Source organism: Shewanella avicenniae (genome assembly GCF_017354945.1).
Taxonomy (GTDB): domain Bacteria; phylum Pseudomonadota; class Gammaproteobacteria; order Enterobacterales; family Shewanellaceae; genus Shewanella; species Shewanella avicenniae.
Genome location: NZ_CP071503.1, coordinates 1,728,649 through 1,786,319 on the forward strand (window position 1 = coordinate 1,728,649; position 57,671 = coordinate 1,786,319).

At 46.3% G+C, this 57,671-nt stretch carries 49 protein-coding genes, 2 tRNA genes and 3 rRNA genes (1 of these 54 running past the window's edge); 34 read left to right on the top strand and 20 right to left on the bottom strand.

The genetic code is table 11. The features are described 5' to 3' along the window. Positions 1-315, bottom strand: partial view of a VOC family protein gene (locus tag JYB87_RS07640; protein WP_207356273.1) — the 5' portion only. 84 nt of this gene lie to the left of the window's left edge; only the first 315 of its 399 coding nucleotides appear in the window; it begins with the start codon at positions 313-315; its stop codon lies beyond the left edge, outside the window. Positions 316-499: 184 nt separating this feature from the next. On the opposite strand from JYB87_RS07640, the gene JYB87_RS07645 reads away from it, so the two are divergent. From JYB87_RS07645 to tehB, 5 genes are all read left to right on the top strand, one after another. Further along, positions 500-1,201, top strand: a complete 702-nt coding sequence (locus JYB87_RS07645) for a DUF445 domain-containing protein (protein ID WP_207356274.1) — start codon at positions 500-502, stop codon at positions 1,199-1,201. A gap of 9 nt (positions 1,202-1,210) precedes the next feature. Next, a complete protein-coding gene (locus JYB87_RS07650; RefSeq protein ID WP_207356275.1) occupies positions 1,211-1,549 on the top strand; it encodes a 5-carboxymethyl-2-hydroxymuconate Delta-isomerase in 339 nt (112 codons plus the stop codon). 10 nt (positions 1,550-1,559) lie between these two features. Next, the gene (locus JYB87_RS07655; RefSeq protein WP_228729971.1) at positions 1,560-1,766 is read left to right on the top strand and encodes a DUF1289 domain-containing protein; all 207 of its coding nucleotides are present in this window, start codon (positions 1,560-1,562) and stop codon (positions 1,764-1,766) included. A 317-nt stretch (positions 1,767-2,083) separates the two neighbouring features. Next, positions 2,084-2,536 carry an Hsp20 family protein gene (locus tag JYB87_RS07660; protein ID WP_207356277.1) on the top strand — a complete coding sequence of 151 codons (453 nt, stop codon included), beginning with the start codon at positions 2,084-2,086 and terminating at the stop codon, positions 2,534-2,536. Between the two features lie 80 nt (positions 2,537-2,616). After that, positions 2,617-3,462: an SAM-dependent methyltransferase TehB gene (gene tehB, locus JYB87_RS07665; protein ID WP_207356278.1), complete on the top strand. Its 846-nt coding sequence runs from the start codon at positions 2,617-2,619 to the stop codon at positions 3,460-3,462. Positions 3,463-3,542: 80 nt separating this feature from the next. On the opposite strand, the gene cysK is transcribed toward tehB, so the two are convergent. Next, entirely contained in the window at positions 3,543-4,511 is a 969-nt protein-coding gene (gene cysK, locus JYB87_RS07670) for a cysteine synthase A (RefSeq protein ID WP_207356279.1), read from the bottom strand. 368 nt (positions 4,512-4,879) lie between these two features. Between cysK and JYB87_RS07675 the strand changes: the two genes are divergently transcribed. After that, positions 4,880-7,450, top strand: coding sequence for an EAL domain-containing protein (locus tag JYB87_RS07675; protein ID WP_207356280.1), 2,571 nt, complete (start codon positions 4,880-4,882; stop codon positions 7,448-7,450). Between the two features lie 36 nt (positions 7,451-7,486). Here the strand turns inward: JYB87_RS07675 and cysZ are convergent, their stop codons facing one another. Then, positions 7,487-8,257: a sulfate transporter CysZ gene (cysZ, locus tag JYB87_RS07680; RefSeq protein WP_407695835.1), complete on the bottom strand. Its 771-nt coding sequence runs from the start codon at positions 8,255-8,257 to the stop codon at positions 7,487-7,489. A 205-nt stretch (positions 8,258-8,462) separates the two neighbouring features. On the opposite strand from cysZ, the gene JYB87_RS07685 reads away from it, so the two are divergent. The 9 genes from JYB87_RS07685 (at position 8,463) to JYB87_RS07725 (ending at position 20,575) form a co-directional block, all read left to right on the top strand. Then, positions 8,463-11,858, top strand: a complete 3,396-nt coding sequence (locus tag JYB87_RS07685; RefSeq protein ID WP_207356282.1) for a chromosome segregation protein SMC — start codon at positions 8,463-8,465, stop codon at positions 11,856-11,858. 23 nt (positions 11,859-11,881) lie between these two features. Beyond that, positions 11,882-12,808 (top strand): cell division protein ZipA, encoded by a 927-nt coding sequence (zipA, locus tag JYB87_RS07690; RefSeq protein WP_207356283.1) that lies wholly within the window; start codon positions 11,882-11,884, stop codon positions 12,806-12,808. 65 nt (positions 12,809-12,873) lie between these two features. After that, positions 12,874-14,880 carry an NAD-dependent DNA ligase LigA gene (gene ligA, locus JYB87_RS07695; protein ID WP_207356284.1) on the top strand — a complete coding sequence of 669 codons (2,007 nt, stop codon included), beginning with the start codon at positions 12,874-12,876 and terminating at the stop codon, positions 14,878-14,880. An 86-nt stretch (positions 14,881-14,966) separates the two neighbouring features. Continuing rightward, positions 14,967-15,431, top strand: coding sequence for a DUF2919 domain-containing protein (locus JYB87_RS07700; RefSeq protein WP_207356285.1), 465 nt, complete (start codon positions 14,967-14,969; stop codon positions 15,429-15,431). 154 nt (positions 15,432-15,585) lie between these two features. Beyond that, positions 15,586-16,797 (top strand): HD-GYP domain-containing protein, encoded by a 1,212-nt coding sequence (locus tag JYB87_RS07705; RefSeq protein WP_207356286.1) that lies wholly within the window; start codon positions 15,586-15,588, stop codon positions 16,795-16,797. 34 nt (positions 16,798-16,831) lie between these two features. Next, entirely contained in the window at positions 16,832-17,656 is an 825-nt protein-coding gene (locus tag JYB87_RS07710) for an NAD-dependent epimerase/dehydratase family protein (RefSeq protein WP_207356287.1), read from the top strand. A gap of 32 nt (positions 17,657-17,688) precedes the next feature. After that, the gene (locus tag JYB87_RS07715; RefSeq protein ID WP_207356288.1) at positions 17,689-18,303 is read left to right on the top strand and encodes a thiol:disulfide interchange protein DsbA/DsbL; all 615 of its coding nucleotides are present in this window, start codon (positions 17,689-17,691) and stop codon (positions 18,301-18,303) included. Between the two features lie 260 nt (positions 18,304-18,563). Continuing rightward, a complete protein-coding gene (locus JYB87_RS07720; RefSeq protein ID WP_207356289.1) occupies positions 18,564-18,830 on the top strand; it encodes a DUF4212 domain-containing protein in 267 nt (88 codons plus the stop codon). Between the two features lie 11 nt (positions 18,831-18,841). Further along, positions 18,842-20,575, top strand: a complete 1,734-nt coding sequence (locus JYB87_RS07725) for a sodium:solute symporter family protein (protein ID WP_207356290.1) — start codon at positions 18,842-18,844, stop codon at positions 20,573-20,575. Between the two features lie 134 nt (positions 20,576-20,709). Here the strand turns inward: JYB87_RS07725 and shiA are convergent, their stop codons facing one another. Beyond that, positions 20,710-22,110: a shikimate transporter gene (gene shiA, locus JYB87_RS07730; protein WP_207356291.1), complete on the bottom strand. Its 1,401-nt coding sequence runs from the start codon at positions 22,108-22,110 to the stop codon at positions 20,710-20,712. A 307-nt stretch (positions 22,111-22,417) separates the two neighbouring features. On the opposite strand from shiA, the gene JYB87_RS07735 reads away from it, so the two are divergent. Both JYB87_RS07735 and JYB87_RS07740 read left to right on the top strand, forming a co-directional pair. Further along, positions 22,418-24,265: a DUF294 nucleotidyltransferase-like domain-containing protein gene (locus JYB87_RS07735; protein WP_207356292.1), complete on the top strand. Its 1,848-nt coding sequence runs from the start codon at positions 22,418-22,420 to the stop codon at positions 24,263-24,265. Continuing rightward, positions 24,265-24,948, top strand: a complete 684-nt coding sequence (locus tag JYB87_RS07740; protein WP_207356293.1) for an exonuclease domain-containing protein — start codon at positions 24,265-24,267, stop codon at positions 24,946-24,948. The genes JYB87_RS07735 and JYB87_RS07740 overlap by 1 nt, the downstream gene beginning before the upstream one ends. A gap of 63 nt (positions 24,949-25,011) precedes the next feature. On the opposite strand, the gene JYB87_RS07745 is transcribed toward JYB87_RS07740, so the two are convergent. Continuing rightward, positions 25,012-26,088: a ketoacyl-ACP synthase III gene (locus tag JYB87_RS07745; protein ID WP_207356294.1), complete on the bottom strand. Its 1,077-nt coding sequence runs from the start codon at positions 26,086-26,088 to the stop codon at positions 25,012-25,014. Positions 26,089-26,377: 289 nt separating this feature from the next. Between JYB87_RS07745 and gmhB the strand changes: the two genes are divergently transcribed. The 8 genes from gmhB to corA all read left to right on the top strand — a co-directional run bounded on the left by gmhB (position 26,378) and on the right by corA (position 34,095). Then, positions 26,378-26,959, top strand: a complete 582-nt coding sequence (gene gmhB / locus JYB87_RS07750; RefSeq protein WP_207356295.1) for a D-glycero-beta-D-manno-heptose 1,7-bisphosphate 7-phosphatase — start codon at positions 26,378-26,380, stop codon at positions 26,957-26,959. A 291-nt stretch (positions 26,960-27,250) separates the two neighbouring features. After that, positions 27,251-28,793: ribosomal RNA gene (locus JYB87_RS07755) — 16S ribosomal RNA — on the top strand. Between the two features lie 81 nt (positions 28,794-28,874). Further along, a tRNA-Ile gene (locus JYB87_RS07760) sits at positions 28,875-28,951 on the top strand. Positions 28,952-28,965: 14 nt separating this feature from the next. Beyond that, positions 28,966-29,041: transfer RNA gene (locus JYB87_RS07765), tRNA-Ala, on the top strand. A 267-nt stretch (positions 29,042-29,308) separates the two neighbouring features. Next, positions 29,309-32,198, top strand: a 23S ribosomal RNA gene (locus JYB87_RS07770). 134 nt (positions 32,199-32,332) lie between these two features. After that, a 5S ribosomal RNA gene (rrf, locus tag JYB87_RS07775) occupies positions 32,333-32,448 on the top strand. The 16S, 23S and 5S rRNA genes sit together here with 2 tRNA genes alongside, the layout of an rRNA operon. Positions 32,449-32,695: 247 nt before the next feature. Then, positions 32,696-33,049 (top strand): hypothetical protein, encoded by a 354-nt coding sequence (locus tag JYB87_RS07780; protein ID WP_207356296.1) that lies wholly within the window; start codon positions 32,696-32,698, stop codon positions 33,047-33,049. A 98-nt stretch (positions 33,050-33,147) separates the two neighbouring features. After that, on the top strand, positions 33,148-34,095 hold the full coding sequence (gene corA / locus JYB87_RS07785) for a magnesium/cobalt transporter CorA (RefSeq protein ID WP_207356297.1): 948 nt from the start codon (positions 33,148-33,150) through the stop codon (positions 34,093-34,095). A 1-nt stretch (position 34,096) separates the two neighbouring features. Here corA and JYB87_RS07790 read toward each other — a convergent pair whose 3' ends face one another. Both JYB87_RS07790 and JYB87_RS07795 read right to left on the bottom strand, forming a co-directional pair. Continuing rightward, entirely contained in the window at positions 34,097-34,408 is a 312-nt protein-coding gene (locus tag JYB87_RS07790; RefSeq protein WP_207356298.1) for a DUF3135 domain-containing protein, read from the bottom strand. A gap of 101 nt (positions 34,409-34,509) precedes the next feature. Next, the gene (locus JYB87_RS07795) at positions 34,510-35,769 is read right to left on the bottom strand and encodes an HD-GYP domain-containing protein (protein ID WP_207356299.1); all 1,260 of its coding nucleotides are present in this window, start codon (positions 35,767-35,769) and stop codon (positions 34,510-34,512) included. 108 nt (positions 35,770-35,877) lie between these two features. Here JYB87_RS07795 and JYB87_RS07800 point away from each other — a divergent pair, with 108 nt between their 5' ends. Then, entirely contained in the window at positions 35,878-36,567 is a 690-nt protein-coding gene (locus JYB87_RS07800; protein WP_207356634.1) for a 2OG-Fe(II) oxygenase, read from the top strand. A gap of 9 nt (positions 36,568-36,576) precedes the next feature. Here the strand turns inward: JYB87_RS07800 and JYB87_RS07805 are convergent, their stop codons facing one another. Next, positions 36,577-37,926 (bottom strand): ATP-binding protein, encoded by a 1,350-nt coding sequence (locus JYB87_RS07805; RefSeq protein WP_207356300.1) that lies wholly within the window; start codon positions 37,924-37,926, stop codon positions 36,577-36,579. Next, positions 37,917-38,591 (bottom strand): response regulator, encoded by a 675-nt coding sequence (locus JYB87_RS07810; protein WP_207356301.1) that lies wholly within the window; start codon positions 38,589-38,591, stop codon positions 37,917-37,919. The genes JYB87_RS07805 and JYB87_RS07810 overlap by 10 nt, the downstream gene beginning before the upstream one ends. A 284-nt stretch (positions 38,592-38,875) precedes the next feature. Here JYB87_RS07810 and nadE point away from each other — a divergent pair, with 284 nt between their 5' ends. Further along, on the top strand, positions 38,876-39,706 hold the full coding sequence (gene nadE, locus JYB87_RS07815; RefSeq protein WP_207356302.1) for an ammonia-dependent NAD(+) synthetase: 831 nt from the start codon (positions 38,876-38,878) through the stop codon (positions 39,704-39,706). A gap of 51 nt (positions 39,707-39,757) precedes the next feature. Here nadE and JYB87_RS07820 read toward each other — a convergent pair whose 3' ends face one another. Next, positions 39,758-40,198, bottom strand: coding sequence for a DUF6942 family protein (locus tag JYB87_RS07820; RefSeq protein ID WP_207356303.1), 441 nt, complete (start codon positions 40,196-40,198; stop codon positions 39,758-39,760). A gap of 176 nt (positions 40,199-40,374) precedes the next feature. On the opposite strand from JYB87_RS07820, the gene JYB87_RS07825 reads away from it, so the two are divergent. Then, positions 40,375-40,632: a hypothetical protein gene (locus JYB87_RS07825; protein ID WP_207356304.1), complete on the top strand. Its 258-nt coding sequence runs from the start codon at positions 40,375-40,377 to the stop codon at positions 40,630-40,632. A 122-nt stretch (positions 40,633-40,754) separates the two neighbouring features. On the opposite strand, the gene minE is transcribed toward JYB87_RS07825, so the two are convergent. Genes minE through minC form a run of 3 tightly spaced genes read right to left on the bottom strand, consistent with a single transcriptional unit; the run spans position 40,755 to position 42,524 of the window. Beyond that, positions 40,755-41,012: a cell division topological specificity factor MinE gene (minE, locus tag JYB87_RS07830; RefSeq protein WP_207356305.1), complete on the bottom strand. Its 258-nt coding sequence runs from the start codon at positions 41,010-41,012 to the stop codon at positions 40,755-40,757. Positions 41,013-41,015: 3 nt separating this feature from the next. Then, positions 41,016-41,825, bottom strand: coding sequence for a septum site-determining protein MinD (gene minD, locus JYB87_RS07835; RefSeq protein WP_207356306.1), 810 nt, complete (start codon positions 41,823-41,825; stop codon positions 41,016-41,018). Positions 41,826-41,849: 24 nt separating this feature from the next. Continuing rightward, positions 41,850-42,524, bottom strand: coding sequence for a septum site-determining protein MinC (gene minC / locus JYB87_RS07840; RefSeq protein WP_207356307.1), 675 nt, complete (start codon positions 42,522-42,524; stop codon positions 41,850-41,852). 119 nt (positions 42,525-42,643) lie between these two features. On the opposite strand from minC, the gene JYB87_RS07845 reads away from it, so the two are divergent. The 3 genes from JYB87_RS07845 to JYB87_RS07855 are packed head-to-tail and all read left to right on the top strand — an operon-like array spanning position 42,644 to position 44,390. Then, the gene (locus tag JYB87_RS07845) at positions 42,644-42,940 is read left to right on the top strand and encodes a YcgL domain-containing protein (protein WP_207356308.1); all 297 of its coding nucleotides are present in this window, start codon (positions 42,644-42,646) and stop codon (positions 42,938-42,940) included. Between the two features lie 9 nt (positions 42,941-42,949). Then, complete coding sequence (locus tag JYB87_RS07850) at positions 42,950-43,921, top strand: lytic murein transglycosylase (protein WP_207356309.1); 972 nt, start codon at positions 42,950-42,952, stop codon at positions 43,919-43,921. 25 nt (positions 43,922-43,946) lie between these two features. Continuing rightward, a complete protein-coding gene (locus JYB87_RS07855; protein ID WP_207356310.1) occupies positions 43,947-44,390 on the top strand; it encodes a YcgN family cysteine cluster protein in 444 nt (147 codons plus the stop codon). Positions 44,391-44,475: 85 nt separating this feature from the next. Here JYB87_RS07855 and dsbB read toward each other — a convergent pair whose 3' ends face one another. Then, positions 44,476-44,976, bottom strand: a complete 501-nt coding sequence (dsbB, locus tag JYB87_RS07860; protein WP_207356311.1) for a disulfide bond formation protein DsbB — start codon at positions 44,974-44,976, stop codon at positions 44,476-44,478. Between the two features lie 86 nt (positions 44,977-45,062). After that, on the bottom strand, positions 45,063-46,649 hold the full coding sequence (gene nhaB / locus JYB87_RS07865; RefSeq protein WP_207356312.1) for a sodium/proton antiporter NhaB: 1,587 nt from the start codon (positions 46,647-46,649) through the stop codon (positions 45,063-45,065). Between the two features lie 289 nt (positions 46,650-46,938). Here nhaB and fadR point away from each other — a divergent pair, with 289 nt between their 5' ends. After that, a complete protein-coding gene (gene fadR, locus JYB87_RS07870; protein ID WP_207356313.1) occupies positions 46,939-47,658 on the top strand; it encodes a fatty acid metabolism transcriptional regulator FadR in 720 nt (239 codons plus the stop codon). A gap of 65 nt (positions 47,659-47,723) precedes the next feature. On the opposite strand, the gene JYB87_RS07875 is transcribed toward fadR, so the two are convergent. The 4 genes from JYB87_RS07875 to sodB all read right to left on the bottom strand — a co-directional run bounded on the left by JYB87_RS07875 (position 47,724) and on the right by sodB (position 53,351). Beyond that, entirely contained in the window at positions 47,724-49,244 is a 1,521-nt protein-coding gene (locus JYB87_RS07875; RefSeq protein WP_207356314.1) for a SpoVR family protein, read from the bottom strand. 11 nt (positions 49,245-49,255) lie between these two features. Then, positions 49,256-50,524, bottom strand: a complete 1,269-nt coding sequence (locus JYB87_RS07880) for a YeaH/YhbH family protein (RefSeq protein WP_207356315.1) — start codon at positions 50,522-50,524, stop codon at positions 49,256-49,258. Positions 50,525-50,580: 56 nt separating this feature from the next. Next, positions 50,581-52,515: a PrkA family serine protein kinase gene (locus tag JYB87_RS07885; protein ID WP_207356316.1), complete on the bottom strand. Its 1,935-nt coding sequence runs from the start codon at positions 52,513-52,515 to the stop codon at positions 50,581-50,583. Positions 52,516-52,772: 257 nt separating this feature from the next. Continuing rightward, positions 52,773-53,351, bottom strand: a complete 579-nt coding sequence (gene sodB, locus JYB87_RS07890) for a superoxide dismutase [Fe] (RefSeq protein ID WP_207356317.1) — start codon at positions 53,349-53,351, stop codon at positions 52,773-52,775. A gap of 247 nt (positions 53,352-53,598) precedes the next feature. Here sodB and JYB87_RS07895 point away from each other — a divergent pair, with 247 nt between their 5' ends. Together JYB87_RS07895 and JYB87_RS07900 are read left to right on the top strand one after the other, a co-directional pair. Then, the gene (locus JYB87_RS07895) at positions 53,599-53,934 is read left to right on the top strand and encodes a Grx4 family monothiol glutaredoxin (protein WP_207356318.1); all 336 of its coding nucleotides are present in this window, start codon (positions 53,599-53,601) and stop codon (positions 53,932-53,934) included. Positions 53,935-54,553: 619 nt separating this feature from the next. After that, the gene (locus JYB87_RS07900; RefSeq protein ID WP_207356319.1) at positions 54,554-57,064 is read left to right on the top strand and encodes a TonB-dependent receptor plug domain-containing protein; all 2,511 of its coding nucleotides are present in this window, start codon (positions 54,554-54,556) and stop codon (positions 57,062-57,064) included. 87 nt (positions 57,065-57,151) lie between these two features. Here JYB87_RS07900 and gloA read toward each other — a convergent pair whose 3' ends face one another. Beyond that, positions 57,152-57,562, bottom strand: a complete 411-nt coding sequence (gloA, locus tag JYB87_RS07905; protein WP_207356320.1) for a lactoylglutathione lyase — start codon at positions 57,560-57,562, stop codon at positions 57,152-57,154. Positions 57,563-57,671: the final 109 nt, after the last annotated feature.

The window sequence follows — 57,671 nt, forward strand, 5'->3', positions numbered from 1 at the left end:
GCCAATTTTAGGAATATCTTCCGGACCGTAAATAATTTCACCGCCCAGTGACTTGGCGTTGATGGCGACTTCGTCAACATCATTTACTGTGATGTAGCCTGTCCAAGTACTCGGCATTTCAGGGGTGAGGCTTTCAGTAATGCCTCCAATGTTTACACCTTCGTTCTCAATCAAATAGTAATGTCCATGGGGCAGTTCAAGGGTGCTGAAGTTCCAGCCAAACACCTTGCTGTAGAACCTAATCGCTTCCGCTGGATTAGTACAAGTGAGTTCATGCCAGCTTAAACTACCGTGGGTATTAAACGGTGAGACCATAGCAACTTCCCGTTAGATGATAACTGTATTGAGTGTAGTTCACTGTTATCCTGCTCGAATAAAAACTCGGTAAAATGACAGGCTTATGTTGACGACAATAATCTCATTGCTAACATTGCCATGGCGTTTTATTGGAGGAGTATCTGCGTTGTCCCAAGTCAAATCTGCGTCCCATTGTGTCAATATGAGCTTAGTAACTAACCTAATCGCGTTTGTGGTGTTAGTGATTGGGATCGTCGTCGACAGTGCTATCTGTTTGAGTGTGGGGTTATTTGCGTTATCTGGTGCGATAACAAACTGGTTAGCGGTGTATATGTTGTTTGAACGTGTTCCCGGGCTTTATGGCTCTGGTGTTATCCCCGCGCGATTTGAAGCGTTTAAATCTGCCATTAGCACCATGATGATGGAACAATTTTTCTCTCTAGAAAACATCGATAAATTCATTCGCAATAAAAATGCGGCGCCAAAGCTAGATGTGGCCGCCTTACTCAGCAAAATTGATTTAGCGCCCGCCTTTGACGCGCTGGTGGCGACAGTGGCCCAATCCTCATTGGGGAGCATGTTGGCCATGTTTGGTGGTGCTGATGCCTTGACGCCGTTAAAGCAGCCATTCATTGAAAAAATGCAGGATTCGCTACGAGACATTGCCGATGGCGAGGAGTTTGCTGGACTATTGCGCCAGCAACTTGAACAGCCAAATGTAATGGCGAACATGCGTGAGCAAATCCAACTTATCGTTGACCAACGTCTAGCAGAATTAACCCCTAAACTGGTTAAAGATATTGTGCAGCGGATGATCCGCGAGCACCTCGGATGGCTAGTAGTATGGGGCGGCGTGTTTGGTGGTTTGATTGGTTTGGTCAGCGGTATTATTCAACAACTGTAAGGAGTGCTTATGCCTCATGTGATCATCGAGTATTCAGCCAATGTTGCGGATGAACTGGATATTGCTGAATTGGTTCAAACGGCGCACAAAGCTGCGATTGCGACTGGACTGTTTAATCCAGATGCAGTTAAAAGCAGGGCGCATCAGTGTCATCATTTCACCTTAGGCACCGGCAAAATTGACAGTTTTATTCATATCAATGTGCGGATGTTGCCAGGCCGTACCTTGGAGCAGCAACAACTGCTGACTCAAACCCTGTTTGATGCGGTTAATGCCTTTGCGCCTGCGGTTGGCGGCTTATCGGTTGAGACGACCGACCTCGCCAGCGAAAGCTATCGCAAAAAGTAGGCTTTCACACGTGAAGTCTTTGGATTATTCCGACCAAGATTGCCGTTCGCCTTGTGTGCGCAACTGCTGTTTGGACGACAATGATATCTGTTTAGGCTGCGGTCGCAGCCTAACGGAGATCCGTGATTGGCATGATGCTTCAAACGCAGAAAAACTCACTATCTTGCGTAACAGTCGCCTACGATTGTCACAACGCAAATTTTCGACTGGCGAGTAGCTCATCGTCGAGTGTTACACCGAATTAATTGTTTTTACTCACCAGTTAGACCTTGAATCAGTGTTAACTATTGCGGCATATCTTAAAAGTTCTAGATTTTATCACTATCAGGCAGTTTGATAATTTATTGCTGATTAAATAATAACCAGTTAACTCCGTCTCCCTTGAAAACAAAATTAGTTACCCCATCTAATTATTGTGGCAGCGAAGAGCGCTACCACAAATCCAAAAGACCGTGCCATTGGGCGGTCATATCTCAACTAGGGTGCGAAACTTCGGCCCGGAAAATTTTACATATTGCTTACGAGGATATGAGTATGCGTAATTATGATTTAACTCCACTTTATCGCAGTGCCATTGGTTTTGATCGTCTGGCTCGTATGGCAGAAAATGCTGCCGCCAACAATGGTAATGCAGGCTACCCTCCGTACAACATCGAACTTCTCGGTGACAACCAATATCGCATCACTATGGCGGTTGCAGGGTTTGCCATGGAAGAGTTGGAGATCACCAGCGAAGGTGAAAAACTGGTGGTAAAAGGCACTAAAGCTGAGCAACAACCGGAGCGTCAATACCTGTATCAAGGCATTGCCGAACGCGGATTTGAGCGTACATTCCAGTTGGCTGACTACGTCACTGTATCGGGCGCCCATCTCGAAAACGGCTTGTTGAATATCGACTTAGTGCGTGAAATTCCCGAGGCGATGAAACCTCGCAAAATTGAGATCGGCTCAGGTAAAGTATTGGAAGCCGAACTGCAAAGCGAATAAGCTAAGCGCATTCGCGTCGTACAAAGCCAGTCTTCGTGACTGGCTTTGTCGTTTAATCCCTTTTTAAAAATGAGGTGGCTATGTCTCACGAGTCGTTGCTTTGTTATCACACTACTGCGGTGTTAACTGGCACTGAGTTTACAGAGCAGTTTTCGCAGTTGCTCAATGACACGTCCAGTTGGTTGAGATTCACGGTTAGCCAAGGCAACGTTTGCGTTTATAAAGACGGTGAAACTATCGTGCTAAGCCACGCCAACCCGAGCAATGAGATCGCTACTAACGCATTGGGCGATGAAGTGAGCACTTCCGATGACGCGCTAATACAAGTTGATTGTATGTGTACTGCTGAAGATTACTATGCGAAGAAATACCAACTGACCCGCACACATTCTGAAGTGATTGCCGCATTACCTTATTTGCACGGCGGCAAAGCATTAGATTTGGGCTGTGGTAATGGTCGCAACAGCTTGTATTTGAAGTTGAACGACTTTGAGCTGCAGGGCTATGATCGCAACGAGCTTAGTGTTGCCAATTTGAATCGCATCATCGCCGCGGAACAGTTATCGGGGATCAATGCGGCAGTTCAAGATCTTTCTTCATTACAAATCACCGGCGAATATGATTTTATACTGTCGACAGTGGTGATGATGTTTCTGCAGCCTGAAACTGTGCCACAACTGATTGCGCAGATGCAGCAGCACACTAAAAGCGGTGGTTTGAATTTGATTGTGTCGGCGATGGATACCGCAGACTATCCATGTACGGTAGGGTTCCCGTTCCGTTTTAAAGAGAACGAACTGCTTAACTACTACGCCGGTTGGGACATAGTGAAATACAACGAAAACGTTGGCGAATTGCATAAACTCGACGAGCAAGGAAACCGGATTAAACTTCGGTTTGCAACAATCTTGGCGCGTAAATGCTGAGTTTTTGATGCTGTCATTCATTAAAAAACCCGCTTTACTTGAGCAAGTAGCGCGGGTTTTGTCTTCTAAGCCGAAATGAATTACTGCACGTTTTCCAAGTCGCCGAATTGACCGACGAACAGTGGTGAAGTCAAATAACGTTCTGCGGCGGATGGCAGGATGACAACAATCTGTTTACCAGCAAACTCTGGTAATTCAGAGATGCGGTTCGCGGCTACAACTGCAGCACCTGAAGAGATACCCACAAGAATACCTTCTTCCTTCATCAAGCGATGCGCCATTGCGATGGCTTCATCACTGGTCACAGGTTCAACGCGGTCAATAAGTTCCAGATCTAGGTTGCCCGGAATAAACCCAGCGCCAATACCTTGGATTTTGTGCGGGCCTGGTTGTACAGGCTGACCCGCTAGGGTTTGGGCGATAACCGGTGATTCTGCTGGCTCAACAGCTACAGAAGTAATTGCTTTACCTTGCACTTTCTTAATATAGCGGCTGATACCAGTAATAGTACCGCCAGTACCCACGCCTGCGACGATGACATCAACATTACCATCGGTGGCATCCCAAATTTCAGGACCGGTAGTTTTCTCGTGGATCTCTGGGTTCGCAGGGTTAGAGAACTGCTGCAGAATAATATATTTTTCTGGGTCGGCTTGACGCAGTTCTTCTGCTTTTTCAATCGCGCCTTTCATGCCTTTTGCGCCTTCAGTTAGCACTAGGTTAGCGCCAAGTGCTTTTAGCAGCTTACGACGTTCTAGGCTCATGGTATTCGGCATGGTCAGGGTAAGTTTATAACCGCGGGCTGCTGCTACATAGGCAAGCGCAATACCGGTATTGCCTGAAGTTGGCTCAATCAGTTCCTTGTCTTTAGTGAGCAGGCCTTTCTTCTCAGCGTCCCAAATCATGTTGGCACCGATACGGCATTTTACGCTGAAGCTTGGGTTACGGGATTCAACTTTGGCTAGCACATTGCCGTTGCTAACACGATTTAAACGCACCAAAGGCGTGTTACCGATGGTATATGAATTGTCTTCGAAGATTTTGCTCATAGCTCAATAGCTCCTTGAATTTTTCACTACTAAGCATAATGCTCGTAGCGATGATGAGAAGTGAAACTTTGATCTTGTATATTCTATTTGGTTATTAGGTTTTAGTTAGTTATGTCAATAGTCAGCAATAGCAGCGGTCGTGGGTCATTTCTATTGAAGTAACACCATTAGATAGGACTAATTGGTGAATAGTTAACATGAGAAAATCGAGCCCAGTTCACATTATTATTACTCAAAATATTCACACGCTCATAAGATAACAGGTACTATGAAATGTGGTGAAGTACGCAGCTATCACCAGTAGGATGTTGTTTTCCTCTGTATCACGTTCGATACTCAGCGCTGATATGTTTGACAAGGAAGCTCGCATGTCACTAAGTACCAAATTTTTGATTGCGGTACTCTTTGTTTTCCTCGCCGGATTTGGGCTGATACAGCTGCTGATGTATCACCATATTAAGCATGAAACAGAGCAAGAACTGCTAGAGTCAGCAGACCGAGTCAGATCAGTGCTGATGTCAGTGCGACGGATATATCAGCACCAATTTTTAGAGAGCGGCTTACCGCTCAACCATGACACCATTGGCTTTCTACCCGCACATGCCCTCGGTAAAATTTCGCGCGATCTGAGTAACTGGAACAATTCTGGTTTTTCATTTAACAACGTTTCCGATCAACCTCGTAATCCGTTACATGCCGCTGATGCCGTTGAGCAACAAGCAATTGACTTTTTTCGACGTAACCCCACTGTCGAAACCCACTTCATGCCTTTTGAAAATGCCGCGGGCGAGCTGTTTTATCATTATGCTAAACCCATATGGGTTGAAGCATATTGCCTCAATTGTCACGGCAGCAAAGCAACCGCACCCGAAACCATCAAAGATACCTATGATTCCGCTTATGATTATAAAGTCGGTGATTTACGCGGCATTATCAGTATTAAAGTCCCCGGTAAACGGGTGAAAGACAGCATCAAGCATATGTTTGGTATTCAATTGGGGTGGATGGGCGCTTCAAGTGTGCTGGTGGCGTTAATTGTGCTTTGGTTATTGCGCCGCAACGTGATCAAACCGCTCGGTAGTTTACGTGAAGCAATGCGACAAATTCAGATTGGCTCATCTCATGGCCCGATGTTGCTCAACAGCTTACCGCGAGAATTCATCGATATTGCGAAAACCTTTAATGAGATGACCTCTAGTATGGCCTCTAAGGACACGGCGCTCATTGAAAGTGAACTGCGCTATCGCAAGTTGGTGCAGTTGGCGCAAGAAGGGGTGATTCAAACCGATGCCAAGGGCAACATTGCCTATTGGAACAAAGGCGCTGAAAAGATTTTTGGCTATAGCGAGAAAGAAATTCAAGGCAAACCGATTTCAGTATTAGTGCCATATGATTCGCGCGCTAAACATCATGCTGGGATGCAAAGTACATTTGATAGCAGCATGCAGCCATTCGTCGGTAAGATTGTTGAAGTGCCCGCGCTGCGTAAAAACGGTTCTGAAATTCGGGTGGAATTATCGATAACCAGCTGGATGATGAAGTACGACGCCGTCTATGTAGCGGTTATTCGTGATGTAACTGAACGTAAACAGGCAGAAGAGCAGATCCGCCATCTGGCTTTTTACGATTCACTGACGAACTTGCCCAATCGCCGTATGCTGATGGATCAGTTCCGTATCGAGTTGGAAACCAGTGTTGAAACCGGCCAGTACGGGGCGGTATTGATGGCGGATCTTGATAACTTTAAAGCACTGAATGATACCTGTGGCCATGGTATGGGTGATCTGTTACTGATTGAGGTTGCACGGCGGATGAAGAATGCCGTGTCAGCCTCACACACAGTGGCGCGTCTTGGTGGTGATGAATTTATTATTTTGATGGATAGCCTTGGCACGGATCGCAAGCGAGCGTATCAAGAAGCGTTAGATATCGCACGAACCGTCAAAAGCCGAATTCTGCAGCCGTATCGCTTAGCTAGCGAGCTAACCGATTACAGCTGTACCGTCAGTATCGGCGTGGCTTTGTTCCAAGGGGATAAAGAATCAATCGACATGTTAATGACCCATGTGGACATGGCGCTTTATAAGGCAAAAGATGCCGGGCGGGATGTGATTAAATTCTTCGACAATAGTATTCAGCAAGAGATTGCCCAACGTCACGTCATCGAAAGTGCCTTAAGACGAGCAGAGTCGTTAAATCAATTTGTGCTTTATTATCAGCCACAAACTGATGCGAATGGCCGTTTGGTGGGTACCGAAGCTTTGATTCGTTGGTTTAAAGAAGACAATAAAATGGTGTCTCCAGGCGAATTTATTCCTGTGGCTGAGCAATCCGGCTTAATCGAAATGATTGGTAGTTGGGTGATTAATGCCGCGTGTCTACAAATTGTCGCTTGGGAGGCAGCAGGTATTCCCCCTGAAATAAAAGTCGCGGTTAACGTTAGCGCGCATCAATTTGGTCATGTGAATTTTGTGTCGGAATTGCTGATGTCGCTGTCTATCACTGGAGCCGATCCGTCGCGGCTTAAAATTGAACTGACTGAAAGTGCCATTTTGCAAGATATTGAGGTGGCCAAAGAAAAAATCCTCAGGCTAAAAGCGGCTGGTATTCGCTTCTCCTTAGATGATTTCGGCACGGGATACTCTTCTCTGTCGTACTTAAAACAGCTTCCAGTTGATCAGTTGAAAATTGACCAATCATTCGTGCGTGATATTACCGAAGATGAAAGTGATGCCGCCATCGTGCAAGCGATTTTGGCGATTTGCGTATCACTGGATATAGAAGCAATTGCAGAAGGGGTGGAGACAGAAGAACAACTTCAGTTTTTACTGAAACATGGCTGTCGCCGCTTCCAAGGATACTTCTTCGGTAAACCTATGCCAGCATGTGAGTTAGAAGAGCTCTTTTTTACTGATTTAAAACAGAAAATTATCAGTTAATAACGCCCTGTTGCCAGGGCGTCAACAGCTAACATGTTATTCGGGCGCCACTCGCGCGTTGCGATAAACCTCGCGGTATTTATCAACCCACATTGCCGTTGCGCCACAGATGGCCACCGGCATTACGATAAAATTCACTATCGGAATCATTGAAAACAACGTGGCGGCCACGCCGAAACTCATGCTGCTGCCTTTAGTTTGCTTAAGGGCAAACTTCATATCGTTAAAGGGCACCTTATGGTTATCAAACGGGTAATCGCAGTATTGAACTGCCATCATCCAAGCACTGAATAAAAACCAAATAATTGGAAACAGCGTTTGGCCAACCAGCGGAATGAAGAACAAAATCAATACCAGCAGTGCGCGCGGCAGGTAGTACTTGAGCTTTTGCCACTCGCGCCCAAACACTCTCGGCAAATCTTTGATGGCATCCATTGCCCCGCCAGTATTTAGCGGTTTTCCGGTGAGCAATTGTTCGACTTTTTCGGCCAATAAGCCGTTAAATGGCGCGGCTATCCAGTTCATGATGGAGCTGAACACAAAGGAAAACACCACTAACAGTGCGAGAATCACTAGTGGCCATAATACAAAGCTAATCCAATCAAGCCAGCTAGGTACCGATTTATCTACCCAATGCATTAACTCGGACAGGTAGTTAACTGCTAACACTAATGCACCTGAAAATAGCAGCAAATTGACGAGTAACGGCACCACCACAAACCGCCGTAATCCTGGGCGACGGATCAGACTAAAGCCATCCATAAAATATTGAATGCCGCTTTTGGCGGCATTAGGGGTCGACAACATAATACGCTCCCTAAACATGCTTAAAATGAAGTCATGATTGTGATGAACTGCACGTGGTAACACAAGCAAAATGGTGCGTTAAATCTAAAAAAAGGTTACAAAATACAGCAGCTTTGTTAAAGTGAATTCACAACTATAATCGGCGTTATTTCAGCTTTCTGACGTCAATAATCACTTCATCTACGCGATTGGCATTCGGCAACTCATGAGACTAAAACAGATAAAACTTGCTGGCTTTAAGTCGTTTGTCGATGCAACCAAAATTCCTTTTCTCAATCCGCTTACTGCCGTTATCGGCCCTAATGGCTGTGGTAAATCCAATGTGATTGATGCCGTGCGTTGGGTGTTGGGGGAAAGCTCTGCAAAAAATCTGCGGGGCGACTCGTGGGCGGATGTGATTTTTAACGGTTCTAACGGTCGTAAGCCAGTATCAGTTGCCAGTGTTGAGTTGGTATTTGATAACACCGAAGGCCGTATTGGTGGCCAATTTGCAAATTACAATGAGATTGCGGTCAAGCGCCAAGTGTCGCGCGACGGCGATAATCTCTACTTCCTTAATGGGCAAAAATGTCGCAAGAAAGATATCACCGATATCTTTATGGGCACCGGCCTTGGACCGCGAAGCTACGCCATCATCGGTCAAGGCACGATTTCACGATTGATTGAGTGTAAACCGCAAGAGCTGCGAGTTTTTATTGAAGAAGCTGCGGGGATCTCTCGCTATAAAGAGCGGCGCAGAGATACCGAAAACCGAATCCGACATACCCGCGATAATTTGGAGCGCTTAGGCGACATTCGTGCTGAGCTGGGCAAACAGCTAGATAAGTTGACCTTACAAGCCGATGCCGCGCGCCGTTACCGTGAATACAAGCAGCAGGAGCGTAGCTTAAATGCGCAGCTGCTGGTGATGCGCTATCTAGAGCTACAACAACTCGCTGATGCAGAAAATAGTGAAATTTTCAGGCTCGAAACTGAATTGGCAAAGGTGCAGGCGTTGGCTGAACAAGCCTCGTTACAGCTTACCGAGCTCAAACTGCAACGAGATGACTTGGACGACCTAGAGCAGCGCCAAGTTGCGCAGTTTTATCAATCCAATACCGACATTGCCAAAGCCGAACAACAGATTGCCTTTTTAAAAGACCGAGATCAGCAATTAGCACAGACTCAGCAAAGACTGCAAACTCAGTTAGCTCAGGCCAGCGAACGCCATCAACATGCCAGTGCAGAACTGAGTAACTTACAGATAAGACATCAACAATTTGAACCTCTGCAGCAACAAGCGGAAGAGTTGCATTGGGAGCTTTCATCTCAGCAGGAGCAATTGGACGAGCGATTACAGCAGCTCGATGGCAATTGGCGAAAAGCGCGCGTATTAGCCATTGAGCTCAAGCATAAGCAAGAGTTGGACGCGACCAAAGAGCAGCATCTAAAGCAGCAACTGGGGCGTGACCAAGAACAACTCCAGCGAATGTTGCAGCGCTCAAGTGACGTCGCGCCAGTAGCAGAAAATGCTTTAGCCGCGCAACTTGCACAGGCCAAGCAACAGCGAGATGAGACATCACACGCGTTGCAGCAGGCAGACTCGGATTATCAGCTGCAGTTGTGTGAGCAACAGCAGCAGCGGCAGGCAGTTGACAGTGCACGAGAGGCGTTAACCAGCTTACGCCAGCGTCAGCAACTCATCAGCCGTTGGCTCGCTTCACAACAGGCACAGACAGATAGTGGCGGCCAACAGCTTTGGCAACAGTTGCAGGTCGATACCGGGTGGGAAGCCGCTGTCGAATACTGGCTCAAACCGCTGTTACAGCGCCAATGGTCGGACGCCGCTGTTGAAGGGTTCAGCGCACAATCGACTAAGCATTGGGGCCCCATCAGTGCGGCGGCAAATTTAACACCTTGGTTAGGTCGCTGGTTGTTTGCTGAGTCTTTGACTGACGCTGAGCAACTGCTACCAAGTTTGGCAGCTGACCAGCTTATTCTATGTAAAAATGGTCGTTTATTGGGACATGGCTGTGTGCTCTCGATGGCAGATCAACTTGGCGATTCATTAATGGCGATGCGTGCCGAACTCGATGAAGTAGAGCAAGCATTGCCACAAGCTACCCAAGCATTAGAATCCGCCTCACTAAAGCTTTCACTGGCCGATGACGCGGTAGCTGTCGCTTTAGTGCAGCAGCAAGCACTCGCAGCCGCGGTGCAACAAGCGCAACTCGCGTGCTCAAAAGTCGAATTATTGATGGCCAATGCTGCACAACAAGCCAAGCTAGAGGCTGAAAGGCAACAGCAATTGCAGCATGAACGGCAGATTTTGCAGGAGCGTATTGCTGCAGCGGAGTTCGAGCTCGAAGCATTGATTGAGGCGCAGTTTAGTGCCGATGATGCCTTGTATGAAAAGCAAGAGCAGGAGCGGCGGCTGGAAGCTCAGCACAATGAGCTACAGATGCAGCGTAATACGCTCAAATCACAGGTGCAGGAAAGCGAACGCAAAAGTCGTGAATTGAGCCGGCAACTACATGAATTAACCACTGCAATTGCCTTGCAACAGCAGCAGCTCGATCAAGCGGAGCAACAACAAACTGAATTACGCGCTCAGCTTGAGAGCTTGATCCCGCAGCATTTAGCCGTTCAAGATGCACAGCAGGTGGACACACTTGAACAGCAGTTGCAGCAGCTGCTGCAAATCCAACAACAACAGCAGCAAGCGTTAGAACAGACGCGGGCTCAGCAAGCTGAGTTACAAAAGTTGTACGATCAAGTAGCAATCAAGCAAAAACAACAGCTTGCTGAGGCAGAGCACTTGACTCAATCGATCAGCACGTTAAAGTTACGTCGCGAAGGTTTAAAAGGGCAGGCTGAGAGTCAACTGGTATTGTTGAGCGAACAGCAGGTCCGTTTGGCTGAGGTTACGGAACAACTGCCCCACGATGCCACAATCGATAAGTGGCACAAAGATTTAGAAAATGTGCGTGGTAAAATCACCCGCCTTGGGGCGATTAACCTTGCGGCGATTGATGAATATGAGCAACAAAAGCAGCGCAAGCAGTATCTAGACGAACAAGATCATGATTTAACCCAAGCACTGAATAGTTTAGAGGAAGCGATTCGCCGTATCGATCGTGAGACTCGAACCCGTTTTAAAACCACCTTTGATCAGGTGAACCAAGGCTTAGGAGAGTTATTTCCCAAAGTCTTTGGCGGTGGTAGCGCCTATTTAGCCTTGACTGATGATGATTTATTGGAAACCGGTGTAACCATTATGGCGCGGCCACCGGGTAAAAAGAACAGCACGATTCACCTACTTTCCGGTGGAGAAAAGGCGTTGACCGCTTTATCATTGGTCTTTGCAATTTTTAGGTTGAACCCAGCGCCATTTTGTATGTTAGATGAAGTAGATGCGCCGCTGGATGATGCGAACGTCGATAGATTTTGCCGTCTGCTGCAGGAGATGTCGGATAGCGTACAGTTTATTTATATCAGCCATAACAAAATTACCATGGAGATGGCCGATCAGTTGATTGGTGTGACCATGCATGAACCAGGTGTATCGCGTATTGTAGCGGTGAATATTGAAGAAGCCGTCGCGATGGCAGATGCCGGATAACCACAGGAATTTACAGGTCAGCAATGGAAGATTTACAGCCCGTTTTGATTGTATTGAGTGCGATAGCCATTATCGCAGTACTTGCCCACGGCTTTTGGTCTATCCGTAAACAGCAACCCAAGGGGTTTAAAGAATCGCCGCTCAATGGATTAGCGCGCGATGAAGCCAAAACGCGTGAAGCAGGACATTCGCGTGACCGCGATGGTTTTGATGCTGAAGGTGTGGGTGAAGTGCGGGTGCGTAAAATGACCGCCGATGATCGGCCGCCTAAATTGAAAACCACGAAACGACCAAAACCTGCAGCACCAGTGGCGAAACAAGCGGTAAAACCTGTTGAAGCGATAGAACCAACCTTTGAACTGACGAACGATGTCAGTCAGCGTACGCCGAAATCTCAGCGCCAAGAGCCGACAATATTGGTAGAGCCAGAGTTCGAGGTTAAAAAAGTTGCTCAGATGGAACTTGGCTTAGCCACTGACGCAGAGCCAGAGGATATAGAAACAACTGAAGCGGTCGCAGATGCGGATGAAGCGTTACCGCCACCGCGCGATGTATTGGCGCTGCATGTTGTGGCGAAAAACGGCGAGCAGTTAAGTGGTGCTGAGCTGTTGCCTGCATTACTGGCGTTAAATTTCAAATTTGGCGATATGCAGATTTTCCACCGTCATGAAGACAATGCTGGTCATGGTAAAGTGCTGTTCTCGTTAGCCAATATGGTGAAGCCAGGGGTGTTTGATCCCGATAATATGGAACAGTTTACCACTGTTGGGGTTGTGTTATTTATGACGCTGCCTTGCTACGGTGACGCGTTGTTTAACTTCTCCAACATGCTGAATTCGGCGCAGCAGTTGGCTGACGATCTCAATGCAAACTTGCTTGATGGTGAACGCCAGTTGTGGAGTGAACAGATTAAGATGCAATATTTAGCGCGAATTAAAACCAACGCCTGATAGCTGCACGACAAAACATTTGCTGAAGGCCGCGTAACGCGGCCTTTAATTTATCGGACCTAGATATGCCAACAGTTGAACAACAGATTGATGCTCTAATCCAAACCATCAACGAACATAATATTCGCTACTATGTCGATGATAACCCGACAATTCCTGATGCCGAATATGACCGTTTGATGCGGCAATTGAAAGGATTGGAAGCAGAACATCCGGCGTTGCAACGAGCTGATTCACCCAGCCAACGTGTGGGCGGCGCAGCACTTGCTAAATTTGAGCAGGTAGAACATCTGCGGCCGATGCTAAGTCTTGATAACGTGTTTAACGAAGAGGAGTTCACCGCCTTTCATCGTCGTTTGACCGAGCGAGTTGGACCGGTGCAATATTGTTGTGAACCTAAACTTGATGGCTTGGCTGTCAGTTTAGTTTATCGAGATGGCGTATTGGTGCGCGCCGCAACCCGCGGTGATGGGGCTGTCGGCGAGAACATCACTGAAAACGTGCGTACGATTCGCTCAATCCCATTGAAATTACGCGGTGAAGGTTATCCACCTTTACTTGAAGTGCGCGGTGAAGTGTTTATGCCGCGCGCTGCATTTGAAGCGTTAAATGAGCGCGCTAGAGCCCGCAATGAGAAACTGTTTGTTAATCCTCGGAATGCTGCTGCGGGTAGCTTGCGTCAGCTAGACAGTAAGATCACTGCCTCACGTTCGCTGGCATTTTATGCTTATGCCTTAGGTGTGATTGATCCTGACAGCTTTGCAATGGCCGACAGCCATTATGGCCAATTACAGCAACTTAAAACTTGGGGGTTGCCTGTCAGTAGCGAAACTCAGCTCGCCGATGATTTGGCTGGCGTACAGCATTATTACCAAACAATTTTGCAAAAACGGCAGAATCTCGCCTTCGATATCGATGGCGTGGTCTTTAAAGTCAATGAGATTGAAGCGCAGCAGCAGCTTGGTTTTGTAGCGCGCGCCCCGCGTTGGGCCACTGCGTATAAGTTTCCGGCACAAGAGGAGTTGACGCTGCTTGAAGGTGTCGATTTTCAAGTTGGACGTACCGGTGCCGTGACCCCCGTTGCTCGGTTAAAACCGGTATTTGTCGGCGGTGTGACCGTCTCTAATGCCACGTTGCATAACGCCGATGAGATAGAGCGCTTGGGCGTTAAAATTGGCGACACTGTAATTGTACGCCGCGCTGGGGATGTGATCCCGCAAATTGTGGCCGTAGTTTTAGATAAGCGCCCGACGGATGCTGCCGAAATCGTATTCCCACAAGAATGCCCCGTATGTAGTTCCTTGGTTGAGCGGGTTGAGGGTGAAGCCGTGGCGAGATGCAGCGGTGGGCTTTTCTGTGCCGCGCAACGTAAAGAAGCCATTAAACATTTTGCTTCGCGTAAAGCGATGGACGTTGATGGCTTAGGCGACAAAATTGTTGAACAGCTGGTGGATCGCGAATTGGTGAAAAGCCCTGCAGACCTTTACCGTTTGACTGCATCGACGTTAACGACGTTAGAGCGTATGGGGCTGAAATCAGCCACCAATTTGGTTGTGGCAATTCAAGCGTCAAAAACAACTACGCTGGCTAAATTTCTCTATTCACTGGGAATTCGCGAAGTAGGTGAAGCAACTGCTGCGAACTTAGCCAATCACTTTAAAACCTTAGAAGCATTGCAACAGGCCAGTCTGGAGCAATTAATCGAAGTCGAAGATGTGGGCTCTGTGGTTGCACAACATGTGAAGCACTTCTTTGAGCAAAGCCATAATACCGAAGTCATTGAGCAATTGATTGAGACTGGGGTTAGCTGGCCAGCTATCGAAACGCCAAACGAAGAGGCACAACCGCTCAAAGGCCAAACCTGGGTGTTAACCGGCACTTTAACGGCATTAGGGCGCACGGAAGCGAAGGCGAAACTGGAAGCCTTGGGCGCCAAAGTCGCGGGGAGTGTCTCTAAAAATACCGATTGCGTGGTTGCGGGCGAAGCCGCTGGTTCTAAGTTGGCAAAAGCAACTGAGCTTGGCGTCAAAGTGATTGATGAGGCTGAATTGCTGGCGGTGTTGGCGTCATAATGTTTTCTTTTGGGCGTGGCAGTTGAAATCATGGCTGCAGGCGCCCATCTCTAGTTCAACCTCAGCATAATTTTCTTGGAAGCACTATGTTCAGTGTCGAAGATGTTCGTTGGCTTGATGACAAGGGTCATATTCGGCCCCCCTTAGTGCTTTATCTGTTGTTATTATTTATTGCTCGCGGCTGGGTGATCTTCATTCTATCGCTAACCGATGGGAGTGACCGCGCGGCATTGGTGCGCTTTTTCTTTCCTGAACGCAGTGATTTTCTGATTTCTTTAGCTGCCGGTGCAGGTGCGGTGTTGCTATTTTTGTTGGTCACCGCTGAACGACGCCGCAAGCCGCAATGGTTGAGTCATGGCTTTCAGTGGCTACGCCCCATGTTGTTGGTGTTGCTGATAGTGGATGCCGGTTTGTTGTTTTATCGGTTGAAACATAACCACTTTTGGTTTGAATGGTCGATGGCACTTGATGCGCTGTTTCTGTTTTGGTCACTACTTTATCTGCGCGTTTCTCGTCACCTTAAACTCTATTGCCAAGATTGGCGCGGGTAATTTGGCCACAATTTGTAGCTAATTCCTACAATTGTTTGAGCTTTACCAACAAATTGAATGGTTTAGACTTTCGCTTTCATATCAATAAGCTATAGTTTCACTAATTGTCATAATTCCTTTTATCGCCACAATGGGCAGGTGTTTAGGAGCATCAGTGGCCAAAGATACACAAAATCAGTTGCCTGTATCCAAGTTACAGGTGGGCATTACGGTAAAGCTGCCACTGTCTTGGACGGAACATCCATTTCTGTTTAATAAAATCGAGATCAAGTCCTCTGAGCAAATCGAGATGATCAGGCAACTCGGCGTGCCTTATGTACAAGTGCTATCTGGCTTGGAAACATTACCGCCAGATGCATTTGAAATAGAAAAGCCCGTAACCATCGCTGCCGAAGTAGAAGTCGAACAACTGCCAGTGGCCATTGACCAGAGTAAAACTGCTCGCGTGGCATTAAGAAGGAGTCAAAAGCGCTTTATTGATGGCATGAACCAAAGCCGTGTGATGATGAGTAAAGTTGTCAGCGATCCAGAAGGCGCTGTTCGCGAAACTGCGGTGTTGGTTGAAATGATGCTGGAGCATTTATTTGAAACAGAACACTCACGTCTGGCGTTAGTCTCTTCTGGTGAAACTGCGGTCAGTATTACCCAACACGGTATCTCGGTCGCAACGCTGGCATTGGTGATGGCCAAACAACTTGAGCTAACGAAACCACAAATTCGTACTATCGCCACAGGCGCCATTTTGCATGACTTAGGCAAAATGAAAGTGCCTGAGTCTATTCGCCGAAAGCGCTCGGGGCTAACCGCTCACGAAAAGAATTTTTTAGCCATGCACCCCAATTTTGGTTACGACCTGTTGAAGCGTACCGGCCTGTTTTCCGAGGAAGTATTGCATATCGTTTTGCACCACCACGAGTTCTATGATGGCTCCGGCTTCCCTGATGGGTTAAAAGGCGATGCAATTCCAATTGGTACTCAATTAGTTGCGTTAGCAAATGATTTCGATACACAGCTATGGCGCGAAGATATCATTTCGCCGCAAATTGCTTTGGGGTACATGTTTAAAAATCGGGTTGGTATGCACCAACAGTCGTTAATTCAAGTCTTAGTTAAAGTGTTAGGGATTTATCCTCCAGGCACGCTAGTACAATTAAGCGATGGTTTTATTGGGAAAGTGATGCTCACTACCGAGAACGTTGCGAAACCTCAAGTTTGGTCTTGTAAAAAAGATGGCTCTGAGGCGGCATTCCGGTTTTTGATTGATGAGGATGTGACCGTTGAAGCTGCGGTAAAGCCTAATGAGCTATCAGCTGGCGCCACTAAAACCCTTAAATCAAACGATGGCATCAGTTTTTATCTGTGTTGATTCGAGTCTCACAAATCACATTTGGAAAGGTTAAATGAAACGAATAGCAGTCGTTGGATGCGGTTGGTTTGGTCTGCCATTGGCAAAATCGCTGCTTAGCAGTGGCCTTGAGGTACTCGGAACTAAAACCACTCAGGCGGGAGTTGATGCGCTTAATCAACAAGGTATTAAGGGCGAACGACTTTGCTTAGGCGAGGCGGGGACTGCCTCTAGCCTGCAACAGCTGTTAGTGGATGTTGATGCTTTGGTCGTTAATATTCCCCCCGGGCTAAGACGCGGTGAAACCGACTATCTCGACAAGTTACAAGCACTTGTACAGCCGATCCGCGAAAGTCAGGTAAAACTGCTGGTGTATGTGAGCAGCACAGGGGCTTATCCCGACGTTGAGGGACAACTAACTGAACAAGACAGGATTGACGCAGCGGCAGGTAGTAGCGCGGCAATATTGCAACAGGCAGAAATTCTGATGCAATCGTTAACCACAGCAGAGCGAAGAGTAGTGACGGTGCGTTTTGGCGGTTTAGTGGGCGCTGGACGCAATCCCGGACGATTTATGGCCGGTCGAACTGGCTTAGCGAATGGTAGCCATCTCGTTAACCTTGTGCATCTGGAAGATTGTATCGCAGCGGTGACGGCTATCTTACACAGTAAAACAAAACACCATGTATACAATATTGTATCGCCCGCCCATCCTCGAAAAGACCAATTTTATACTGAGGCAGCCCACTCATTAGGTCTTCCCGCACCGCAATTTTTACCTACAGCAAAGGGCGAGGGCAAAGTGGTGCTGGGCAATCTTATTTGTGAAGAACTTGACTTTGATTACCGATACCGTGACGCTAAGTCCTTGTTAGCGTAAGCTGCACACAACAAGGATTAAAGAGGTATCACATGTTGTTTTATCGGCTGTATAAAGTGGTATTGGCAGCAATTGTATTTGCTAGTGTCTTGGCGCCTGTTGACGCCGCAGACTATCAAGAAGGCAAGGATTACCAAGTTGTAGCGGGTATTCCTGAAAATCCAGGTGCTGTGGTTCGAGAGTTTTTCTCTTATAACTGTCCTCATTGTTACCACCAAGACGCCACGTTTAGTGAAACTGCTAAGTTGCTTAAAGATAAGGTGCGTTTTGAACGTACGCCTGTTGGCGTAGGGCGAACTGAATGGGTGATGAGTCAAAAGGCATATTATGTTGCCAATAAATTTAACATCGTTGGCCAAGTCCATAATGAAATTTTTCAGCGCATTCATGAGCAGCACAAACCATTTCAACGTTCACAAGACTTAATCGACTTCTTCACTGCACAAGGTGTTGCCGCAGACGAGTTAACAAAACTCGTGGATTCTGCAGATATCAAACTTGCATTGGCTAACTACGATGCGCAGACACAATTGGCGGGTATTCGCGGTGTGCCGTCTTTGTTGGTCAATGGTAAATACCTGTTGCTTAACCATTCAAAAGATCCACAAGCGTTGGCAAATCTGATCCAATTCCTTGCCCAGCAATAATATTTTGTCTTTCTATTAAGCCGGTTTTAAACCGGCTTTTTTCATTTTTTAGCCCTGCATCTTATCGACATTGGTCTAACGCAAGCCTGCATTGATCTATATCAATAAACCCTTACTTAAACGTTAACTGATTAAATAATATCGGTATTTTTACAATGTTACGTTTACGTAAACAAATGGTTAGACTAAGGTCGCGATTGTGAGCTACCTCGCGATTGCTAGATTAAGTGTGACTTATTTGCACAAAAGGGGAAGTCAAGATGGGCTTTGATAGCAACGAGAAGGCACTGAGTTACTGGCGTGAAAACTTACGTCTAGTGCTGGGACTTTTGGCAGTCTGGTTCGCCGTGTCCTATGGCTGTGGGATTTTACTTGCTGACATGTTAAACGAAATTCATTTTATGGGCTTTAAATTGGGTTTTTGGTTTGCACAGCAAGGTTCCATATATGTGTTCGTCGCGCTGATTTTCGTCTATGCGTACAAAGCGAACGCCTTAGATAAAAAATATAACGTACACGAAGACTAAGGGAGCTGAAAATGAGCGTTCAAGCATTAACCTTTTTGATCGTGGGGCTGTCGTTCGCGCTCTACATCGGTATCGCGATTTGGACGCGTGCCGGATCAACCAAAGATTTCTATGTTGCAGGCGGTGGTGTTCCACCTGTGATGAACGGTATGGCAACTGCTGCTGACTGGATGTCTGCTGCATCGTTCATCTCAATGGCTGGTATTATCTCTTTCGTCGGCTACGACGGTAGTGTGTACTTGATGGGCTGGACTGGCGGTTACGTACTCTTGGCATTGTGTATGGCGCCATACCTACGTAAGTTCGGTAAGTTCACTGTGCCTGACTTCATCGGTGAGCGTTACTACTCGCAAACTGCACGTGTGGTAGCGGTTGTTTGCGCTATCTTCATCTGCTTCACCTACATTGCAGGTCAGATGCGTGGGGTGGGTGTAGTATTCTCTCGCTTCTTGGAAGTTGACGTAGATACTGGTGTGTATATCGGTATGTGTGTGGTGTTCTTTTATGCGGTATTAGGCGGCATGAAAGGGATTACCTACACTCAGGTTGCCCAATATTGCGTATTGATTTTCGCCTTCATGGTGCCAGCAATCTTCATCTCTGTGATGATGACTGGTCACGTTATTCCTCAGATTGGCTTCGGTTCAACCGTAGTCGATGCCGCTGGCAACGATACTGGGGTTTATCTGCTTGAGAAGTTAGATGGACTTTCCACTCAGCTAGGGTTTAGTGAGTATACCCAAGGCAACAAGAGTACCATCGACGTATTTGCGATCACTGCAGCGCTGATGGTGGGTACCGCAGGTTTGCCACACGTAATCGTACGTTTCTTCACTGTACCACGTGTTAAAGATGCGCGTACCAGTGCGGGTTGGGCATTGGTGTTCATTGCAATCCTGTACACCACAGTACCAGCCGTATCCGTATTCTCTCGTGTAAATATGATTGAAACGATCAACGGTGCTGATGGTAAAGGTGTTGCTCACGCTACCGCACCTGATTGGATTAAAAACTGGGAACGTACTGGTCTTATCAAGTGGAACGACAAGAATGGCGATGGTTTGATGTTCTACGGTAAAGGCAAGATCGATGACAACTCTACCAATGAGATGAAAATCGATAATGACATTATCGTATTAGCAACGCCTGAAATTGCTGACTTACCAGCGTGGGTCATCGCGTTGGTTGCGGCAGGGGGCTTGGCGGCAGCATTGTCAACGTCTGCAGGTCTGTTGTTGGTAATTTCTACATCGGTATCGCACGACTTACTGAAAAAGAATTTCATGCCGGATCTGACGGATAAGAAGGAATTGATGTATGCCCGTGCTGCGGCGGCAATCGGTATCGTAATTGCAGGCTACTTTGGTATCAACCCGCCTGGATTCGTGGCTGCGGTGGTAGCATTCGCCTTCGGCTTAGCTGCGTCCTCACTGTTCCCTGCAATTGTTATGGGTATCTTCTCTAAGCGTATGAATAAAGAAGGTGCAGTTGCCGGTATGGTGTTGGGCTTAGGTTTCACTGCGGCATACATTGTTTACTTCAAGTTCATCAACCCAGCGGCAAACGTTCCTGCCAACTGGCTGTTCGGTATCTCACCAGAGGGTATCGGTATGGTAGGTATGATTGTGAACTTTGTCGTGGCTGTTGTAGTCAGCAAGATGACTGCAGATGTACCTGATGATGTGAAAGCGATGGTCGAATCGATTCGCTTCCCGAAAGGTGCGGGCGAGGCGTCAGGTCACTAATCACCTCGATGTAGATTGTCAAAATGAAGAAAGGCGCTTTAAGCGCCTTTCTTGTTTGCTGCAGAAATGGATCGGCAATTCCAATCAACCAGACTAAGCGCACGGGCAAACATAGCTTGATGCTTTTGGACGCACTAGGCTTTCTCTGGTGAAGCCCTTGCTAACTCAACACCATCATTAGCTTGGTAGTGATGATTGGCAAATGCCGCTTTGCGTTTCATGGTGATCGCCACCAACGCTGATAATAAACAGCCCACCATCAAATAAATGGCCACTGCATGCCAACTGCCATCGGCAAAGGTCACCAGTGCTGTGGCGATAAACGGTGTAAAACCACCGCCAACGACACTTGCCACTTGATAACCGACGCCAGCACCGCTATAGCGATATCGGGTACCAAACAGTTCGGTAAATACCGGTTGCTGCACACACACCACCATATCGTGCGCCAGATTTGCCAGTAGCAGTGAACAGATAATAATGCCAGCGACAGAGCGCGCTTCTAGTGAGATAAAAAAAGGTATAGCGCTGACGGCACCAATCAATGCGCCGGTAATATATATCCGTTTACGACCATATTTATCAGCAAGCAGCGCAAAACAAGGAATGGTGATGCAACTCAATGCCCCAACGCATAAGCCGATGTTGAGGAATAGCTCGCGCGATAGCCCTAAATTGTGGGTGGAATAATTTAGCGCAAACGTGGTGACTATGTACATGGTCAGCAGTTCACATAGGCGCAAGCCGATGATCTGCAAAAATGCTGCCGGATGGCGCCGCAGTGCTTCAATTACAGGTAGTGATTGTTGGGCTGTATCGTGAAAGTCTGGTTCGGTCTGATGTTTTGCTTGCTGTTGTTCAAATTCGACAGACTCATCCATGCCTTTGCGAACTGACCACGCGGCGAGCACCAACAACACGCTGAATAAAAAGGGTATGCGCCAGCCCCACGCCAGAAATTGCTGCTCAGTAGTGAAATGGCTGATGAGCGAGACGAGCCCGGTGGATAACAGCAGTCCCACTCCGTAACCAACTTGCACGCCACTGCTATAGAACGCCTTTTTACATTTCGGGGCGTTTTCCACGGCCAGTAGCGCAGCGCCGCCCCATTCTCCGCCGACCGCAAAGCCCTGAATTGCTCTAAGTGTGACTAATAATCCTGGCGCCCACCATCCAATGCTGTCGAATGACGGAAGTAAGCCGATGAGTGCGGTGGATAGTCCCATTAACCATACGGTGAGCATTAGCATCCGTTTGCGGCCGAGACGGTCACCGAAGTGGCCGAAGATAACGCCGCCTAATGGGCGAAATAAAAAGCCAACACCAAAAGTGGCAAATGCCGCTAATGTCCCCATCGCGGGGCTTATCTGCGGGAAAAATTGCTGATTAAAGACTAATGCGGCGGTGATGCCATACAGCAGAAAGTCATACCAATCGACGACTGCTCCGGCAAAACTGCCGAAAGCTGCTTTTCTTGCGCGAACAATAGCTGAAGAATTCTCCCGTGCTTGGGAGATTTGAATATCTGTATCCATCTAGATTAACTACCACAATGACGTTTTTTTGGGGGGGCTAGCTAAGACTTTTCGCGGCTCACGTGTGACGAGGAAAGCGAGCAGACTCGTGTTGTAGCCTAGCGCGCCGTTGATGATTAGAAAACATTTAATTGAATAATCTTCTGTAAGAAAATGAGTAAATTGAGGTAACGATACACTTTTGCGGATTAATCTGAATATTATTCATCCAGATTGCGCGATTGAAGATCATTAGACCAAAGACAGATGGCTGCATGCTTAACCAGCAGCCATTATTGAACTATCAACCTCAATAATCCCCGCGCTTATGGATGAAACAGAACTGCTGCCCATTCGCAACTTCTTGGCGGAAATTGCGCCGTTTAATGAGCTATCCGCGGAGTCATTAGAACTTTGCTGTCGCAATATCAGCATCGGATATTACAGCAAAGCGTCCAAAATTGTCCCGCTTAGCACTGATAATCCAATGTTGTATATCGTCCGTAGCGGTGCCTTTGAAGTCAGAGATGCGGATGATGAATTGGTTGATAGGCTAGGTGAGGGCGATTATTTCGGTTTTCCATCGCTGCTCTCTGGCGAGGCGGTCAGCAACACAGTGCACATTTTGGAAGATGGCTTGGTTTACCATGTCGCGCCAGCCGAATTCGATCTGCTGCGGTTACAGTGCCGTAGCTTCGATCGTTTTTTCAATCGCGCTTATGCCAAACGTTTGCGTCATGAACGTCGTTATCGTAACCGAGAAACTGTCACCACCAATCGTATATCAAGCCTGATTAATAGTGCGCTACTGAGTGTCGACCACAATGAAACGGTTATTGAAGCTGCACGCGCCATGCGTCATCGTCACGTTTCATCTGCGCTGGTGCTTGATAATGGCAAGTTGTGTGGCATTTTAACTGACAGAGATTTACGTAATCGTGTGCTGGCTGAAGGGCTCACGGGCGAAGTTGCGGTGCATCAAGCCATGACGCCGTCGCCCGTCACCATTGAGGCAAAATCGTTAGTCTTCGAAGCTATGCTGTTGATGAGTGAGCACAATATTCACCATCTACCGGTCATGGACGCTGGCATCGCCATTGGCATGGTCACCTCGACCGATATCATTAAGAGTCAATCTTCTCAGCCGATTTTACTGATCCGTGAAATTGAACGGCAGCAGGATTTACCCAGTTTGATCGCCGTAAGTAAACAGATCCCTGAGTTACTGCAAAGCTTGATCAGTGCCGATGCCCGTTCAGAAGAGATTGGACGCATTCTTACCAGTGTGACCGATGCGCTTACCCGCAGGTTGATTGTATTAAATCAGGCGCTGCTGGGTGATGCGCCGATGGCGTTTTGTTGGTTAGCGTTTGGTTCGCAAGGAAGGCAAGATCAGGCCGCGTGCTCGGATCAAGACAATGGCCTGTTACTCGCAGAGGAGCTAGATGCTGAGGCAAAAAGCTACTTTCAAGCGTTAGCGCAGGGCGTTTGCAGCGGGCTCAATGATTGCGGTTACGTATTCTGCCCTGGCGATATCATGGCTCAGAATCCCACATGGATGATGTCACTGACACGCTGGAAACAGAAATTCGCCCAGTGGGTCGAAAATCCGGAGCCCAAAGCCTTAATGCATGCCAGTATCTTTTTCGATATGCGTCCGGTATTTGGCCCTGTAAATCTGTTTGATGCGCTACAAGATAGTGTGTTGCAAGGTACTAAAGACAACGACATCTTTTTGGCAGCACTCACTGGAAACGCGACTTTAGAATCACCACCGTTAGGATTCTTCCGTAAATTTGTGCTGGAACGCGATGGGACCGAAGTAAAAGGTATCGATCTGAAGCATCGTGGCAGTGCGCTAATTAACGACATTGCTCGCGTTTATGCGCTGTCAGCTGGCATCAAAGAGGTCAACACGGCGAAGCGAATTAAGCGGGCAATTGATGCAGGTGTGCTTAACCGTAAAGATGGGTTAAACCTCGCCGATGCGTTGGAATTCATTGGTCATATGCGGCTTGCGAACCAAGGGCAGCAGTTTGAGCATCGTCAGTCTTTGTCTAATTATTTAAAGCCTCAAGATTTATCGTCATTGATGCGACATCAATTGGTGGACGCCTTTAAAGTTGTACATGACAGCCAAGCAGCGATTCGACTGAAATTTATGCGGAGTTTTTAATGGCAAGCTGGCGACATCGTATCGGGTTAAGCTATCAGTTGTGGCGAGCGCAAGACGGGTTGGCGGACTACTATGCAGAGCTAAGCCAAGTGCTTAAAAAGGACTCGCTTGCGGGCATACCACTCGTTGCGATTGACCTCGAAATGACGGGCTTGAACGCTCAAATTGACCAAATTATCTCTGTTGGTATCGTGCCTATTGAACAGCAGCGATTACAGATGGCTGGCGCTGAGCACCGGTTAGTGGCTATCAATGGCAGTGTGGGGCAGAGTGCAACGATCCATGGCATTGTGGATCGGCAACTGCAGCAGGATGTGATGTCACAACAAGAGATGCTGCATTGGTTGTTACAACAAACTTACGGCAAATTGATGGTGTTTCATCATGGAATGCTGGATATTACGTTTCTTTCGAAGCTGACGGAGCAGGTATTTAACCGGCCGCTCCATTTGCCCATCATTGATACATTGCAAATTGAGCAACGTCGAGTGATGCGCGATCGACATGTTATTGAACACGGCAGTTTACGCTTAGCCGCTTGTCGAAAGCGTTATAAATTGCCGATTTACGTCGCGCATAACGCGCTGATTGATGCTGCTGCTTGCGGTGAATTATTTTTAGCGCAAACCGCATTTAATGCCTGGTCTAAGCAACCGCTGGATGATTATTTGTTTTGGTTTTGAACAGAGTTTGAAGAAAAAAGAGCGCTAAATAGCGCTCTTATCTATATAGAGCATTGGGGGAGCTTATTGAGCTTTTTCGCGACAGAAATAATCAACAGCGCGTTTAATCAATTCAAGCCCCGTCTTATCAGAAGCGGGCAATTCAGCATCACTTTGCTCGATAGGGGTTACGCGGTCGCCCCACTTAATTAACATTGCAGCACAAGTCAGCCCAGCACCAAATGCACAAGACAAAATGTTTTGACCTGGCTTAATCATGCATTGGTCCAAAGCGTCGCAAATTGCAATAGGGATAGTGGCTGCAGAAGTATTGCCATAGTTGGCAATGTTCACAAATGCTTTGGCAGGATCGATCTTCATCTTATGCACTAATGTATCGATGATACGTTCATTGGCTTGATGTGGAATAACTAAATCCACTTGGTCTTTATCTAACTGACAGTTATCTAGTACCTTGGCACTCAAAGTGGCCATGCCGTTGATAGCACGTTTGAAAATTTCACGGCCATCAAATTGGATAAAGAAATCCAATGAATCCGCTGAGTAACGATCCATTCCTGTGCCGAAACTCGCCTTTAAAATTTCGCGGCCTTCTGGGTCGTTATTGAGCTCGTAACTTAATACGCCCTCTTGCTTGTCGGTCGCTTCTAACACAACTGCGCCAGCGCCATCACCGAAAAGCACTGCTGTGTCGCGTCGTGACCAATCGATAAAGAAACTTAAACGCTCTGCGCCAATGACTAAGACTCTTTTTAATGCGCCACTACGGATTTGACCGGTTGCTAAACTCAACGCATACAAGAAGCCACTACAGGCAGCGTTGATATCAAATGCTGCACAATTTGCGCCGATGTTAGCCTGAACTGTTGAAGCGATATTGGGGATTAAGGTGTCTGGTGTAGCGGTAGCAAGAATAATCATATCGATGTCACTACCGTTCAGTCCTGCCGCAGCGAGTGCTCGTTTGGCCGCGACAGAGGCTAACTCAGAAGTATCGACATGACTGATGTGACGTTGACTGATCCCTGTGCGAGGTTTAATCCATTCATCAGAGGTGTCCATAAACGTGGCTAAGTCATCGTTGGTCAAGATCGCGGGAGGGACACACTTACCCCAACCAGTTATCGTGGCGTACTGCATATAAAAAATACTCTCAATATTGGCGCTAGACGTAGCGACTAATTACATAATGTGGGACGAACATACCGCACATGGATATCGCTGAGCCAACGTTCGCAATGAACAAACAGGATATGAAGGTGTGATGAGGTTCTGTTCAATGGGCTTAGGTTACCCCGTGATTTGCGATAAATAAAGGCCGAACCTTTATCAAGAACGCCTTAATAGTGAGGTAATGGCTAACATTTAGATAAACTCACATTTTGGGTGTATCTATAGCTGCTTTTTTGGCGCAACTACCTATAATGCCATGCAACAGAAGTTCGGGAGATACAGCGTGAAAAAAGCAGTATTTTTGGATCGGGACGGAGTAATTAACGTCGATTCAGGTTATGTCCATACCATTGATGACTTTGAATACGTAGAAGGCGTATTCGAAGCATGTCTGGCACTCAAGCAACAAGGTTATCTATTAGTCGTAGTAACCAATCAATCTGGTATTGCGCGTGGACTCTATTCAGAAGATGAATTCCAGCAATTGACCGAGTGGATGGATTGGAACTTTGCCGACAAAGGTGTCGATCTCGACGGTATCTATTATTGTCCGCATCATCCAGAGAACGGCGTAGGCGAATATAAGCAGGATTGTGATTGTCGCAAACCCAAACCCGGTATGCTAATCAGCGCGCAACGTTTTCTCAAAATCGACATGAGCCAAAGCGTAATGATTGGCGACAAAGCTGACGACATGCGGGCGGCAATTGCGGCCGACATTCCTACGCGGATTTTAGTTCGTAGCGGTAAAGAAACGACCTCAGAAGCCGAGCAACTCGCATCTGTGGTACTCAATTCCATCGCCGATGTGCCAGCGTATTTACAGCAAAAGCGCTGAAAACGTAGCAAATTTATACAAATTAGCGTGGCCTGGATTAAAAACTGAGCGGTCACGCCTAAAATTGGGATTTATTGAATATTTAGGGTTGCACAAAATAATTCAGCCCCTATAATTCGCTTCCACTGATTCGCGATAAGCGCTTCAGCCTCTAACAGGTATCTGTTGGAATGCTCTTTAACAAGTTATCAAGCAATCTGTGTGGGCACTCTCAGGTTGATATATCGACAACGATTTATCGACTTTATGAAGAGTGTTCATACGAACAGAATTCATTAGAGTCAAAACTTTCAATTGAAGAGTTTGATCATGGCTCAGATTGAACGCTGGCGGCAGGCCTAACACATGCAAGTCGAGCGGCAGCGGGGAGTAGCTTGCTACTCTGCCGGCGAGCGGCGGACGGGTGAGTAATGTCTGGGAACTTGCCCATTCGAGGGGGATAACAGTTGGAAACGACTGCTAATACCGCATACGCCCTACGGGGGAAAGGAGGGGCTCTTCGGACCTTCCGCGAATGGATAGGCCCAGATGGGATTAGCTAGTTGGTGAGGTAAAGGCTCACCAAGGCGACGATCTCTAGCTGGTTTGAGAGGATGATCAGCCACACTGGAACTGAGACACGGTCCAGACTCCTACGGGAGGCAGCAGTGGGGAATATTGCACAATGGGGGAAACCCTGATGCAGCCATGCCGCGTGTGTGAAGAAGGCCTTCGGGTTGTAAAGCACTTTCAGCGAGGAGGAAAGGTTAGTAGTTAATACCTGCTAGCTGTGACGTTACTCGCAGAAGAAGCACCGGCTAACTCCGTGCCAGCAGCCGCGGTAATACGGAGGGTGCGAGCGTTAATCGGAATTACTGGGCGTAAAGCGTGCGCAGGCGGTTTGTTAAGCGAGATGTGAAAGCCCCGGGCTCAACCTGGGAATTGCATTTCGAACTGGCAAGCTAGAGTCTTGTAGAGGGGGGTAGAATTCCAGGTGTAGCGGTGAAATGCGTAGAGATCTGGAGGAATACCGGTGGCGAAGGCGGCCCCCTGGACAAAGACTGACGCTCATGCACGAAAGCGTGGGGAGCAAACAGGATTAGATACCCTGGTAGTCCACGCTGTAAACGATGTCTACTCGGAGTTTGGTGTCTTGAACACTGGGCTCTCAAGCTAACGCATTAAGTAGACCGCCTGGGGAGTACGGCCGCAAGGTTAAAACTCAAATGAATTGACGGGGGCCCGCACAAGCGGTGGAGCATGTGGTTTAATTCGATGCAACGCGAAGAACCTTACCTACTCTTGACATCCACAGAATCTGGTAGAGATACCTCAGTGCCTTCGGGAACTGTGAGACAGGTGCTGCATGGCTGTCGTCAGCTCGTGTTGTGAAATGTTGGGTTAAGTCCCGCAACGAGCGCAACCCTTATCCTTACTTGCCAGCGGGTAATGCCGGGAACTTTAGGGAGACTGCCGGTGATAAACCGGAGGAAGGTGGGGACGACGTCAAGTCATCATGGCCCTTACGAGTAGGGCTACACACGTGCTACAATGGTCAGTACAGAGGGATGCGAAGCCGCGAGGTGGAGCCAATCTCTTAAAGCTGGTCGTAGTCCGGATCGGAGTCTGCAACTCGACTCCGTGAAGTCGGAATCGCTAGTAATCGCAAATCAGAATGTTGCGGTGAATACGTTCCCGGGCCTTGTACACACCGCCCGTCACACCATGGGAGTGGGTTGCACCAGAAGTAGATAGCTTAACCTTCGGGGGGGCGTTTACCACGGTGTGATTCATGACTGGGGTGAAGTCGTAACAAGGTAGCCCTAGGGGAACCTGGGGCTGGATCACCTCCTTACCTAAGCGATATACGATTTGATGAGTGTTCACACAGATTGCTTGATGAAATGTAGAGCAAGAAAACAGAGAAATCTGTAAGGGGTCTGTAGCTCAGGTGGTTAGAGCGTTCGCCTGATAAGCGAGAGGTCGGTGGTTCGAGTCCACTCAGACCCACCAATAATCTTGAAAATGGGGCTATAGCTCAGCTGGGAGAGCGCCTGCCTTGCACGCAGGAGGTCTGCGGTTCGATCCCGCATAGCTCCACCATCTTTCAAGATGAACACTTGCTCCGTGGTAACGGAAATGCCAAAGATAAGTTTCGAATTTATCTTTGGCTTTTTTAAGCCTGCTCTTTAACAATTTGGAAAGCTGATAGTAGAGATTAAATAGCGATATTTAATCGAAATTGAGTTCTCAAAATACTTCAATCAAGTGTTTTGGATATTCATGTGTTCGAAAGGACACAATCAAGGCGAAAACAAACCATATGGGTCGTGCATACGATTCGGTCGAGGAAACTCATCCGGGTTGTATGGTTAAGCGACTAAGCGTATACGGTGGATGCCTTGGCAGTCAGAGGCGATGAAGGACGTATTAACTTGCGATAAGCTCAGATGAGGCAGTAAAAGCCGCTTGAGTCTGAGATTTCCGAATGGGGCAACCCACTTACATAAGTAAGTATCATTAAGTGAATACATAGCTTAATGAGGCAAACCGGGAGAACTGAAACATCTAAGTACCCCGAGGAAAAGAAATCAACCGAGATTCCCCTAGTAGCGGCGAGCGAACGGGGACCAGCCCTTAAGCTTTTGGGGTGTTAGTGGAATGCGTTGGAAAGCGCAACGGTACAGGGTGACAGTCCCGTACACGAAAACTAACCTTAAGTGAAAACGAGTAAGGCGGCACACGTGACATGTTGTCTGAAGATGGGGGGACCATCCTCCAAGGCTAAATACTCCTGACTGACCGATAGCGAACCAGTACCGTGAGGGAAAGGCGAAAAGAACCCCTGTGAGGGGAGTGAAATAGAACCTGAAACCGTATACGTACAAGCAGTGGAAGCGGTTCTTGAGACCGTGACTGCGTACCTTTTGTATAATGGGTCAACGACTTACATTTAGTAGCAAGGTTAAGCGAATAGCGGAGCCGTAGGGAAACCGAGTGTTAACTGCGCGTTTAGTTGCTAGGTGTAGACCCGAAACCCGGTGATCTAGCCATGGGCAGGTTGAAGGTTGAGTAACATCAACTGGAGGACCGAACACACGTCTGTTGAAAAAGACGGTGATGACCTGTGGCTGGGGGTGAAAGGCCAATCAAACCGGGAGATATCTGGTTCTCCTCGAAAGCTATTTAGGTAGCGCCTCGAGCGAATACCATTGGGGGTAGAGCACTGTTAAGGCTAGGGGGTCATCCCGACTTACCAACCCTTTGCAAACTCCGAATACCAATGAGTACTACTCGGGAGACAGACGGCGGGTGCTAACGTCCGTCGTCAAAAGGGAAACAACCCAGACCGTCAGCTAAGGTCCCAAAGTTATTGCTAAGTGGGAAACGATGTGGGAAGGCTTAGACAGCTAGGATGTTGGCTTAGAAGCAGCCATCATTTAAAGAAAGCGTAATAGCTCACTAGTCGAGTCGGCCTGCGCGGAAGATGTAACGGGGCTAAGCAATACACCGAAGCTACGGGTACATACTTTGTATGTGCGGTAGAGGAGCGTTCTGTAAGCCGTTGAAGGTGAAGGGGTAACCCACACTGGAGGTATCAGAAGTGCGAATGTTGACATGAGTAACGATAATGGGGGTGAAAAACCTCCACGCCGAAAGACCAAGGGTTCCTGTCCAACGTTAATCGGGGCAGGGTGAGTCGACCCCTAAGGCGAGGCTGAAAGGCGTAGTCGATGGGAAACGGGTTAATATTCCCGTACTTCTGCTAACTGCGATGGAGAGACGGAGAAGGCTAGGCCAGCGCGGCGTTGGTAGTCCGCGTTTAAGGTAGTAGGTGTTGTGCTTAGGCAAATCCGGGCACATTTACACTGAGAGCTGATGACGAGTCACTAAGGTGATGAAGTGGTTGATGCCAAGCTTCCAGGAAAATCTTCTAAGCTTCAGGTTAGTAGGAATCGTACCCCAAACCGACACAGGTGGTCGGGTAGAGAATACCAAGGCGCTTGAGAGAACTCGGCTGAAGGAACTAGGCAAAATGGTACCGTAACTTCGGGAGAAGGTACGCTCCTGTTGGTGATGAGACTTGCTCTCTAAGCTGACGGGAGTCGCAGATACCAGCTGGCTGCAACTGTTTATCAAAAACACAGCACTGTGCGAACTCGCAAGAGGAAGTATACGGTGTGACGCCTGCCCGGTGCCGGAAGGTTAATTGATTGGGTTATCTTCGGAGAAGCTCATGATCGAAGCCCCGGTAAACGGCGGCCGTAACTATAACGGTCCTAAGGTAGCGAAATTCCTTGTCGGGTAAGTTCCGACCTGCACGAATGGCGTAATGATGGCCAGGCTGTCTCCAGCCGAGACTCAGTGAAGTTGAAATTGCGGTGAAGATGCCGTATACCCGCGGCTAGACGGAAAGACCCCGTGAACCTTTACTATAGCTTGGCACTGAACATTGACCCTGCATGTGTAGGATAGGTGGGAGACTATGAAGTTAGGACGCTAGTCCTGATGGAGTCGACCTTGAAATACCACCCTTGCAGTGTTGGTGTTCTAACCTTGGCCCCTAATCGGGGTTAGGGACAGTGCCTGGTGGGTAGTTTGACTGGGGCGGTCTCCTCCTAAAGAGTAACGGAGGAGCACGAAGGTTGGCTAAGTACGGTCGGACATCGTACGGTTAGTGTAATGGCACAAGCCAGCTTAACTGCGAGACAGACACGTCGAGCAGGTACGAAAGTAGGTCATAGTGATCCGGTGGTTCTGAATGGAAGGGCCATCGCTCAACGGATAAAAGGTACTCCGGGGATAACAGGCTGATACCGCCCAAGAGTTCATATCGACGGCGGTGTTTGGCACCTCGATGTCGGCTCATCACATCCTGGGGCTGAAGTCGGTCCCAAGGGTATGGCTGTTCGCCATTTAAAGTGGTACGCGAGCTGGGTTCAGAACGTCGTGAGACAGTTCGGTCCCTATCTGCCGTGGGCGTTGGATGATTGAGAGGGGCTGCTCCTAGTACGAGAGGACCGGAGTGGACGAACCGCTGGTGTTCGGGTTGTCATGCCAATGGCATTGCCCGGTAGCTACGTTCGGAATCGATAACCGCTGAAAGCATCTAAGCGGGAAGCGAGCCTCAAGATGAGTCATCCCTTAGACTTTAAGTCTACTAAAGAGCCGTTCAAGACCAGGACGTAGATAGGCAGGGTGTGTAAGCGTTGTGAGGCGTTTAGCTAACCTGTACTAATGACTCGTGCGGCTTAACCATACAACCCCGATGGGTTTTGGTAACCTTGATGAATAGAGAAATACTTGATTTGAAGTATGAGAACGAACTACTAAAAGAAGCAGCTTTCCGAATTACTTGTTTTTGCCAGAAAGGCGAGAGCAGAAAAGAATTTGTCTGGTGACAATAGCATTGTGGTCCCACCTGATCCCATCCCGAACTCAGAAGTGAAACACAATCGCGCCGATGGTAGTGTGGGGTTTCCCCATGTGAGAGTAGGTCATCGCCAGACGCCCAATTAGATTTACACTTGAAAAAAGTGGAATCAAAAAAGATAGCAGAGGCCACCCAAACGGGTGGCCTTTTTGTTTTAATTGCAATTCCACAATCTCATTTTGTACTTGTCTTGAACATCATAACCATCTTTATTCTCGATAAATCACAAACCTAGCCATTTCTTTCTATGTCTAATGTTCGTCAAATAATGTCGGCGTTCAATGTGTTATGATGCCAACATTCAGAGAAAGTCATCGGAGTGAATGGCGGTGTTAACCAAGCTATTAGTGACGCTTTTGGTTGTTGTGATTGGTTGGAAGGTGATTAATAAACGTCAGACATCGACCAGTATACAATCAGCTAAAGCAGCTTCATCGCTGTCGAATAATAAATACACCTTAGTGGCTGGACTATTATTAGTAGTAGCTGCGGCAATCGTTGGTTGGCAATGGTGGGTCGGTTTTCAGCAGGTGAGCGTCACTATTGTGTCGCCCCGAGATGGTAAAGTAGAAACTTATCTCGTGCGAAAGCGCGATATTAGTGAAAATAAAATTGTGACAGTTGATGGTCTAATCATCAGGCTCTCTCAAGAAGAACGGATAGAAATTACACCGTAGTTTTCTTATTAAAGAGATTAACTTTTCTTTCTGAATTAATCAGTTAAACTATCACCACTTTTCCCTTCCTGACCGAATTAGCTGCCTTAGGAGGTTCTATGATTACCGCTTATATTTATCAACATCAGCAGCTAAAAATCATTGAACTCACGACATCAGATGCTATTCCCAAAGACACTCTTTGGTTAGATCTCTATCGCCCTGACGAGTTAGAGCGTGAGTGGTTGGCTAAATATTCGGTTGAGGAAGTGCCTGATGAAGAAGATATTAACGAAATTGAAGCGTCAGCACGTTTTTACCAGAATAGCGACGGTTTACACATCAATTCATTGTTTCCGCAGCGTGTAGGGCAAGATGTACGAGGGGTTAACGTATCCTTTAATTTGCGTACGAATTTTTTACTGACAATTCGTGAAGAGGATGTAGGACTTATACGTCTGTTGCGTAACTATTTGCGCTTAGGACGAATTGACGTCAAGACGCCTCAGGGGTTGTTCCTTGAGTTGTTTAACCTCAAAGTCGAATATTTATCTGACTTAATCGAAGACGTTTATACGGTGTTGGAAAACGTTAGTCAGCAGGTGTTCGAAAGTGATGAGCTAGACGATATTTTCCGTATGATTACCTTGCAGGAAGACTCGAATGGAAAAATCCGTTTGAGTTTGCTGGATACCCAGCGTTCCTTGCGATATATGCAAAAGTATTACCGCCGCGAATTGCTCGAAGAAGAGATGAAAGATATGCGTGAAATGCTATCCGATATCGAGTCTTTGATGCCTCACAGTCAGTTTATCTTCGATAAATTGAATTTCTTGTTGGACGCCGCAATGGGTTTCAGTGGTTTACAACAGAATAAAATTATCAAAATCTTCTCGGTTGCTGCGGTCGTGTTCCTACCACCCACGCTGATTGCAAGTAGCTATGGCATGAACTTTAAGCACATGCCTGAATTAGATTGGTATGTAGGTTATCCATTGGCTATCGTGTTGATGCTAGCCAGTGCGGCTGGTACATATCTGTTCTTTAGACGTAAAGGGTGGCTATAATTCAACCCGTTTTACGATTAAGTTGAATCACCTCTGCTCGATGACTTCTGAAATGTTCGGGGTCTCGCAACACATCGGCAAGTGCACCAAACTTAGTACGCATCATAGACACTGTGGTAATACAACGTTGATAAGGATTGGTGCAGAGTTCGAGCCGGCGGTTAAGGTGTTCCTTCACCGCCCGGAGTTGAGATTGATTGCCGCCAGCGCTGTTAATCAGCTCTTCCGACATGGATGACTGCAACTGATTTAGCTCTTCAGGCCTATGTTTTGCCATCCACATCAACGTATCAAAGTCTGGTAAATCTTTCATATACGCGCTCCTTTCCGTCCTTGGCTGCCTTGAATGACAGTGGAGCTAGTCCGCCCCGCTTAGTTAAAGCGTAGCGTATATTTCAACAAAAGCTGTATTAATTATCCCTTTGAGTCAGAGCCAAAGTAGTAACTGATTCTTTCTCTTGGGTTTAAGTATTTATAGATATTTTCCGGTAATGCTGTAGCTGGAATGCAACGCGTTATTTTCAGCCCTTCGGCTTCCAAGTCGATGATCGGTGCTTGATCTTTAGGCACCATTGGATCGTAGACGAGAATACGCGGGTATAACAGTTTGTCGAGATTCACCGACATCACGAGTCCAAACTGACCTGAGGTTAGCTCAACGACAGAACCTGGTGGATAAATGCCGAGCATTTTGATTAGCGTTCCGACAACTTCTTGATTTAATTTCCCTTTCGAATATTTATATAAATACCCCAGCGCCGCATATGGCGTTTTTCCACTTTGCCCTGAAGAAGGATGGCACAGTGTATCGTATTTATTTACCGCAGCAGCGAGTTGCGCATGTTTCGAGAGTTGATCTGCTTTCAGATTTCTTGGATGTCCGCTGCCATCTAAGTATTCATGATGGTTCACAATCACGTCAGTTGCAGCTTGTGGAAAATTGTCAACAAGCTTGATGAGTTCAGTCCCAAGCAGGGGATGTTGATTGAGCAGATTCTGTTCTGGGGCTGAAAGAGCTTCTTTCTTACGCAACAATTGTGTTGGTAGTTTAAGTTTTCCGACATCGTGAAACAACGCCCCTAAGCCCATCGCTTCAATATCTGCTCTTGGCCATTCGAGTTGTTTTGCTATCAACATCGAAAGCACTGCAACGTTTAGCGAATGATAATAAATACCATCGTCTTTCTTTTGATCTGCCATTAGATGTAGTACGAGGTTATCCGTCGCCAGTAATTCATCTGTAATGTCAGAAATTAACTCTTTGCCTTCGTCTATCGCATTTAATGGGCGTGATCGTAGCTTATTGATTAGATTTCGCATTCTAGCCAGAGAACGATCGAAATTCTCTTCGGTTTTGTTTAAATCCCGACGCATTTTTTTAAGTATTTCGATACGCTCAGCTTTGTAGTGCTCCATTTTGACATGGAGTTCATCGACTTCCTGAGCTGAAATATCTGCTCCAGCTTCATTATCGTTATCTAGCGGTGGAACGTCGCTTTTGGAGATGTCTACATAAACCGAATCCAGTCCTAATTTCTTGATAAGCTCTATCTGTGCTTGTTGTTTGATTCGAAAGCTGCTGAAAAGGAACGGGTGATCCTTCCACGATAAAGGGAGTCTGACATAGTTACCGACTTGCAGCTGATTTATGGAAACGAAACGACTATTACCCATAGGACACTATTTTGGTTGTTATAAAAATGGTGAGTTGTACTCTATTACTTTACATCACGATGATAGAGATGCCAGCATATAGTGATCATGGAACATGAACTTGGCAACATGGATTTTATAGAAGTTTTTCCTAACGCAATTTCTGACGCGCTATGTGAGCGAATTATCACCATATTTGACCAACATCCTCAAGTTCGACAAGGTCGTACAGGCCTCGGTGTTGATGAAGCTAAAAAGCTAAGTACAGATATCACGCTTGATCGGCACCAAGACTTGTTACCGTTACGAGACGAGATACTTGCGCAAACTTTCTCTGCCATTTGCGATTATTTTGATAAATACTCACTGGCGCTGATGGGAGCCGTTGCAATGCAAGTCTCTGATGAGAATGGTCATATTGTGACTTTATCGCTTGATAATTATCAGCGCTTCGGACATCCTCGAGCGGCTTCGCTGGTTAAGTATCTTTATCGCAGTGGCGAGTTGAATATTCAAAAATATCCCAAAGGAAAGGGCGGTTATCCTCATTGGCATTCAGAACAATATCCGCAGCTGCCGGATAACGAAGCTTTACATCGTGTCGTGTTGTTTATGGTGTATCTGAATGATGTCACAGAGGGCGGCGAAACAGAGTTTTACTACCAGAAAAAGAAACTCATCCCCAAAAGGGGAACCTTGGTGATAGCGCCAGCAGGTTTTACCCATAGCCATCGCGGTAACGTGCCAATCAGTGACGACAAATACATCGTCACATCTTGGATAATGTTTAATCGTGCCGAGCAGCTATATCGCCGTTAACGTTTAGCATTACACCAGCGGAATAGTAATGCGGAAGCAGGCGCCTTCCAAAGATGATGATTCAATTGACAGCACGCCGCCATAGCTATCAACAATTTCATTACAGACGGCGAGGCCGATACCTTGGCCCGCCGATTGTGTATCGGCACGTACACCGCGTTGAATGATTTTTTGTTTAAGCCCTTCTTCAACGCCTAGACCATCATCTTCTACTAAAATCTCAAGTTGCTGTCTATTGGCTCTAGCACTGACTTTTACGGTAGAGATGCATAATCTAAACGCGTTCTCCATGAGATTTCCGACTAATTCCATCAAATCACCTTGTTCTCCCGGGAAGCTCAATTGTTGACTGATGTCGGCGGCAAAGGTGACATTTTTGTCGCGGTATACTTTGAACAACATTTGCGCCAGTTGGTCTACTAATGGCGCTATGTAGGTTGCCTCTTTTTTGAGGCCTTTACGCCCAAGCATGGCGCGTTTAAGTTGATATTTGACCAACTGATCCATCTGGCTAACTTGTTCCATCACTTTTTCACACAGCTCCTTGCGTGACAGCTGTTCATCGTCAGTAATGGCATGCACTGCGGCTAAACGTGTCTTAAGGCTATGGGCCAGATCATTCATCGCATTCTGATAACGTTGTTGTTGTTCACCTGATTGCCTGATCAGTTCGTTAAGCGCCTGAGTAATTCCCTCTAGCTCAATCGGATAACCACCAGACAATGAGCCTGTTTTACCCTGGATAATCGCTTTCAGTTCATTTCGCATTTTGCCTAACGGCTGCATACCCCAGTAGGCGGCACTGACCAGCAGCAGCAACGCGAGCGCGAGTACAAGTGCGAGCCGCAAGTATGTACGTTTGGCAAATTTGGTGGATTCTTGTTCAATTCGCTCAGCATCTTTCAGGACGAGTAAATTGTAATGAATAGAGGCTATGTCGACTGAAAGAAGATAAGCGAAATAGCCGCGCTGATCATTCATATTGAGGTAGTAGGGCGGAATTTCGTCGCGAATTGCATTGAAGCGCTCGCAAATATCAAACAGCCCCCGATCGACTGCTAATGCAGAGGTCCATACCTGTTTAAATCGATCGTCACACGATGCCATGACGTAAGGCTGTTTGGTGCTGTTTTCCTCGAGCCAAGCACTGGTGTCAGGGATTAAATCATGTTCTCTCAACTCGGCGGCAACTTGAGGAATTTCAGCAATCAGCTTCGCTGTTTCTTCGTTGTAAGAGTTTTGTGCATGAAGAATGTTCACCATCCATGCTAAGCCAAAGCCCACTAACGCGATGATTGACAATGATGTCAAAAACATCCGCGTTAATAGGCGCTTTTTGGGTTTGAGGTTTAATTGCATGGAAGATTAAATTTATAGCCTTGGCCACGAATTGTAATGATGGGGTTTTCAATCCCATCGCGAGTGAGCTTTTTACGCAAGCGGCTGACCATTACTTCGATGGTGTTAGGATCGCCTTCTTTGTCACCATAAATCACGTCAAGCAAGCGTTGTTTAGCAACTACTTCATGGTTATGGCGCATTAAGTATTCGAGGATCTGATATTCGAATGCGGTGATATCCATCAACTCACCACTCATGGTGACTTGTTTTGCTGCAAGGTCTAGCGACAATTCACCACTGTTAATCAACGGCTTTACGAACCCCGCACTGCGGCGGACCAAAGCATCTAAACGTGCTACCAGTTCTTCCTTTTGGAACGGCTTGACTAAGTAATCATCCGCTCCTGCATTTAGGCCTTCGACTTTATCCTGCCAATTCACACGTGCGGTGAGGATCAACACTGGGGCTTTCAAATCGGCTTCGCGCAACTGCTTAATTAATGAAATACCATCTTGGTCTGGTAAACCCAAATCGATAATCGCAACATCTATAGGGTAATCCGTCGCTTGATAAAAACCCTCTTTGGCCGTTGCAGCCACCTGCACTTGATTACCAAGCTCACTTAACTGAACTTTTAGGTGGTGTGACAGAAGGGGATCGTCCTCAACAACCAATATTCTCATAATCTTAAAATCCTTATTGCAGCGGCATCAGTGTATTGTGAAATCAGTATGATGCCAATCATGTAAGTGTAATGGCTGATAACTTAACTGCTGCTGACGACCAGTGAGGAAGATGTGCGCGGCATTTTATCAGCAGATAAAATCTCGTGACTGTTCAGCTCTAGCATTTGTTGGTATCGTTAATCCATTAGCTTAAACCTCAGATTGTTGCTTTTTATGAATTTAGGGTGGTGAGTAAGGTTACTGCCGGCCCGCAGATCAGTGAAGTTAGATGGAGCCCCGCCGTGAAAGGACAAATTTTAGAAGAGATGAGAGTATTGCAAACGATTGATCCTGAATTTGAAGTTCAGCGTCGCATTGCATTTCTCAAAACAAAGTTGCTACAAGCAAAATGTCGCGCATTAGTGTTAGGGATCAGTGGTGGTATTGATTCAGGTCTTGCTGGCCGATTGTGTCAGCTGGCGGTGGAGTCGCTGAACCAAGAAACGGGTTCTGATGACTACACCTTTGTTGCTATGCGTTTACCATATTTAGAACAACGCGACGAAGATGAAGCGCAAATGTCACTGGCCTTTATCAAGCCATCACGCATTGTCACAGTAAATGTTCACGATGGGGTAGAAGGTATTCATCATCAAGTGCTTTCAGGGCTTGAAAATGCCGGAATTTTGCAGCCGGATGATGCCAAAGTAGACTTTGTTAAAGGTAACGTAAAAGCCCGAATGAGAATGGTTGCGCAATATGAAGTGGGTGCGATTGTCGGTGGCTTAGTGGTCGGTACCGATCATAGTGCCGAAAATGTGACCGGTTTTTATACCAAATGGGGTGATGGTGCGTGTGACTTAGCACCGTTATTTGGTCTGAATAAACGACAAGTACGTCAACTTGCAGCTTATCTCGGTGCGCCAGAGGTGCTGGTTAATAAAACCCCAACGGCCGACCTTGAGTCAAATCGTCCAGGACTTGAAGACGAAGTCGCATTAGGGCTCACCTACGAGCAGATTGATGATTTCTTAGAGGGTAAAGACGTCCCGGCGGAAGTCGAAGCGCGTGTGATTGCAATTTACAACGCAACCCAACATAAACGCCAATCTATTCCAACAATTTACGATTAATCGTTCTAGTTAAAATCGTCACTGAAATAGCCGTCCGCAATGGGCGGCTTTTTACTGAGCTAAACACTGTCGAAACTCGGTAATAAGTGCATTTGGAAACTGACGATAATCAAAGTAGGGCAGTTGCCATTGCCCATTTGATAAATTTACGATTTTTTCGCCGTTATCCATTATCTGTGGTGAGCGAGCAAACAGCCGGTTAACAATCTCCTTGCCGCTGAACAATTCGATACTTGCGTGTTGGTTTAGGATAGTTTCATCAGCGTAAAAACACACTATCTGCAACAGTTGCTGCTGCAAAAAGCCGCGCCAGTCAGCAAGGTTGGGCGTAAAAATCTTAGCACTGATAACAAAAATTTTGCGCCAATGATTGGAGTTGCTTTCAAGTAGCTGCTGCATTGCGGCTGTTTGTTGCCAATGCCAGTCGGGCGGAATTATCGGCGAATGCGGCAGATAAACACAACAAACAGCTGTCGGATTTCCAATAATCATGAAGGTCTTTTGATTCCCTAATCACATTTATATTCAATGAATTGAATATTTGCATTGTGTCACAGATTCTACATAAAATTAGACAACAATAGGGAATATAGACGCTAACAACTACACTTTGTTTTGGGTGGGTTATTGGTTCACGAACGTTAGCACCGATTTATATGGAGGTAGAATTGGAAAAGAACATTCGATACGGCTTAATGGCCGAAGGGCAAGCGAGTCCTTTGGGTTTCTTTCTAAATGGCTATTACTATGACCAAGCCAAGAAAGGTAGCCGCGCTGAGGGGTATGTTGATGATAGTGGATTTTTCTACCCATCCATCAATACCGCAGATCCTCGCAGTAAAATTCCCACAGCAAAAATTGATGGGTTAACCTTGATTCGATTATGTGATGTTGCAGAGTTTGAGTTGGTACGCTTCGACGCTTAGCCAGGTAACTACTTGGACAACAGCTTAGCGACTTCTGCATCATGCTAGTTTTGGACAAATCGATACAAATAAGGCACCTGACTTGTTAAAAGTGAGGTGCCTTATTGTTGCTGCAGCCGTGATTATCTATCCGGTAAAGTGATGTTTAGCTCAAGTACAGAGAGATTCTCATCATTTTGATCCATTGCCACAGTCACTTGTTCTTCTTCAACATGAACATATTTACGGATCACTTCAATGATTTCCTGTTTCATCAAAGGTAAGTAATCGGGATCGCCACGTTGTGAACGTTGGTGCGCAACAATAATCTGCAAGCGCTCTTTGGCAGTCGCAGCTGTGTTGCTTTTCTTCGAACTTTTGAAATAGTCGAGTAAGGACATAATTTAGCTACCAAATATACGTTTCAGAATACCTTTCTTCTCTTCGCTGATAAAGCGCAGTGGTACATCTTCACCTAACAAACGCGCTACAGCATCAGAGTATGCTTGGCCTGCATCGCTTTGCTGATCAACGATGACAGGAACCCCTGAGTTAGAGGCTTTCAGTACGGATTGAGATTCAGGGATTACGCCAAGCAAAGGAATGGCAAGAATCTCTTGCACGTCTTCAACACTCAACATCTCGCCAGTTTTTACGCGAGTCGGTGAATAACGGGTCAGCAACAAATATTCTCTTACAGGTTCAAGGCTCAATTCCGCGCGACGACTACGACTTTGCAACATACCCAAAATACGGTCAGAATCGCGCACCGAACTGACTTCTGGGTTAGTGGTCACAATGGCTGTATCCGCAAAGTACAATGCCATCATTGCCCCAGTTTCAATACCCGCTGGGGAGTCACACAAAATATAGTCGAAATCTTTACTGAGATCTTCCAACACCTTACCTACGCCTTCTTTGGTCAAGGCGTCTTTATCGCGGGTTTGGGAAGCTGGCAGTACAAACAGTTTGTCACAGCGTTTATCTTTAATCAGCGCTTGATTGAGATTGGCTTCGCCGTTGATAACGTTAACAAAGTCATACACCACACGGCGCTCACAGCCCATGATAAGGTCTAGATTTCGTAAGCCAATATCAAAATCGATAACTACCGTTTTGTGTCCCTTTAGTGCGAGACCGGTGGCAATAGCAGCACTGGACGTCGTTTTACCAACACCGCCTTTACCTGACGTGACCACAATAATTTGCGCCATAAATCCCTATCCTTCGTCTCTGCCTTATGTTGGCAGTGATTCGATTATTAATGATTCACCATCCAGACGAACGCAACCGCCTGAACCGTTAGAATGAGCTTGAATATTGTCTGATAACCAATAGTTACCTGCAATGGAGACCAGTTCGGCTGAGAGCGTACTGGCAATGATGATGGCATTATGATCACCTTGCGCCCCCGCCATAGCTTTACCACGTAATGCTCCATAAATATGGATACTGCCATCGGCGATAACTTCTGCGCCGTTACTTACTGCACCAAAAACAATTAAATCGGCGTCCTTGGCGTAAACCTGCTGCCCTGAGCGCACCGTCTGTTTGACGATTTTGGTGGTACGAGTGGATGCTTTTGCGGCCGTTTTAGTGACCAGCTCTTTACCTGATTTGATGACAGGTAACCCGAGCTCTTGTGCCGTAGCAGCAAGAATGCCTTGAACACCGGTTACGCCTACCACAAATAACTTACGTTGCTGCAACGCATGTTTGAGTGCGGCAATATCGAGATTCTGTTGCTCGACTGCTGAAAGGTTTAATACCAAGGGTGCGTTTTGAAAAAACTGAGGTGCCTGAGCAAGTTTATTATCCAACTCCTGTAATAGGCGTTCGATTTTGTCAGTATTAATATGAAGTACGGACAGTGTGAAAGAAGAACCTTTCAGTTCTAACACGGCTTTGTGCATCCTGGCTAAGTGCTCCGTTATTTGAGTTGTGCACTCATTAGCATACTTTTACATTGGGCAAACATGTTATAATGCAGCCATTGTAGTAGCAAGTTTAAACCACGGGAATTGGTATAGTTATGATCTGTGCCGTGTATAAAAGTCGACGTAAAGCAGAAACCTATCTGTTTATTAAACAAAAGGGCAAGTTTGATGATGTGCCCGCACAATTAATGCAGGTGTTTGGTCAACCAGAATTGGTGATGTTGCTCCCTATTGAAAAGCGTCAGCATCTGGGAATTGCGGATATCAATAAAGTCAAAGCTGCATTAAATGAGCAAGGTTATTATTTGCAATTGCCACCCCCTGCAGTGAATTTACTGAAAGAACATTTACAGTCTCAGGCATCCAACGAATCAGCTGAATGGCTTTTTTAAGGAAATCGCATGTGCAGATGGACTCAATCATGGATATGCAGTGCTGCTTTATTGTTATTGCCTAACATTGTTGTAGCAGAGCAAAATTTTTCAGCGTTCGTTAGCCAATTGGCTGATAAAGCAAAAAACAGCGGCATTGATGCGCAGCAGGTTGAGCAGGTCACAAAGCAAGTAAAGTTATTTAGACGATCTACGCTACCAGTGGCTGAGTCCAGTCCGTCGTTAGATGTGTATATTCCAGCACAAGTGACTGAGCAAAAAGCGCTCACAGCACAGCGTTTTTTTCAGCAATACCAAGCTAAATTCAGCAAAATTTCTCAGCAATACGGGGTTCAGCCACGGTTTATCTTGGCGCAGTGGGCTATGCTAGGCGGGTTTAGTCAGCAAGACGCTGCGACCTATCCGTTAGCTTCGGTTGCCGCCTCCTACGCTTTTGCGGGTGATGAAGCGTTTTCGGTGGAGTTTATTGCTGCGGTGCGCCTCATCATTAATGGTGGCTACTCGTTTGACGAGTTAGTAGCAAGTACTGACGGTAGACTCGGGCCACTAAAATTCAGCGCGAGCATGTTATTGCATTGTGCGGTTGATGGCGATGGTGATGGCAAAATCGATATTTGGCAAAACCCGCTGGATATCTACGCGTCAGCAGCCAATTGTCTGCACGAAGGCGGATGGGACAATTCGCAAACGTGGGGGCGACAAGTATTAGCGCCTAAAGCGTTATACCCTGGGCGAACTGGGCTTGACCATCAAGCTTCATTTATCGAATGGCAACAACTTGGCGTGCGGCGTTACGACTCAGGTAACCTGCCCAAACGTAAAGATATGCAGGTGTCGCTAATTATGCCTGACGGTGTGAAAGGGCGAAAATATATCGTTTACAACAATTACCGAGTGCTTTATCAGCAACATCCCGACCACTATCTGATGTTGGCGATAGCACATCTGTCTGAGCGAATTAAGTCTCTCGGTATCGATTAGTTATTTAGTTAGAAGTAAAACATTCATGAAACCTTTTTGGGAAACCAAATCTTTGGCTGAAATGACTGCTGAAGAGTGGGAACTATTATGTGATGGCTGCGGAAAATGCTGCCTCAATAAGCTTATCGATGATGATACTGAGGAGCTTTATTACACCAATGTGGCGTGTAAGCTGTTGTCAGCTAAGGAATGTGGCTGCATTCACTACGCAAATCGCTTTCAATTTGTGCCGCAATGTACCGCAATTACGATAGATAATATTGCTGAACTTACTTGGTTACCTGACAGTTGTGCCTATCGGCGTTTATATGCGGGGCGGGGATTGGCCAATTGGCATCCACTCATCAGCGGTGACAAGAAACTGATGCACCGTAAAGGAATATCGGTAAAAGGCAAAATCGTGAGTGAAACCAAGGTGCGTGACGTCGAAGACCACATTGTGATTTGGCCTTTGCTCGATGTGGAATAATATCGCGGTAACGAGCTGCAACTGAGTAAAAAGCCTGATGAATTCAGGCTTTTTGCATTTTAGGCTATCTTAGAATCAGACAGCGTTAGCGTCGATTCAATATCGCCGTAAGGAAGATTAAAAGTAGTGCAAGGTAGCCAATAAAAATAACCAACATCCACTGTGCCATGGTGATATTTAAAAAGGTCCAAGGCGTATCAGTACACATACCGGTTGGCATAAATACTGAGGGCAACCAGTCATGTAATGGCATCCAGTGTGGAAAATCTGGCAAAAATGAGCAAGTTGCAAATGGATTTGGATCCGACTGAATTTGGTATAACTCATAGGCGAGCTTTGCGCCCCAGCTCGCACTCACCGCCCATGAAACCGTGGCGAACAACCGGATGAACACTAGCTTAGGGGCAATTAATCCGATAAGGCCAGCAGCGATAATTCCCAGTACGGCGACGCGGATATACACGCACATCACGCACGGGTCTAAATTCATTACATACTGAAAGAAAAGTGCAGTAAGTTCGAGTGCAACGCCGCTCACAAGAAGCATTGTCCAACTGCTGCGAGAGCGAACAAATCCTGAAAACATCTTATTATCTCCATAAAAAAGCGCCCTGACTCGAAGGGCGCTTTTATTGTGACAGCTTATCTTACTGTTAGTTCAGCAATTATGCATTAATGAATAACGCCAGCAGCTGAGTCTAATGCCTCTTTAGCTGAGTGATGCATAATCATGTGGCTGTCGTAGAAGTATTGCGTTGCTGATTCAAGTAAACCTAATTGGATACACAGAATACCGACGATGGTCAGCACGATAGTGTAGGGCAGCGCCATAATCACCATACGACCATATGACAGACGAATGAGCGGAGCTAAGGCTGAGGTCAATAAGAACAGGAACGCGGCTTGACCATTTGGTGTTGCGACAGAAGGCAGGTTGGTGCCTGTGTTAATCGCTACTGCTAACAGGTCGAATTGGTCACGGCTAATTTGGCCATTAATTAATGCAGCCTTCACTTCGTTGATGTACACCGTGCCCACAAACACGTTGTCACTGACCATCGACAGCAAACCGTTGGCAATATAGAAAATCACCAATTGGGTGTTGCCTTCATGCGCTAACGCCCATTGGATCACTGGCGCGAACAGGTGTTGATCAATAATGACCGCCACTACCGCAAAGAATACGGCCAACAGGGCTGTAAATGGCAGCGCCTCTTGGAATGCTTTGCCGATCGCGTGTTCGTCGGTAATACCGTTAATCGAGGTGGTTAAAATGATAACGGTCAAACCAATCAGACCAACTGAGGCTAAATGCAGTGCCAAGCCAACAATTAACCAGATACCCACTAACGCTTGAATAATCAGTTTAACGTTATCTTTATTGGTGCGCGCTGCATCTTCATGTTCGGCGAAGTTCACCAAAATTCTATGCACCGCATCAGGCAATTTTGCGCCATAACCAAAGAGGTGGAATTTTTCTACCAAGATACAGGTCAGGATACCGCACAAGAATACTGGCACGGTAACAGGAGACATACGCAAGGCAAACTCAGCAAACTGCCAATTTGACTGTGCGGCGATGATCAGGTTTTGCGGTTCACCCACCATGGTGCACACGCCGCCTAACGCGGTACCGACGCCAGCATGCATCAGCAAGTTACGCAGGAAACCACGGAAATCTTCCAGCTCTTCGGCGTTAATGCTGCCACCATCATCGTTGTGGTCGTGCTCTTCGCTGAAGTCTTTACCTGAAGCAACTTTATGATAAATAGAATAAAAACCGACTGCTACTGTGATGATTACCGCAATTACGGTTAATGCATCAAGGAAAGCAGATAAGAAAGCCGATGCTAAACAGAACATTAATGAAACCGCTAATTTAGAGCGGATTTTGGTAATGATCTTAGTAAATGCAAATAGCAGCAGCTGTTTCATGAAATAGATACCAGCCACCATAAAAATCAACAGCAATAACACTTCTAAGTTTGCTTCGATTTCATGTAACACTTGAGAAGGACTGGTCATGCCAATGATAACGGCTTCGATCGCCAGAATGCCGCCCGGTTGTAGCGGATAGCATTTCAACGCCATAGCTAACGTAAAAATGAACTCTGCGACCAGTAACCAACCCGCGATAAATGGATTGATGTTGAAAATGATGGGATTGATGATCAGAAAGCTGAGAATTGCCAGTTTGTACCACTTGGGTGAGTTCCCAAGAAAGTTGCTAATAAAAGCCTGACCGAGTGATATCGGCATGTTTCCTCTCCAAAAATTTGTTTTAGATCGTATTTAAGTGCTTATAATTTTTAAAATCGCCTCAGTCTAACGCAATTGTCTTTACACTGTCATCGTGATCTCACGTTTATAGATTAAAAACCGGAATTGCTACTCAAAAATGAGATAAACAGGATTGAAATGTGGGAAATAGTGTGCAAGGCAGCGCTCTCTACTGCTTGTAATGCTGTGATTTCAAGTGGTTCCTATTTTTTTTTCCTCTGGTATGATCAGTGCCCAAACTCAATGACTTTGTTGGAAAATCAGGCTGATGATCATTAATGCCAAAGGGCCTGCAAGTTTCGCAGAAAAATATATTGTTCGCTCGATTTGGGAAAATAAGTTCCCACCAGGCTCAATTTTGCCCGCAGAACGTGAATTGTCTGAGCTAATTGGCGTTACTCGCACAACCTTGAGGGAAGTGCTGCAGCGCTTAGCCCGTGACGGATGGTTGACAATTCAGCATGGTAAGCCAACTCGGGTAAACAATTTCTGGGAAACTTCCGGTCTCAATATTCTTGAAACCATTGCGGATCTAAATCCGAACGGTTTTCCACAACTGGTAGACCAGTTGTTGTCGGCGCGTACCAATATCAGTGCTATCTATTTTCGTGGTGCTTTGCGTAATAGCCCACAGGTTGCTGTAGAAGTGTTGGCCGATATCCATCAATTACAAGACGATGCAGACGCGTTTGCTGAGTTTGATTATAAGCTGCACCACACCTTGGCGTTTTCCTCTGGTAACCCATTGTATGTGTTGATTTTGAATGGATTCAAAGGGCTTTATGCAAAGGTTGGGCGCTACTATTTCAGTAGCGAAGAAGCACGCCATTTGGCAATGGGCTTCTATCGTGAATTAGAAATTCTGGCGAAGCGTGGTGATTACACCGAAGTGCCCGCGTTGATGCGAACTTACGGCAAAGACAGCGGCATTATGTGGCAAAAGCTACGTGATGACATGCCGTTGGAAATGGCGCAAGACAATCAGTAATGTTTAAGTCTTCTCGTAAAAAAGACCGCTAAAAAGCGGTCTTTTCTTTAGTGGTATCCACCAGATTATTGCTCCTTACTCGGTTCAGGGCACTGTGCAATGACTTTGATTGATCCATCGTCAGCTTGTTGTTCCAGTGTGACCTTAAAACCCCAGAGGCGATACAGATGTTTAATCACTTCGTTACGACTATTGGCAAGCGGTACACCTTTGCTTGGGACATAACGCAATGTCAGTGATCGGTCGCCATTAACGTCAACATTATAAATTTGAATGTTGGGTTCGTTGATTGACAGATTATATTGCGATGACAGTATCTGGCGGATCTCCCGATAGCCCTGTTCATCATGAATAGCTGAGATGCTGAGATGATCTTTGCTCTCGTCATCCAGTACACCGAATAACTTAAACTTACGGATCATGGTCGGGGATAAATACTGACTGATAAAACTTTCATCCTTAAAGTTTTGCATCGCGAAATGGAGAGTGTCCAACCAATTACTTCCGGCAATCTCTGGGAACCAATAGCGATCCTCTTCGGTGGGTTCTTCGCAGATCCTACGGATATCACAGAACATATTAAAGCCGAGCGCATAAGGATTGATGCCGCTGTAATAGGGGCTGTTGTACGCGGGTTGCATTACCACATTGGTGTGGCTTTGCAAAAACTCCAACATAAAGCGGTCAGTTAGCAGCCCTTCATCATAAAGATGATTCAGAATGGTGTAGTGCCAAAAGGTGGCCCAGCCTTCATTCATCACTTGTGTTTGTCGTTGCGGATAAAAGTATTGGCCGAGTTTACGTACGATTCGGACCACTTCCCGTTGCCACGGCTCCAGCAGTGGCGCGTTTTTCTCAATAAAATAGAGGATGTTTTCCTGTGGCTCAGATGGAAAACGTTTACGTTGCCGTTCTGCTTCAGGGGTGGATTTGGTTGGAATCGTGCGCCACAAATCGTTGACCTGAGATTGCAAATACTCCTCACGCTCTTTTTGCCGCGCTTGCTCTTCTGCAAACGATATTTCACTGGGGCGTTTATAACGGTCAACGCCATAGTTCATTAATGCATGGCATGAGTCGATGACGGTTTCAACCTCGCTCGCACCATATTTTTGCTCACATTGACTGATGTAGTTTTTGGCAAACACCAGATAATCAATAATTGAGCTGGCATCGGTCCACGTTTTAAAGAGGTAGTTGCTCTTAAAAAAACTGTTATGGCCGTAACAGGCATGCGCCATCACCAACGCTTGCATGGTAATGGTGTTTTCCTCCATCAAATAAGCGATACAGGGATCAGAGTTAATCACAATCTCATAGGCCAATCCCATTTGGCCACGTTTATAGCCTTGCTCAGTTTCAATAAAACGTTTACCAAAAGACCAGTGAGTGTAGCCAATAGGCATACCTACGCTGGCATAGGCATCCATCATCTGTTCAGCTGTGATGATTTCAATTTGGTTTGGGTAATAGTCCAACCGATAGTGATCGGCAACGCGCGCTATCTCTTTTTCATATTCTTCTAACAGCTCAAAGGTCCATTCTGGCCCATCGCTTAATGGTTGACGTTTTTTTGCTTTCGCCATAGTACTTCCCCTTAAACGGCCTGCTTTTTGAAAAGCTCGCGGAACACTGGATAGATATCTTCCACTTGGCGAATGTTACGCACCGCCATATTGTCGAACTTTTCAGTCAACTGCTCGTACTCACGCCATAGCGTTTGATGAGGTCGATTAGTGATCTCAATGTAGGAGTAGTAGCGCACCATGGGCAGGATCTGCTTTTCAAGAATTTGATGACACAAAGGTGAATCATCGGCCCAGTTGTCGCCATCCGATGCCTGCGCCACATAGATGTTCCACTCATCCGCGGGATAGCGAGCTTGTTGCACCTCATGCATCAGCTTTAATGCGCTCGATACAATGGTGCCACCGGTTTCTTGCGAGTAGAAAAACTCGTGTTCATCCACCTCTTTGGCTTGGGTGTGATGCCGAATATAAACCACTTCAAGATTTTTGTAGGTACGGGTTAAGAATAAGTAAAGCAGGATATAAAAGCGCTTGGCCATATCCTTGGTGGCTTGATCCATTGAGCCGGACACATCCATCAAGCAAAACATTACGGCTTGGCTGGTGGGAATCTCTCGCTTAGCAAAGTTGTTAAAGCGTAGGTCAAAGGTGTCGATAAACGGCACTTTGGCGATTTTGCGTTTTAACGCATCAATCTCTTCTTGCAGCGCAAGAATTCTATCGGCACTCGCGCCTGCGGTGTTTTGCAGCTGCACCAACTCCTCTTCTAAAGCGCGAAGTTTGCGTTTTTTATCTGCGGTCATGGCGGTACGGCGCGCTAATGATGAACGCAGAGAACGCACAATGTTGATATTGGCGGGCACACCATCGTTGGTAAAACCCGCTCGATAGGTTTCATACTCAACCAGTTTGTTGAGCCGATTGCGCTGCAAATTGGGCAACTCCAAGTCTTCAAACAGTAGCTCTAAATATTCATCTTTAGATATTTGAAATACAAAGTCGTCTTGGCCGTCGCCGCTGTTTGATGCATCGCCTTGACCGCTACCACCTGAACCACCTGCTGGTGGACGCTCTATCTGATCGCCGCGGCTAAATTGATCATTGCCTGGATGGATCCGCTCACGAACGCCACCTTGGCCTTGATGAAATACTGGCTCACTGATATCCCGCGTCGGAATACCAATTTTTTCGCCCTTATCTATGTCAGTCACACTGCGACGTGTCACTGCATCGCTAACGGCCTTTTTGATTTGTTGTTTGTAGCGGTTAATGAACCGCTGGCGGTTGACCGTACTCTTTCCTTTGGCATTCAACCGTCTGTCGATAAAGTTCGCCATACGCACCTCCCAAAGCAAACAGTGGGTTCGGAAATCAATGCCGAACCCAACAGGGACTACGAGGATTTCCTGACTCGCAGGTACCATTCAGACAGCAGGCGAACCTGTTTCTTGGTATAGCCTTTTTCCATCATTCGATTGACGAAGTCGTCGTGTTTGCGTTGATCTTCAGTCGATGTCTTCGTATTGAACGAAATTACCGGCAGCAGATCTTCGGTGTTGGAGAACATTTTTTTCTCGATCACAGTGCGCAATTTTTCGTAGCTGGTCCAGGTTGGATTGTTGCCATCATTGTTGGCTCTAGCACGCAATACGAAGTTCACGATTTCATTACGGAAATCTTTGGGGTTACTAATACCTGCAGGCTTTTCAATTTTTTCCAACTCAGCATTCAGTGCTGCGCGGTCAAACAATTGGCCTGTTTCTGGGTCGCGATACTCTTGGTCTTGGATCCAAAAGTCTGCATAGGTAACGTAACGGTCAAAGATGTTTTGGCCATATTCCGAGTAGCTTTCTAAGTAGGCGGTTTGGATCTCTTTACCGATAAACTCGATATATTTAGGGATCAGATAGCCCTTCAGATGTTCCAGATAGCGGTCGGCCACATCCGTTGGGAACTGCTCTTGTTCAATCTGCTTTTCAAGTACATAGAATAGGTGGACTGGGTTTGCCGCAATCTCTGTGCGATCAAAGTTAAATACTCGCGACAAAATTTTGAATGCAAAGCGGGTGGATAACCCCTCCATGCCTTCGTCGACACCTGCGTAATCGCGATACTCTTGATAGGATTTGGCTTTAGGATCTGTGTCCTTCAAGCTTTCGCCATCGTAAACGCGCATTTTTGAATATACCGATGAGTTATCGGGGTTTTTAATCCGCGATAGCACACTAAATTGCGCTAAGGTTTCGATGGTGCCAGGAGCACATGGTGCTTTGGCAAGTTCAGAATTACTAATGAGTTTTTCGTAAATCTTCACTTCTTCAGACACCCGCAAACAATAAGGCACTTTGACGATATATACCCGGTCAAGGAAAGCCTCGTTGTTTTTGTTGTTGCGGAAGGTACTCCACTCTGATTCGTTTGAGTGTGCCAGAATGATACCTGAGTAGGGCAGTGCAGATAGCCCTTCAGTACCATTGTAATTACCTTCTTGAGTCGCCGTCAGTAGTGGATGCAGCACCTTAATCGGCGCTTTAAACATCTCCACAAATTCCATCAAGCCTTGGTTAGCCAAACAGAGTGCGCCTGAGTATGAATAGGCATCGGCGTCGTTTTGGGCGAAGTGCTCCAATTTGCGAATGTCTACTTTACCCACCAATGAGGAGATATCTTGGTTGTTTTCATCGCCAGGCTCGGTTTTGGCCACGGCGATTTGGTCGAGTACCGATGGAAATACTTTAACCACTTTAAATTTGGAGATGTCACCGCCAAATTCATGCAGTCTTTTGATTGCCCAAGGTGACATGATGGTTTTTAAGTAACGCAGCGGGATTTGGTATTCCTGCTCTAATAATTTGCCGTCTTCATCAGGATCAAACAGACAAAACGGATGGTCATTGACGGGACTGCGTTCACCATCTGCACTCAAAATATAGATAGGCACTTTTTGCACCAGTGCTTTTAGCTTTTCAGCTAATGATGACTTACCACCACCCACGGGGCCCAGCAGGTATAAAATCTGCTTAGATTCTTCGAGTCCCTGCGCGGAATGCTTCAGATAGGACACTATCTGTTCAATCGCTTCTTCCATGCCGAAGAAGTCTTTAAATGCAGGATAACGCGCTATTACTCGATTAGAAAAAATACGGCTCAGCACTGGGCTTTTGGAGGTGTCGATGATTTCAGGCTCTCCAATAGCGATAAGCAGTCTTTCGGCTGCGGATGCGTAAGCGGTGCGGTCTTTTTTGCAAATGTCGAGAAACTCTTGAAGTGTATATTGTTCTTCAAGTTTCTTTTCATAGCGTTGCTGGTAATGCTCAAATATACCCATCTTAAACCCCCTAAAACGCCTAGCTTATCTTTGGAAGGAAACTCATTTTTGTAGTGACCTACACTTAATCTTAGACACTATTTTGTGGGCAATGTCAAAAAAATGTAGAAAAAACAATAGGAAATAGTTGCATTGGCAACAGTTGCAATTGAGAGGATTGCAATGGTGAGATGAAATTTGTGGCGTTGGTAGCCGGCAGCAAGGCATTAAAAAAGGAGCCATTTAGGCTCCTTTATCAAACGCAGTGATTGCTGAGATTAAGCGAAGTTTGCGTTTACGAAATCCCAGTTTACCAGTTCCCAGAAGTGTGCAAGGTAGTTAGGACGTGCGTTACGGTAATCGATGTAGTAAGCATGTTCCCACACGTCAACAGTCAGCAGTGGGGTCACGTCGTCAGTCAGTGGACAACCTGCGTTGGAGGTGTTGTGCAGTGCGATAGAACCGTCTGCTTTTTTCACCAGCCAAGTCCAACCTGAACCAAAGTTGCCTACAGCACTCTTAGTGAACTCTTCTTTGAATGCTTCAAAAGAACCGAAAGTTGTGTTGATTGCGTCTGCAATAGCACCTGTTGCAGCACCGCCAGCGTTAGGCGCTAGGCAGTTCCAGTAGAAGGTGTGGTTCCATACTTGCGCTGCGTTGTTAAATACGCCGCCAGTTGAAGCTTTGATGATCTCTTCCAGAGATTTACCTTCGAACTCTGAACCTTCAACCAGCTTATTAAGGTTTACCACATAAGTGTTGTGGTGTTTACCGTAGTGGTATTCGATGGTTTCTTTAGAAATGTGTGGTTCCAGAGCGTCTTGTGCATAAGGTAATGCAGGTAATTCGAAAGCCATTTTTATCTCTCCATTGACTTGGTTATTCGGGTTTAATGTTGCTCACTGGCATCTATTGTACTGACAAATTGTGTGATGTGCATCATTGTTTGTGTTTAAATTACTGTTGTATCACGGTAAAAATATCGATTAATCAGATTAGTTTAGTCGATTAAAGACCATATAAAAGGTGTGTTTTTGTTGTGGGTGCGACTGACGTACAATATAGTCAAGTCATGTTGTCGACGATGATAATTCAGGAAATCAAATGGAAACTGTAGACAAAATCAAGCAGCAGATCGCTGAAAACCCAATTATTGTGTATATGAAGGGTTCCCCTAAATTGCCAAGCTGTGGTTTTTCATCGCAGGTGGCGCAGATCATGATTAACATGGGTGAGCAGTTTGCTTATGTTGATATTCTGCAACATCCTGACATCCGAGCTGAACTGCCTAAATATGCAAATTGGCCAACATTTCCACAATTGTGGGTTGAGGGTGAATTAATTGGTGGTTGTGACATCGTTACTGAAATGTATCAGAAGGGTGAATTACAAACGCTGATCAAAGAAACTGCTGCTAAATATAAGAAAGACGACGAATAATTTTTTAATTTCGCACAAAAGGAGCCTAAACCGGCTCCTTTTTTTTCACATTTTTTTAGCCAGTAAATGAAATCTTTCGATAACAAAATAACCATTAATTCAGTATTAATTAATGCAATCCGCCAAACAATCAATATGAATGAAATGTAAAAAAGATCGTGAAAATTCGTTATGGTGGAGAAAGTTTTGGCTGGATGTAAAATTAAATCTTGTATTAACAGTTGGTTACAGCAAAATCTGATGCGTTGTTACTGATGTTTTATTGATCGCAAATACATTTCTTTAGATTAATTTACACTATTTTACAAAATGATTTTTGCTACGTAATGGTTAAATAAATAACAAAGATTAACAGCTAAAAAAGACCAAAAAATTTAAATTGCTGGTGATTAATTCACCTTGTGAGTTATTTAATCATCGTTTTGTTCCCAATGTGGAACCGTAAAAAAACAAGATTATAACAAATAATAAACTCATTGTGGGTAATGTAAAAAAATGTCGCTAATTGACGTGAGGCGTGAGTAACGACAGTATCATCCCCGAACCGAAATTTGGTTTGAATAAATATTAAATTTCATGCGAACAAGCGTGAAAACACAAATGAAGTCGGGAGTTTTGGATGCTTAAAGTAAGTAAGCTGTCTTCTGCAGTTAAGTGGTCTTTGTTTGCCGCTATTGCAACTGGCAGTGTATCTACAGTGTCTGCATACGCTGCAGATGGTGATAAAGTTGAACGTATCGAAGTTACTGGTAGCCGTATTCAACGCCAAGATATGGAATCTGCATCGCCAGTGACCTCTATCAGTGCTGAAGCTATCTCTGCACAAGGTTACACCTCTGTTGATCAGCTATTGCAAGAACAAACTTCAATGGCCGGTGCCGCATTAGGTGCTACCTCTAACAACGGTTCAGGCGGTACTGCACAGGTTGACCTGCGTGGTATGGGCGCACAACGTACACTGGTACTGTTGAACGGTCGTCGTATGGTGAGTTCAGGTACTGGTGCGGATAGCGCTGTTGACTTGACTACTATTCCTGTTGCCATGATCCAACGTGTAGAAATCCTGAAAGACGGTGCATCTGCAGTATACGGCTCTGACGCGATTGCGGGTGTGGTAAACATCATCACTAAGAAAGACTTCGATGGTTTCCAACTGGATGCTAAGTCTTCTACCACTGACCGTGGTGATGGCCAAACTTATGAAATGAGCGGCCTGTACGGTTTCAACACCGACAATGGTGGCAACTACACTATCGGTGCTGCTTTCTCTAAGCGTAATGGCGTAATTCAAGGCGACCGCGCTTGGGTTGAGCCAGGTGCAAGCTCATTTATCCCTGAAGGTACTTTGGGCGGTATGCGTGCTGCAGCTGATGGTACTTGGTATGCACGTGACTACGGTTACGACTACACCCAAGACAGCTATTTCCAAACACCTTCTAAGCGCTACAGCGTCTTTGCCAACATGACCCAAGAACTGGGTAATGATTTGGTGCTGTCTGGCGAGCTGCTGTACACCAAGCGTAAGTCTAACCAGCAAATGGCTGCACAGCCTGCAAACTTGGATTTGGCTGTATGTACTGACACCCTGACCAGCAACTGTATCACTTTGGACTCAGCAATGACTGCTGCTGGTATCGAAGCTGAAAATGGCCTGGTGAACTATCGTCGTCGTACTAACGAAGTGGGTCCGCGTATCTACTCTCAAGATACCGACACTTACCGTGCGTCAGTTGATCTGCAAGGCTATGCAAATATCGGTAACGGTATGAGCTGGGATGTGTCTTACACCTATGGTAAGAACGAAGCAACCAGTGGCACTGCTAACTCAATCAATGCAACTTGGATGTCTAACGCAATTTATGCAAACCAAGATGCATATTTCTATGGCGCTGGCATTCCTGCTGAAGATATCGACGCTATCAGCTACATGGAAACCAACAAAGGTGGCAACGAACAACACGACGTTCAAGCTAACCTGAGTGGCGATCTGTTTGAAGTAAGCGGCGGCGCAGTAAGCTTTGCTATCGGTGCTGAATACCGTTACGAAGAAGGTTTCTTCAACCCTGATCCAATCATCGTTGCTGGTGAAAGTACTGCGGCACAGCAAGACCCTACTAAAGGTCACTATGACGTAATCTCTTTCTACCAAGAAGTGAGCGTACCGTTCACAGAAAAACTGACCGGTGACTTCGCGTTCCGTTACGACGAATACAGCACCTTCGGTAAAGCAACTACTTGGAAAGTGGGTCTGACTTATCGTGTGATCGATGATCTGATGCTGCGTGGTGTTGCTGCAACGGGATTCCGTGCACCTAACGTAAGTGAACTGTTTGGTGGTAACTCTGGTTCATTCGATTATTTGGATGACCCATGGGGTCGCGAACAAGATTCTCAAATTCTGGTAAACCGCACTTCAGATCCTGATCTGCAACCAGAAGAGTCAGAGTCTTTCACTGCTGGTTTGGTTTACTCTCCAAGCTTCTTGGATGGTTTCTCAACCACTATCGACTACTGGAAATTTAACATCACTGGCGCGATTACTCGTGTAGACGTACAAGACCGTCTGGACGCTTGTCATGCTGGTAACGCGGATGCGTGTGCTGTTATCAACGTAACTTCAGATGGCGACTTGACCAATCTGACTGCTGCGTTGACCAACGTAGGTACAGTGAAAACTAGCGGTGTTGATATCAACGTGGCGTACAAGTTTGAAGCACTGGGTCTGGACTGGGCAATCAACAACGACGCTACTTACCTGATCGGTTACGAGCAAGATGGTATCAGCTACGAAGGTTCTGTAGACGGTAACTTCGGTGCATACGCTAAATGGCGTAACAACTTCAGCATCACTGCATCACAAGATGACTGGAGCGTAATGTACTACAACCGTTTCATAGATAGCATGACTGACCTTGGCTTGAACGATGGTACCAAAGCTGACTCAATCATCTACCACAACATCGTGGCCACTTATCACTTCACTGACGCGCTCAGCTTGTCAGCAGGTGTTAAGAACTTCACTGATGAAGACCCATCATGGGTATCTAACGGTAGCGACGGCGGTACTTCTCCAGAAGTATACGACGTAGTTGGCCGTCAGATTTACGGTAACGTAAGCTACAAGTTCTAATTTAATTCGTTAAATTGAACCCATAAAAATCCCCGGCTTGCCGGGGATTTTTGTTTTCAAAGATGAAATATGTAAGCTTTGAAAGGATTAACCCAATCCTTGTGTTGCTGACTTCATCTGGATCAATTCGATTTTATAACCATCAGGATCTTCCACAAAGGCGATTTCTGTGGTGCCACCGGCGACTGGACCAGGGGCCCGTACCACTTTACCGCCAGCGGCTGCAATGGCTTCACAACGAGCATAAATATCGGCTTCACCAATCGCAATATGACCAAAAGCATTACCCATGTCGTACTGCTCTGTGCCCCAGTTATAGGTGAGTTCAATCACCGCAGCACCAGAACTTTCTTCGCCATAGCCAACAAACGCTAAACTGTATTTGTACTGTGGATTTTCTGACTGGCGTAACAACTTCATCCCCATCACTTGGGTATAAAATTCAATGCTCTTTTCTAAGTTGCCTACGCGGATCATGGTGTGTAGTACTTGCGACATTACGAGATTAACTCCTTAAGTTTACCTAACCGCCATTGAAAGAAGAGGGCGGTGCACAGAGACTGATGATGAGGCTTTTGTTCCCTATCGCATTTGACAATAAAAGCAT

Coding starts and splice junctions, on each gene's coding strand:
- JYB87_RS07645 (WP_207356274.1), top strand. CDS start 500: ATGAGCTTAGTAACTAACCTAATCGCGTTTGTGGTGTTAGTGATTGGG.
- JYB87_RS07650 (WP_207356275.1), top strand. CDS start 1,211: ATGCCTCATGTGATCATCGAGTATTCAGCCAATGTTGCGGATGAACTG.
- JYB87_RS07660 (WP_207356277.1), top strand. CDS start 2,084: ATGCGTAATTATGATTTAACTCCACTTTATCGCAGTGCCATTGGTTTT.
- tehB (WP_207356278.1), top strand. CDS start 2,617: ATGTCTCACGAGTCGTTGCTTTGTTATCACACTACTGCGGTGTTAACT.
- cysK (WP_207356279.1), bottom strand. CDS start 4,511: ATGAGCAAAATCTTCGAAGACAATTCATATACCATCGGTAACACGCCT.
- JYB87_RS07675 (WP_207356280.1), top strand. CDS start 4,880: ATGTCACTAAGTACCAAATTTTTGATTGCGGTACTCTTTGTTTTCCTC.
- cysZ (WP_407695835.1), bottom strand. CDS start 8,257: ATGTTGTCGACCCCTAATGCCGCCAAAAGCGGCATTCAATATTTTATG.
- JYB87_RS07685 (WP_207356282.1), top strand. CDS start 8,463: ATGAGACTAAAACAGATAAAACTTGCTGGCTTTAAGTCGTTTGTCGAT.
- zipA (WP_207356283.1), top strand. CDS start 11,882: ATGGAAGATTTACAGCCCGTTTTGATTGTATTGAGTGCGATAGCCATT.
- ligA (WP_207356284.1), top strand. CDS start 12,874: ATGCCAACAGTTGAACAACAGATTGATGCTCTAATCCAAACCATCAAC.
- JYB87_RS07700 (WP_207356285.1), top strand. CDS start 14,967: ATGTTCAGTGTCGAAGATGTTCGTTGGCTTGATGACAAGGGTCATATT.
- JYB87_RS07710 (WP_207356287.1), top strand. CDS start 16,832: ATGAAACGAATAGCAGTCGTTGGATGCGGTTGGTTTGGTCTGCCATTG.
- JYB87_RS07715 (WP_207356288.1), top strand. CDS start 17,689: ATGTTGTTTTATCGGCTGTATAAAGTGGTATTGGCAGCAATTGTATTT.
- JYB87_RS07720 (WP_207356289.1), top strand. CDS start 18,564: ATGGGCTTTGATAGCAACGAGAAGGCACTGAGTTACTGGCGTGAAAAC.
- JYB87_RS07725 (WP_207356290.1), top strand. CDS start 18,842: ATGAGCGTTCAAGCATTAACCTTTTTGATCGTGGGGCTGTCGTTCGCG.
- shiA (WP_207356291.1), bottom strand. CDS start 22,110: ATGGATACAGATATTCAAATCTCCCAAGCACGGGAGAATTCTTCAGCT.
- JYB87_RS07735 (WP_207356292.1), top strand. CDS start 22,418: ATGGATGAAACAGAACTGCTGCCCATTCGCAACTTCTTGGCGGAAATT.
- JYB87_RS07740 (WP_207356293.1), top strand. CDS start 24,265: ATGGCAAGCTGGCGACATCGTATCGGGTTAAGCTATCAGTTGTGGCGA.
- JYB87_RS07745 (WP_207356294.1), bottom strand. CDS start 26,088: ATGCAGTACGCCACGATAACTGGTTGGGGTAAGTGTGTCCCTCCCGCG.
- gmhB (WP_207356295.1), top strand. CDS start 26,378: ATGCAACAGAAGTTCGGGAGATACAGCGTGAAAAAAGCAGTATTTTTG.
- JYB87_RS07780 (WP_207356296.1), top strand. CDS start 32,696: ATGGCGGTGTTAACCAAGCTATTAGTGACGCTTTTGGTTGTTGTGATT.
- corA (WP_207356297.1), top strand. CDS start 33,148: ATGATTACCGCTTATATTTATCAACATCAGCAGCTAAAAATCATTGAA.
- JYB87_RS07790 (WP_207356298.1), bottom strand. CDS start 34,408: ATGAAAGATTTACCAGACTTTGATACGTTGATGTGGATGGCAAAACAT.
- JYB87_RS07795 (WP_207356299.1), bottom strand. CDS start 35,769: ATGGGTAATAGTCGTTTCGTTTCCATAAATCAGCTGCAAGTCGGTAAC.
- JYB87_RS07800 (WP_207356634.1), top strand. CDS start 35,878: ATGGATTTTATAGAAGTTTTTCCTAACGCAATTTCTGACGCGCTATGT.
- JYB87_RS07805 (WP_207356300.1), bottom strand. CDS start 37,926: ATGCAATTAAACCTCAAACCCAAAAAGCGCCTATTAACGCGGATGTTT.
- JYB87_RS07810 (WP_207356301.1), bottom strand. CDS start 38,591: ATGAGAATATTGGTTGTTGAGGACGATCCCCTTCTGTCACACCACCTA.
- JYB87_RS07820 (WP_207356303.1), bottom strand. CDS start 40,198: ATGATTATTGGAAATCCGACAGCTGTTTGTTGTGTTTATCTGCCGCAT.
- minE (WP_207356305.1), bottom strand. CDS start 41,012: ATGTCCTTACTCGACTATTTCAAAAGTTCGAAGAAAAGCAACACAGCT.
- minD (WP_207356306.1), bottom strand. CDS start 41,825: ATGGCGCAAATTATTGTGGTCACGTCAGGTAAAGGCGGTGTTGGTAAA.
- minC (WP_207356307.1), bottom strand. CDS start 42,524: ATGCACAAAGCCGTGTTAGAACTGAAAGGTTCTTCTTTCACACTGTCC.
- JYB87_RS07845 (WP_207356308.1), top strand. CDS start 42,644: ATGATCTGTGCCGTGTATAAAAGTCGACGTAAAGCAGAAACCTATCTG.
- JYB87_RS07850 (WP_207356309.1), top strand. CDS start 42,950: ATGTGCAGATGGACTCAATCATGGATATGCAGTGCTGCTTTATTGTTA.
- JYB87_RS07855 (WP_207356310.1), top strand. CDS start 43,947: ATGAAACCTTTTTGGGAAACCAAATCTTTGGCTGAAATGACTGCTGAA.
- dsbB (WP_207356311.1), bottom strand. CDS start 44,976: ATGTTTTCAGGATTTGTTCGCTCTCGCAGCAGTTGGACAATGCTTCTT.
- nhaB (WP_207356312.1), bottom strand. CDS start 46,649: ATGCCGATATCACTCGGTCAGGCTTTTATTAGCAACTTTCTTGGGAAC.
- fadR (WP_207356313.1), top strand. CDS start 46,939: ATGATCATTAATGCCAAAGGGCCTGCAAGTTTCGCAGAAAAATATATT.
- JYB87_RS07875 (WP_207356314.1), bottom strand. CDS start 49,244: ATGGCGAAAGCAAAAAAACGTCAACCATTAAGCGATGGGCCAGAATGG.
- JYB87_RS07880 (WP_207356315.1), bottom strand. CDS start 50,524: ATGGCGAACTTTATCGACAGACGGTTGAATGCCAAAGGAAAGAGTACG.
- JYB87_RS07885 (WP_207356316.1), bottom strand. CDS start 52,515: ATGGGTATATTTGAGCATTACCAGCAACGCTATGAAAAGAAACTTGAA.
- sodB (WP_207356317.1), bottom strand. CDS start 53,351: ATGGCTTTCGAATTACCTGCATTACCTTATGCACAAGACGCTCTGGAA.
- JYB87_RS07895 (WP_207356318.1), top strand. CDS start 53,599: ATGGAAACTGTAGACAAAATCAAGCAGCAGATCGCTGAAAACCCAATT.
- JYB87_RS07900 (WP_207356319.1), top strand. CDS start 54,554: ATGCTTAAAGTAAGTAAGCTGTCTTCTGCAGTTAAGTGGTCTTTGTTT.
- gloA (WP_207356320.1), bottom strand. CDS start 57,562: ATGTCGCAAGTACTACACACCATGATCCGCGTAGGCAACTTAGAAAAG.